This window comes from Mesorhizobium sp. CC13, assembly GCF_039907765.1.
GTDB lineage: Bacteria > Pseudomonadota > Alphaproteobacteria > Rhizobiales > Rhizobiaceae > Aminobacter.
This window is the reverse complement of sequence record NZ_JARDJI010000025.1, coordinates 1-53,347: the sequence shown is the minus strand read 5'-3', so window position 1 is coordinate 53,347 and position 53,347 is coordinate 1. Positions and strand designations below refer to the sequence as shown.

The following is a 53,347-nucleotide window of genomic DNA, read 5'->3' as shown; positions in this document are numbered from 1 at the left end:
GGCGGCGGCGGTGGCGGCGGCGGCGGTGGCGGCGGCGGCGGTGGCGGCGGCGGCGGTGGCGGCGGCGGCGGTGGCGGTGGCGGCGGCGGCGGTGGCGGCGGCGGCGATCACCATCACCCGAATTCGGGCGCCGGTAACGGCGGTGAAGGTGCCGACGGCGAACACGGCGACACCGATCCCGGAAACTCGGGTGGCCACAACAAGGCGCCTGACGTGCCTCCCGGACAGAACAAGGATTGATCGGCGCCCGGCATCTGCCGCTCCGGGCCTATGCAATGCAGGACGCTCGGAGGCCTAGCCTCCGAGCGGGCAGGCGGGCCATGCCTGAGCCTGGAGCTGCAGCGGCCGAGTGAATGCGAAACACCAGGGCGCCGGCCTGACCGCCGGCGCCTTGATGCGTCCATGCCCTGACAACTGACAGCACGGTCATGCACGCGACGGTTGTTTCCGCCGTAGCATTCCCGGGAAGAACGATCCCTCCTACTAATCAGTCGATATGACGGACTTCGCCCTACATTCGCACTGAAACCGGCTATGCCCCTGCATATGCAACCGGCTCGCGGCTATTTTAGCCCCAACTTCTATGCAATCGATGCTTATCCCTCAAAATTTTCCTTTCATTGAGTTTTGAACTTTCTTGCGTGACCAGTCGGCACGGATGATCCCACGGCCGGACTTTACATAAAAAACTCAAAATATACGCAAACAACGCAAGATAATATTTTCCTGAATGCTGCAACCACCTGCGCAACAACTACGATGTATGAGGACGAAATTTTGCGACCCTGCGCCAATTAATAGGAAATTAACCATAGGGGAGCACCGTCACACCAGAGAATGCGGACTCTGAGCCTCTAGGGGGTGGCGAATGAGATACTGCTGGCAAGCTGTCGGCCTCGTTGCGTTGGCCGGCATGACGCAGGCATCCATGGCTGCGACGCAAGGCGTCATCTTCAACGGCAACGTCACGGCCACCTGCACGCTCGTCATCAACAGCAACGGCACGATGACCGTCAGCGCCGGGCTCCAGTCGATGAGCTCGCAAAACGCCGGCGGGTCGCCCGGATCGGTCGCGCTCGCGACCACCGGCGGCGTCACGCTCAGCGTGGACGCGGTTGCCTCGCCGACAGTGCCTGCGGGCGATACGACGCCGACGACCTGGACACCCACCTATTCGTCGGCGGGCGCCCACGCAATCAGCGAGACCGGCTCGTCGACCCCCCTCACGGTCCCGGGGCTGTCCACCGTGTCGGTGAATCTGACCGGTACCAAGAGCGGGGCCAACAGCTTCACCAGCGGGGCCTACCAGGCCACCGTGGTCCTGCGCTGCGAATAGGCATGACGGGAGGGACGGCATGAGATCCATCTTCCTTCTTCCCCTGGTTGCCGCGGCACTGGCGAGCCCTGCAGCGCTGGGACAGTCGATGTCGCCGATGCGCGGCGAGGTGAGCAGCTTCACCGGCGCCTTCGCCGTCCGCGTCTACCCATCCAATCCCTACGGCCACAAGATCCGGATCGACGTCCGCGTCTATGACCAGGACTTCCAGCCGGTGAAGGCCGAAATCGCGCCGAACAGCTTCATGCTGGGATCCGAAGCATCGAGACCTGTCCTCGTCGTCATTCCGTTCGACGGCGCCTCCGAGCGTAAAGTGCGTATCTGTACCGAAAGCGTCCCATTCCCCGGCGAGCAAACGCAGATAAGGGCACAGATATGCGGGAAATTCCTTGGACAGCGACGCTCCTGACCCTTGCCCTCTTCGCCCTGCCCGGCACGGCACTGGCCGAGGAAACCTACAACTTCAACCAGAACCAGACCGGGTTCACGTTGCCGGGCGTGACCCTGCCGCAGGGCCAGGACGAGGTCCGCGCCGCCGACGGCACCACCTGCCGCTCGGCCGTCTCGGGATCGGGCGCCTACCTCGACGTCGGCGTGATCCAGGGCAACAACCGGTCCAACAACGACCTCGCCACCTATGGGCGCGTCGTCATACCGATCGGCCGCACGCCCAAGCGCCTGGACTGCTCGAAGCTCTATGAACTCGAGGTGGCCCGGCTGCAGCTGGAACTCAAGCTGCTGAAGATGGGGCTGAGTGGACAAGGCGAGACGACCGGCGCGATCGCCGCGAAATCCGGCTGGGCCGACACCGGCTGGACCGACGGCAGCAAGCAGAAATAGGCGGCCGGACCATGCGGCGGGCTCCGGCGATGTCATTGCGGTTAGCGTCGGTCGCGGCCGCGGCTCTGCTCGGCACCGGCCTCAGGGCCTCCGCGGCCATCATCGGCACCTGCACCATCATGGTGCAACAGCCCGGTACGATCATAGCCAACCCGACCATCTCCACCCTCGCCTCCACCCAGGCGGGCGGCTCGGCGGCATCGGTCAGCGTCACCACCAACTCGCTCCTGTGCACGATCCTCAACCTGCTCGATTGCTACGGCCTGTCGGCGCCGGCGCCGGCCAGTTTCCTCTCGGCGCCGAGCGGCGGCGACGCCAATGTCAGCTTCAGCAGCACCTACACCGTCGACGGCGTGACCCGCGCCGGCGGCATCGTCACCCGCCTGCCGAACGGGACCAAGACCGTGACCGTGGATCTTGCGGCGACGAAGTCGACCGGCATCTTCCCGGCCGGCGCCTACCAGGCCGAAGTGACGGTTCGCTGCGAATGAGCCACGCCATCTGGAAAAGCCCGCAGGAGGCGCTATAGCTTCCGGTGTCCAGCAGGAGAGTGCCGTGATCACCGTCGTCGGGTCCATCAATCTTGATCTCATCGCCACCGTCAACCGTCTGCCGGGCGCCGGCGAAACCGTCCCCGGAGGCGAATTCAAGTCGGCCCCGGGCGGCAAGGGTGCCAACCAGGCGCTCGCCGCGGCGCGCGCCGGGGCAAAGGTGCGCATGGTGGGTGCCGTGGGCAAGGATGCATTCGCGGGCGAGGCGATCGCCTATCTCAAGGACGGCGGCGTCGACCTGTCGGGCGTCGCCGAGATGCACGCCGCCACCGGCATCGCGCTGATCCTCGTCGGCGCCGACGGCGAGAACATGATCGCGGTCGTGCCGGGCGCCAACGGCACGGTCGTGCCGGGAGACCTCGCCAAGGCACAATTCAAGAAGGGCGACGTCGTGCTGCTCCAGCACGAGATCCCGCTGTCGACGGTGGATGCGGCTCTCGACGCCGCGCGCCAGGCCGGCGCCGTGACCCTGCTCAACACCGCCCCCTTCCGGGCCGAGGCCGCAGGCTTCGTCGGCAAGGCCAACTATGTCATCGCCAACGAGACCGAGTTCGACCTCTACGCCGAAGCCCTCGGCCTGCCGGCGGGCGCAAGGCAGGCGCGCATGCGGGCCTTCGCCCGCCGCACCGGGGCGACCGTGATCGTCACGCTCGGCGGCGACGGCGTGGTGGCTGCCGCGGGCGACGACTTCGTCCACGTCGATGCGCTCAAGATCAAGCCGGTCGACACGGTGGGCGCCGGCGACACCTTCTGCGGCTATCTCGCCGCGGGCCTGGCCGCCAAGCTCGACCTCAAGGACGCGCTCCGGCGCGCAGCGGCGGCGGGTTCGCTCGCCTGCCTCAAGCCCGGCGCCCAGCCGTCCATTCCGATGGCCGCCGAGGTGGCCGACGCAATCGAGGATTGAGCCAGGCGGCGTCTGGACACGCGGCGGCGCGGCGTGCTTAGTCATGGCGACCCATCGGAGGAGTGGCCATGTCGCTTGAACTCTACGTCGCCTATGTCCTTGCCTGCATCGTCATCGTGCTGGTGCCGGGCCCGACGGTCACCCTGATCATCGCCTCCAGCATGCGCCACGGCACCCGCGCCGGACTTGCTAACGTGCTGGGCACGCAGGCCGGCCTCGCCATCATGATCGCCATCGTCGGCATCGGCCTGACCTCGGCGATCGAGACGATGGGCCACTGGTTCGAATGGATACGCCTGCTGGGCGCCGCCTATCTGATCTGGCTCGGCGTCCAGATGTTCCGCTCCAGCGGAAAGCTGGCCGCAGACGGGTCCGCCAGGAAACCCCGGGGCGGCTTCTTCCTGCAGGGCTTCCTGGTTGCGATCAGCAATCCGAAGACGCTGATCTTCTTCGGTGCCTTCTTCCCGCAGTTCATCGACGCCCGGGGCGACTACGCATTGCAGATCGTGGTGATGGGCGCGACCGCGATGCTGTTCGCGGCCGTCTCGGATTCGGCCTACGCGCTCGTCGCCGGCCGCGCCGGCAGGCTGCTGTCCGCGCGTCGCGTCCAGCTGATGTCGCGTATCAGCGGCAGCTTCCTCATCGGCGGCGGCATCTGGCTCGCCTTCTCGCGGGCCAAATAGCCCAAAAAGCAAAAGGGCGGCTCGCGCCGCCCTCGTCGTTTCCGCATCCGGCGCCGCTGCGCCGGTCCGTCTCACAAACGGCCGAGACGCTCGACCAGCAGCGCGAAGAAGCCGTCGTGGTCGATGTCGCGCATGACGGTGGCGTTCTTCGGGCGCTTGGTGACGCCCCACCAGTCGACGACCGTCATGCCCATCGTCAGCTCCGAGGCGATCTCGACCGTGACGTTGCAGTGGCGGCCCTGGAAGAGCTCCGGCTTGAGAAGGTAAGCGATGACGCACGGATCATGCAGCGGGCCGCCGTCGGTGCCGTACTTGCCCTCGTCGTAGCGCTCGAAGAACTCGAGCATCTGGGCCGTTGCGGTGCCGACGCGGGTGCCGAGCGCGCGAAACGCGTCGATGCGCTTTGTGGTGGTCAGCGCCTTGTGGGTGACGTCGAGCGGCATCATCACGATCGGCACGCCCGAGCGGAGGACCACGTCGGCGGCCTGCGGATCGACATAGATGTTGAATTCGGCCGATGGCGTGACATTGCCGCCTTCGAAGAAGCCGCCGCCCATCAGCACGATTTCCTTGATGCGCGGCGCAATCCGGGGCTCGCGGATCAAGGCGAGCGCGACGTTGGTCAGCGGGCCGAGCGGGCAGAGCGTGACGGTGCCCGCCTCCTCGCGCATCAGCGTCTCGACCAGATAGTCGACCGCGTGCTGCTCCTGCAGCTTCATCGTCGGCTCGGGCAGTTCGGGACCGTTGAGGCCGGTCTTGCCGTGTACCTCCTCGGCGGTGACCAGTTCGCGCACCATCGGGCGGATGGCGCCTGAGAAAACCTTGATGTCGGGACGGCCGGCCAGTTCGCAGATCTTGCGGGCGTTCTTTTCGGTCAACTTCAGCGGAACGTTCCCGGCAACGGCAGTAATGCCGAGAATTTCGAGCTCGGAGCTTCCGAGCGCCAGCAAAATGGCGACGGCATCGTCCTGACCGGGGTCGGTGTCGATGATGATCTTGCGCGGTTCGGGCATTTTCTTTCCTTGTTGGGCAGTTTTTTGCAGTCTTGAAGTTGCCGAAGCGGCGGACCATATCAGCAACAGGCGGAGAAATGCCACTTGGGTTTTTCCGCATTATGTCGCTCTTGGAGGACAAGCTGTAACATGAGCCGCATGACGCCCTTTTCGAGCCCGCTGCTGCTGGGCTTCGATACGATGGAAAAGACGCTGGAGCGCCTGGCCAAGACGGGCGACAGCTACCCCCCCTACAACATCGAACGCATCAGGGATGCCGAAGGGCGGGGCGAAAAGCTGCGGATTGTGCTGGCCGTCGCCGGTTTCGCCGAGATCGACCTCGACGTCACCGTCGAGGAGAACCAGCTCATCGTGCGGGGCCGCCAGAGCGACGACAGGGAACGCGAATACCTGCACCGCGGCATCGCATCGCGGCAGTTCCAGCGCTGCTTCGTGCTTGCCGACGGCATGCGGGTGACGGCGGCCGAACTGAAGAACGGTCTGCTTTCGATCGATCTCGACCGACCGGAAGCCGAACGGCTGGTACGGAAAATAAACATATCGGTAGCAGACTAAAGGTTGCCGAAGCTCTGATGCAGGGCGGCCATCATGGCGTCCTGGCTAGAAGGAGGCTGAAAATGCCCAATGCTGTCCACAAGCAGATCCTCACCGCGGGCGAACTCGCCCATCTCGGCGAAGGTTCGGTCGCCTATCTCAGGAAAGTGACCAGCGACGAACTGCGCGGCCGCTTCCCCGGCATGGCGGAGATCGCTCCCGGCCTCGAGCTGTGGGCGCTGTTTGCCGCCACCGGCGAACCGATCCTGCTGTCGGATGCGCGCGACCGCGCGCTTGCCGGGGCGATGGAAAACGACCTGACCACGGTCGCGATCCACTGACCTTGCTGCCGGCGAAATGAAAAGGGCCGCACTGGGCGGCCCCTCCGAACTTTTTTTCCCGACAAACCAATCAGGCCGCGTGCGACGCCGGCGCTTCCGACAACAGCGCATGGATGGCGGCCGCGTCGCGCGTGCCGCGGACCTTGGCGACGGTGTCCGCGTCGCGCAGCACGCGGGCGATGCGCGACAGCGCCTTGAGATGATCGGCGCCCGCCCCTTCGGGCGCCAGGAGCAGGAAGACGAGGTCGACCGGCTGGTCGTCGAGCGCCTCGAAATCAACCGGGGTTTCGAGTCTCGCGAAGACGCCGGTGATGCGCTTCACGCCGGCGATCTTTCCATGCGGGATGGCGATGCCGTTGCCGACACCGGTCGACCCCAGCCGTTCGCGCTGAAGTATGGTGTCGAACACCTCCCGCTCGGGGATGCCGGAGATCGATGCGGCCCGTTCGGCGAGAAGTTGCAAGAGCTGCTTCTTCGAGTTCGCCTTCAAGGCCGGCATGATCGCCGGTACCTCGATCAGATCACTCAGATCCATTCTGAAATATCCCTTGCTCTGCACACCGCCGCATTGCCCGTTTGCCCCGCATGCGGGCGGTGTCGACTATCCCTGGGCGACCTTTGCGGTCGAGGGATCTATCCAGCCGATGTTTCCGTCCGGCCGGCGATAGACGATGTTGAGGTGCTCGTTGCGAGCATTGCGGAACACCACGACAGGGCTGTCTTTGGTGTCGAGCTCGATGACGGCGGAAGCCACCGACATCGTCTTCAGGACCATCGTCGACTCGGCGACGATGGCAGGCGCGAAATCGCTGGGCACTTCCTCGTCGTCGTCGGCGAGCGCAGCCACCACCGAATAGGCAATGTCGGTCATGGCGCCGTTGCCGCTGCCGGAAGCGTGCGACTTCAGGCGGCGCTTGTAGCGCCGCAAGCGGGTTTCGAGCTTGTCGGCGGCCGCGTCGAACGCGGCTACCGGGTCCTGTGCGTCTCCGGTCGCCTGCAGCGACATGCCGGAATCGAGCCTCACCATGCAGTCAGCGGTGTAGCGCGACCCGGACTTCATCACGTTCACGTGTCCGGAGAAGCCGCGATCGAAATACTTGCCGATCGCTTCGCCGATGCGGTCCTGGATGCGTGTGCGAAACGCATCGCCGATGTCCATGTGTTTTCCCGAAATGCGCAGGCTCATCTGAAAACTGACCTTTTCTGTTCAGACTTCAAACTCATCCGAGTTTATACCCGTGGTCGATGCAAACAAGCGTTGGCTCGCATGGCACACCGAATTTAAGTCCGAACGCCCGGCTGTCCACCACTCGCGAAAACGGGCCGTACCCGCCCGTTCCTGCAAGGCCTGGCGGCGCCGCAATCTTGCTGGCGGGCCGGCCCCGCCTCATGCGGGCGGGCTTCTAGACACTTCATTAGGGATTGTCAATCAAGCCCCCGCCAAGCCGGCGGAACCGGCCCCGGGAGCTCACTTGCCGGCGCTTGCCATCGCCCGCTTCTCGCGCCGTCGCTGCACCGACGAGGCGATGTTCATGACCTCGCGATACTTGGCCACCGTGCGCCGCGCGATATCGACGCCGTCCTTCTTCAGGACGTCGACGATGGCGTCATCGGAGAGGACCTGGGCGGGATCCTCGTCCTCGATCATCTTGCGGATGCGGTCGCGCACGGCTTCGGAGGAGTGCGCATCGCCGCCTTCGGCCGAGGCGATCGCCGCGGTGAAGAAATAGCGCAGTTCGAACACGCCGCGCGGGGTCAGCATGTACTTGTTGGCGGTGACGCGGCTGACGGTCGATTCGTGCATGCCGATGGCGTCCGCCACCGCGCGCAGGTTGAGCGGCCTGAGCTGGCGCACCCCGTGCACCAGGAAGGCGTCCTGCTGGCGGACGATCTCGGAGGCCACCTTGAGGATGGTCCTGGCGCGCTGGTCGAGGCTGCGGGTGAGCCAGTTGGCGCTCTGCAGGCATTCGGCGAGGAAGGTGCGTTCGGCCGCATCCTTGGTTCGCGCGGTGACCTGGGCGAAGTAGACCTGGTCGACCAGGACGCGCGGCAGCGTTTCGGGATTGAGTTCCACCGTCCAGCTGCCGTCGGCCGCCTGGCGCACCTCGACGTCCGGCACGATCGTGTCGGCCGCCCCGCCGGCAAAGGCGCCGCCCGGCCGCGGGTCGAGCGCGCGGATCTCGCCCAGCATGGCCAGGAGATCCTCCTCGTCGACCCCGCAGAGGCGCTTCAGGCTGTGGAAGTCGCGCCGCGCCAGGAGCTCCAGATTGTCGACGAGCGCGGCCATGGCCGGATCGAGCCTGTCCCGGCGGGCGAGCTGGATGCGCAGGCACTCGGCGAGATCGCGGGCGAACAGGCCGGCGGGGTCCAGCCCCTGGCAGGCGGCCAGCACCTTGAGCACCAGGGCAGCCTCGACCCCGAGCCTCAGGGCGATTTCCGGCGGCTCGCCGCGAAAATAGCCCGTATCGTCGAGCCAGTCGGCCAGCTCGGCGGCCACCAGCCGTTCGACGGGATCGGAAAAGGCGAAGGCGATCTGCTCGCCGACATGATCCCCGAGCGTGACGGCCGCTGCCGCCATGTCCTCCACGTCGAAGCCATCGGACCCGCCGCCCGTGCCGCCCGTCGCAGCCGATTTCCACTGCATGGCGAGATCCGGCCCGACGCGCTCGACCGCACCCGGATCGTCCGGAAACAGATTTTCGAGCGAGGTGTCGAGCTTTTCGGAGATGGCTTCGGAGCTCCATCCGGCTTCCGCATCGAACCAGTCGTCCCCTTGGGGCGGAGCGGCCTCGGCGGCGGTCTCGATCTTCGGGAACTGCTCGCCTGTTGCGTCGTCGGGCACCTCCGCCCGTTCCAGCAGCGGATTGCGCTCGATCTCCTCGTCGATGAAACGCTCGAGCTCGGTGTGGGTGAACTGAAGCAGCCTGATCGACTGCATCAGTTGCGGCGTCATCACCAGGGACTGCGACTGCCGAAGCTGCAATTTCGCCGACAGCGCCATTCCGAGGTCTCTGCTCACCCTTCACGCAGCGGTCGCGGAACGCCGCGACCATCGCCAGGATTCAAACTGGCCCGGCTTTTGCTTGTCAAGCAGATTGGCCGTTCGTGAGGACGAACGCGCGCTTTTCACCGCAGGGTCGCAAGGCTGGCGCGCGGCTCCACCATAAGGCGACGCCGCCTTTGGGATCAGAGCGTGAAGCCTTCGCCGAGATAGAGGCGGCGCACGTCCGGATTGGCCACCACCTCGTCGGCGCGGCCATGCGTCAGCACCTCGCCGGCATGGATGATGTAGGCGCGGTCGATCAGGCCCAGCGTCTCGCGCACATTGTGGTCGGTGATGAGCACGCCGATGCCGCGCTGGGTCAGGTGGCGCACAAGCTGCTGGATGTCGGCGACCGCGATCGGGTCGATACCGGCGAAGGGTTCGTCGAGCAGCATGTAGTTGGGGCGGCTGGCAAGCGCGCGGGCGATCTCGAGGCGCCGCCGCTCGCCGCCGGAAAGCGCGATGGCCGGCGACTTGCGCAAGTGGCTGATATGGAATTCCTCGAGCAGCGAATCGAGCGCCATCTCGCGCTCCTTGCGGCTCTTCTCGACCACTTCGAGGATGGCCCGGATGTTGTTCTCGACGGTCAGGCCGCGGAAGATCGACGCCTCCTGCGGCAGGTAGCCGATGCCGAGACGGGCGCGGCGATACATCGGCATCGCGGTCACGTCGAAACCGTCGATCTCGATGGTGCCGTGGTCGACCGGCACGAGTCCGGTGACCATGTAGAAGCAGGTCGTCTTGCCGGCGCCGTTGGGGCCGAGCAGCCCGACGGCCTCGCCGGCGCGCACCCCCAGCGTCACGCCGCTGACCACCTGCCTGCCCTTGTAGCTCTTGGTGAGCCCCTTGGCGATCAGCGTGCCCTTGAACCTGCCGTTCTTGGTGCTGCTCGAAATCGCCGGCGCGGCCGGCTGCTTGCGCGCCAGGCCAGGCGTCAGACGCGACGACAGCGAGGATGCGTCAGCCATTACTTCTTCTGCGAACCCGGCGTGATCGACATCATGACGCGACCATTGCTCTTGGTGCCCTTGTTGCAGCCGTCGACCTGGGCAAGTCCCGACCTCATCTGCACCGTCAGCTTGCAGCCGACCAGCACGTTGTCGCCTTCGGACAGGACCACTTCGCTGCCCGACAGCACCAGCACCTCGGTCTTCATGTCGAACGTGCCGCGGTCGCCGGTGGCGACCTGCTTGTCGGACTTGACGTAGACCTTGTTGTCGACCTCGAGGCGGTCGATGTTGGCCGAGCCGGTCGCCGCCGAGCCCTTGCCGTCCTTGACGTAGTAGACGATCATCTTGCCCGACTTCATCACCGTCGGGCCCTGGGTCACGCTCACATTGCCGGTGAAGATCGCAAGGTTCTCCGATTCGCGGACCTCGAGCTTGTCGCTCTCGATCTGAATCGGCTGGTCCCCGGACAGCTTCAGCCCGGAGAGCCTGCTCTGGCTATCCTGGGCGAGAGCACCGCCGGCGCCCAGCGCCAAGGCGATGCCCGCCAGCGCGGCCAAGGGCCGCCAGTTATCAATTCGCCGCACTCCCGCCTCCGCTGCCATTCTGTGCCGCCTTCATCCGCGCCGGATCGATGTCCACGCGCACCCGCTTCTCGAAGACGACGACCTTTCCGTTGTCGAGCATCGACATCGAATCGGACGTGATCCGCGAACCGTCAAGACTGATCTCCACAGGTTCGGTCGTCCTCATCTGGCCGCTGCCCATGTCCAGATACGCCGATTTGAGCCTGGCTACCATCCCATCGCTGGTAGCCACCGTCACCTTTTCCGACAGATTGAGCGTGTTGCCGTCCCTGTCGTAGATGCCGCGCCCGGCATCGACCTTGGCGATGTTGTCGGCAGTGATCGGCAGGCTCGCGTCGATCCCCAGGAGCTCGACCACGTTCTGGTTGGCCGGATCCTGCACCGCGCGGTCGGCCGTCATCGAGTAGGGCAGATTGGCCTTGGTGAAGCCGCTCAACTGGGGCTTGGCCATCACCAGCTTGCCTTCCGAGAAGGCGGCGCCCTCGGCCTTTACCTGCAGCAACGGCGGCGCCATCAGATAGGCATAGCCGCCGAATGCCGCCGCAAGCAGGAGCCCGGCCAGCGGCAGCGCGCGCTTGAGGAACCTCACGCGCCGGGAATGGCGGGCGGCGCGGTCGAACGCATCGGAACGCGAAGCCGCCAGCGCGACCGCGGTCTGCGCAGCAACGCTGCTCCCGCCGCCGCTCGTCTCGATTGGTCGCGCCAACGTCAATGTCCTTCTTCGAACAGCCCGTGCCCTTGGTGCGGCACCGTCAAGCGGATGAAAGCCACGAAAATATGACCATTCGGTCAAGGAGTTACGGCCGTGCACACGCCTCCCGCGCAGCGCCGGCCGATTTACACCCCCGAATATGGCTATTTAGCTGAAAAAACCAAGCTCCCGCAACGGCACCTGCGTCAGGAAAGCGGTGGCTCTCACGCGAGCCTTGCTTTAAAAGCGCAGGCCTGCAAGCACGCGAGGCGTTTCATGACCACGAGAGCCGACGATCTGATCGACCGCCGCCGGTTGCGGCGCAAGCTGACCTTCTGGCGTGTCGCCACCCTCGCTATCGCAGCCCTCGCCATCGTCGGCATTTCGACCTGGATGGCGGGAGAGACTATACCGGGCGTCGCCACGCCCCACATCGCCAAGGTCAAGATCGAAGGCACCATCACCGAGGACGAGGACCTGCTCGAACGCCTCGACAAGATCCGCCAGTCCGCGTCGGTCAAGGGCGTCATCCTGTCCATCGATTCGCCCGGCGGCACCACCGCCGGCGGCGAGGCGATCTTCGACGCCGTGCGCAAGCTCGCCGCCGAGAAGCCGGTCGTGGCGCAGGTCGGCACGCTGGCCGCCTCGGCCGGCTACATGATCGCCTCCGGCGCCGACCACATCGTGGCGCGCAAGTCCTCGATCGTCGGCTCGATCGGCGTGCTCGTGCAGTTTCCCGACCTCACCGGCATGATGGACAAGCTCGGCGTCAAGCTCGAGGAGATCAAGTCCTCGCCGCTGAAGGCCGAACCCTCGCCGTTCAACCCGACGACCGAGCCCGAGCGGGCGATGATGCGCAGCATGATCCTCGACAGCTACGACTGGTTCGTCGGCATCGTCGCCGAGCGCCGCGCCATGTCCAAGGCCGAGGCGACCGCGCTCGCCGACGGCTCCGTCTTCACCGGCCGCCAGGCCCTCGCCAGGAAGCTGATCGACGAGGTGGGCGGCGAAGACCAGGCCATCGCCTGGCTCGGCACCAAGGGCGTCGACGCCAAGCTCGAAGTGGTGGAATGGAAGCCGAAGGACACCGGCAGCTTCTTCCTGCCGACCTCGCTGGCCAAGGCGCTCGGCCGGGCGCTGGGCATTGGCGACTTCTCGGCCGAGCTGTTTAGGGAAATGGGCGCCGACCGCTTGTTCCTTGACGGTATGCTGTCCCTCTGGCAGGCTGAAAAAGCTGCCTTAGGCAACTGAAAAACAAATAAAATCATCGGCATTACGGGGACCGCGCACATGATCAAGTCCGAACTGGTGCAAATCATCGCCACCCGCAACCCGCATCTGTTCCTGCGGGACGTGGAGAACATCGTCAGCGCCATATTCGACGAGATCACCGATGCCCTGGCCGAAGGCAACCGCGTCGAGCTGCGCGGCTTCGGCGCGTTCTCGGTCAAGAACCGCCCGGCCCGCACCGGACGCAACCCGCGCACCGGCGAATCCGTCGAGGTCGAGGAGAAGTGGGTGCCGTTCTTCAAGACCGGCAAGGAACTGCGCGAGCGGCTCAACGACACCAAGTGACCCTTCTGGGTGGGCGGCGCGGGTTTCAAACGGGAAGATAAATGTTCAACCGCTTCATGCTCATCGTGGTCCTGGTGCCCTTGGCGATCGTGCTGATCGCGCTCGCCGTCGCCAACCGCATGGCCACGCCCTTCACGCTCGATCCGTTCAATCCGGGCAATCCGGCCCTCACCATCCAGGCGCCGCTCTTCGTGCTGCTCTTCCTGGCGCTCGCCGCGGGCATCGTCATCGGCAGCGCCGTCACCTGGTTCAAGCAGGGGCGCTACCGCAAGGTCGCCCGCCAGCGCGGCCTCGAGGCCGAGAGCCTGCGCCAGGCCGCCCAGCGTCCAGCCCCGGCCCAGCAAGGCCCGGCCCTGCCGCGCCCCAACTGACCGGTCCCGCGCCGCATCTCTCAGGGAGGATCTCATGCTGCAGTTTTCGGCCGGTGACATCGACCGGGCGCTGAGCTTTTCCGGCCTGGTCGAGACCCTGCGGACAGCCTTCCGCGAGGGCGCGGTGCAGCCGGTGCGCCACCACCACACGATCGAGCGGGCGCAGGGCACGGATTCGACGCTGCTCCTGATGCCGGCCTGGACCGACTTCAAGGCGCCCGCCACGGCGGCCGGCGGCCATATCGGCGTCAAGATCGTCACCGTCTCGCCCGACAACAACACCATCGCCAAGCCGGCGGTGGTCGGCCTCTACCTTCTGCTCGACGGCGTCACCGGCGAACCGCAGGCGCTGATGGACGGGCCGCGGCTAACGCAGTGGCGCACGGCCTGCGCCTCGGCGCTGGCTGCAACCTATCTCGCCCGCGACGACGCCTCGAAGCTATTGGTGATCGGCGCCGGCGCGCAGTGCCAATTCCTGGCGCGGGCGCACGCCGCGGTGCGCCCGATCGAGGAAATCCGCATCTGGAACCGCACGCCGGCCAATGCCGAGACGCTGGCCGCGTCGCTGAGGAGCGAAGGCTTCGACGCCAGGGCCGTCGTCGATCTCGACGCCGAACTCGGCTGGGCCGACATCGTCACCGCCGGCACGATCTCCACCGTGCCGCTGGTCAAGGGCGCCAGGCTCAAGCCCGGCGCCCATGTCGACCTCGTCGGCGGCTTCACGCCCGGCATGCGCGAGGCCGATGACGATGCCATTTCCAAGGCGCGGGTCTATGTCGACACCCGCGCCGGCGCGACCAAGGAAGCCGGCGACATCGTCCAGCCGATCGCCTCCGGCGTGCTCACACCCGACGCCATCGTCGCCGACCTGCACGAGCTTGCCCGCAACCAGAAGTCCGGCCGCCAGGCGGCGGACGAGATCACCCTGTTCAAGTCAATGGGTGCCGCCCTCGAGGATCTCGCCGCCGGTATCGCCGTGTACGGGGCGCTCAAGCCGAAAGCCTGAGGTCAACCTCCGCCCCCATGGCTTCCGCGATCAGGCGGAAGTCGCGCTCGCCGAGCGGGCAGAGCCCGAAGCGCAGCTGGTAGCCCCAGTTGCGCTCGGCAGTGAAGTCGAGCTGGCCGGCGAGCGCACCAACAGGCACTTCCCGCGCCGCGGCCCAGTCGACATCCCTGCGAAACGGCACGAAGCCGCCACCCATGTCGAAGCGATAGGGATCGCCGGCGCGCACCCGGCCGATTGCCGTGAAGGACTTCAGCCCGTCCTGGACGCCGAAGCCGTTTGACGGCGAATAATAGACCACGCCGTCGCCGGCGCCGATCCGGCGCAGCGGGCCGGCCTTGCCGTGACAGACCTGCATGAAGCCGGCGGAACGGCCGATGCGGACATGCTCGCCCGAGGCAACGGCCAGCCAATGGCCGCTGATCATCGATGTGCTCATGACGACACCACCGCTTCGTCGAGGCAATAGATGCGCAGCCGATGGCCGTCGGGGTCGAGCGCGACGAAGGTGCGGCCGAAATCCATGTCGGTCGGCGCCTGCGCCATCCCGATGCCGCGCCCGGCCCAGTCGGCATGGGTCGCGTCGACCTGACCGGGCGTCTCCAGCGCCAGGACGATCTCGGCCCCGCCGCCCGCGGCCGAAGCAGCCGGCTCGACCGTATGGCGAGACCACAGGCCGAGCTTGAAACCACCGTCGAGCACGAACAGGACGAAGGTCTGCGAGGATTCCACCGGCTGGCGGCCGAGCAGCTTGGCGTAGAACGCGCCGCTCGCCTCGGGGCTGTCGACATAGAGGATGACGAAATTGGGGGTGGCCATGGCTTGCTCTCCGTTGTTGCGATGGAGACCAGGCTAATGCCGACCACTGTCAGATTCTGGCAGTGGTGATCAAATCTTTCTCGAAGTGTCGAGCGTCGCGCGCCATTCCTTCAGCATCGCCGCCCGGCGGCGCGGGTATCGAGTCTCGGTGGCGGCGAGGCCGGAGATGCGGTCGGCGCGGAAATGCCGGAAATCCTGCCGCATCTCGCACCATGCCACCATGACGCGGACCTTGTCGAAGAAGCCGATCGCGAAGGGCCAGACAGTGCGGCGCGAACACGCCCCCGAGGCGTCCTCGTAGGTCATCTCCAGCTTGCGTTCGGCCCGGATCGCCTTGCGGATGACGCCGAGGTCGACGCTTTCGCGGCTCGCCGCCTCGCTCGGCCCGACCAGCAGCGCCGTTGCGTCGAGCTCGTCGCGCAGGTCGTCCGGCAGCACCGCGGCGATCTTTGCCAGCGCATCGGTCGCGGCGACCGACAGCCGCGCGTCGGGCTGCTTCGCCACCCAGCGCGAGCCGAGCACGATCGCCTCGATCTCCTCGTCGGTGAACATCAGCGGCGGCAGCATGAAGCCGGGTTTCAGGACATAGCCGAGCCCCGGCTCGCCCTCGATCGGCGCCCCTTGCGCCTGCAAGGAGGCGATGTCGCGGTAGAGGGTGCGGATCGACACGTCCAGCTCGTCGGCAAGCGTCAGGCCGCTCACCGGCCGGCGGTGGCGGCGCAGGATCTGGATGAGGTCGAGCAGGCGTTCGGAGCGCGACATGATTCTCGGACGGGCTTGTCGGGGCACGATAGGCCGGGGCGCCTGCGGCCGGAAGGCGTGTACAACTCCTTTCGCCGCTATGCGGCGAGTCACATGTCATTGTTTGAAGGTTTGGGCGGTCCCATACCCCCACCCCTGACCCCTCCCCACAAAGGGGAGGGGAATACCGGCGTGCCTCCGCACATCAGCGACACAGCTACCTCCGATGCAAGCGCCGTCACCAACATCATCGGCAATTGGCGGCAAGCGCCTGTGCAGCAAGGTCCCCCTCCCCCTTGTGGGGAGGGGTCAGGGGTGGGGGTATCTCGGCGCACAACCCCGCAATCGAAAACTCCACCGCCGACTGTCCCTCGCCTCCCCGCGACGGCCCGTCCGGTTGCGGCGGGCTGTGGCCTGTGCCAAAAGCGGCCAACCGCCCGGAGACGACGTTCCTTGAAGCACCCGCGTGACAAACGCCGCGACAGCCGCCCGCAACCGTCCCGCAAGGGCGGCACAGCGCCCGCGCCGGCGTATGGCCACGGCGAGCGACAGCAGGAGCGCAGGCCGGAGCAGCGCCCTGCCCCGCGCCAGGACCATCAGCCGGAGCCCAAAGCCGAATCGCGCATGCTTGCGCGCCGCGAAGGCGCGCTGCCGGCCGAACGCCTGCCGCTGATCCTCGAGGTCGCGCCCAACGACGACTACGCTCTGCTCGACAGCGGCGACGGCCAGAAACTCGAACAATACGGCCCCTACCGCATCGTCCGGCCCGAGGGCCAGGCGATCTGGCAGCGCGCGCTGCCGGCGAAGGACTGGGAGCGCGTCGACGCCGTCTTCACCGGCGACACCGACGAGGAAGGCATGGGCCGCTGGCGCTTTCCCAAGGCGCCGCTCGGCGAGACCTGGCCGATGCGCCATGACGGCCTGTCCTACCAGGGCCGCTTCACCTCGTTCCGCCATGTCGGCGTTTTCCCCGAGCAGGCGACGCACTGGGATCACATGGCCGGCCTGATCGAGAACGCCGGGCGCCCGGTCAAGGTGCTCAACCTGTTCGGCTACACCGGCCTCGCCTCGCTGGTCGCGGCCCGCGCCGGCGCCGAGGTCACCCATGTCGACGCCTCCAAGAAGGCCATCGGCTGGGCCCGCGAGAACCAGGAGATGGCCGGGCTCGCCGCCAAGCCGATCCGCTGGATCTGCGAGGACGCCATGAAATTCGCCGAGCGCGAGGAGCGCCGCGGCAGCCGCTACGACATCATCCTGTTCGATCCGCCCGCCTATGGCCGCGGCCCCAAGGGCGAGGTCTGGCAACTGTTCGAGCACCTGCCCACGCTCACCGACATCTGCCGCTCCATCCTGACGCCGAAGCCGCTGGCCGTGGTGCTGACCGCCTATTCGATCCGCGCCTCGTTCTTCGCCATCCATGCGCTGATGCGCGACACCTTCGCCGGCATGGGCGGCACGGTAGAATCGGGCGAGCTCGTCATCCGCGAAAAATCGGCCGGACGGGCGCTTTCGACATCCCTCTTCTCGCGCTGGGTGGCCAAATGAGCGAACACCGCACCGGAGCGCCCGGCCGCGTCAAGGAAGTGACCAGCCTCGCCAACCCGCTGGTCAAGGACATCAAGGCGCTGGCGCTGAAGAAATTCCGCGACCAGCAGCATGCCTTCATCGCCGAGGGGCTGAAGCTCGTCATCGATGCGCTCGATCTCGGCTGGACGATCAAGACCCTGATCTTCGCCAAGTCGGCGCTCGGCAACCCGGCGGTGGAGAAGATCGCCGCGCGCACCGTCGCCGCCGGCGGCGACGTGCTCGAGGTTTCGGAAAAGGTGCTCACCGCCATCACCCGCCGCGACAACCCGCAGGCGGTGGTGGGCGTGTTCGGCCAGCGCTTCGCGCCGCTCAAGGACATCCGCCCGAAGGACGGCGACGTCTGGGTGGCGCTCGACCGGGTTCGCGACCCCGGCAATCTCGGCACCGTCATCCGAACCGTCGATGCGGTCGGCGCCAAGGGCATCATCCTCGTCGGCGACACGACCGATCCGTTCTCGCTCGAAACCGTGCGCGCCACCATGGGCTCGATCTTCGCCGTGCCGGTCGCCAAGGCGCATACGGATGCCTTCCTCGAATGGCGCAGGGGCTTTGCCGGCATCGTCGCCGGCACCCATCTCCAGGGCGCCGTCGACTATCGCTCGGTCGATTTCGGCACCCGTCCGGTGCTGCTCATGATGGGCAACGAACAGCAGGGCCTGCCCGACAACCTGGCGGGCGCCTGCGACAAGCTTTTGCGCATTCCCCAGGCCGGCCGCGCCGATTCGCTCAACCTGGCGGTCGCCACCGCCGTCATGCTGTACGAGATCCGGCGCGCCGCGCTGAAGCTTTAGGAGTGCTCCGCGTGAAGTCAGCCGCGACTTACGGATTGGTGACGGTTCTGGCGATCGCGCTCGACCAGTGGATCAAGGTCCTCGTCGAGGCCAACCTGGTCATGCAGGAAAAGGTCGACGTTCTGCCTTTCCTGGCGCTCTTCCGCACCTACAACACCGGCATCGCCTTCTCGATGTTCTCGAACGTCGGCGACACCGGCCTCATCGTGCTGACCGCCGCCGTGGTCGCCTTCGTCGCCTTCCTGGCCAGCCGGACGACCCCGGCGCAGGTTCTGTCGCGCCTCGGCTTCGCGCTGATCGTCGGCGGGGCGCTGGGCAACCTCATCGACCGTACCGTCTACGGCCACGTCATCGACTACATACTTTTCCACACGCCGGTGTGGTCCTTCGCGGTCTTCAACCTTGCCGACGTCTTCATTTCCGTCGGCGCGGCTTGCATCGTGCTCGACGAATTCCTGGCCTGGCGGCGTGGGCGCGGCGAAGAGGCGGCCTCCGGCGATTGACGCCGGCCGGCATTTTCGGGCAAAGTCCGGCCTCCGGTTGTAGTTGCCAACAGATTCAGCTCGGCATTTAACAAAAAATTCAGGAAGGTAGCGGCAGAGCCCAAGGTCTGCCACAATCGGTCGCCATGGTGCTTGCAGCGGTAGCCTGGGTGCGCCGCTGTACTGTCTCTCGCCCACGCAGCGAAGACTTGCGGGATGAGACGGCAGTGGGGGAGCTCGCAGTTCGAGCAAGGGGCCTAAGTGGAGAGTTGCTTGTGAAAATGCCCTTCAGGTTGGGCGCTGCGAATCAGCCGCGCTCCGCATTGATGTTCACCAAGCCCGAGCCGGTTTCCTGGCGCGAGAATTGCCCTAACAGGGGCCTCATCCTCGGCGTGATCGCCATGACGGTGCTGATGAGCGCGACGGCCGTTTCCGCGCTCTTCCTTCTGCCCCGCATGGGCCAGTCCGCAGCCGATGCCGCGCAGGAAGCGCAGCAGGTCGCTGCCAGCCAGGTCAAGGAAAAGATCACCGCCATCGTCGCCGAACCGACCGGCCGCAAGGGCCGGCTGGCGTCGGCGTCGCAGTCGCTGCTCGTCTCCGACGCGGCCGCCGCCGAAGCCACCGACATGCCGCTGGCCGCCGATCCGCGCTGGGCGGCAGTGGTCGCGGCGGGCGCGACGCAGCCGCTTGAGGCCATGCCGGAGATTCCGGGCGCCGACAAGGTCATCGCCAAGGACCCCTCCGGAACGGGCGTGCTTGCGCTGGCCGACACCAAAGCGGCAACCACCCCTGCGAGCAATGCCGCCGTCAAGGCGATCGAGGCGGAGGTGAAGACCGACGCCGATGCCGCGCAGGGCCCGCGGCAGGCTACGATCAAGCGTTCCGTGAACATGCGCGCAAAGCCGGAGAAGGGCGGCGCCGTGATGCGCGTGATCCCGGCGAAGAGCGCCGTCGAGCTGGTTTCCTGCACGCAATGGTGCGAGGTGGTCTTCGAGGGCGAGCGCGGCTACATCTTCAAGAGCTACGTGCAGTAGCGGTCGCGGCGGGCCGAATCGCAGCGACAGTTAAAATGCGACCGATCGGTCCAAACCTTCCCTAAACTCTCAACGCTAGGATTCCGTCGTGATGGCGGATTCCGGATTGAACGACGGCAAGACGGTACAGGGCGCGGCAGGACAACCTGCCGATGCGCCCGTGCGCCGGCATTTCCTCACGCCGCCGCCGCTGGCGCCCGATCTTCCGAAGGAGCCCCCGCGCGGCCTCTATTTCACCACGCTGGTGGCGATCCTGGTGCTTGCGGGCCTCGCCCACCTGACCGGCGCTCCCGGCTTCGTCAGCATCGGCCTCCTGATTGCAGGCGTCGCCGGCCTGGTGCTTCTGGCGCGCGGGCTCAGCGAGCGCGAGCAAACCGCCAATGCGATCAGCGAAAGCACATCCCGCAACCGCGCGCAGATGGAAACCCTCGCCGACCGCATGTGGGAACTGCAGGAAAGCGAGGAACGCTTCCGCGGCCTCATCGACGCGCTCGGCGACATCGTCGTGCATCGCGACAGGGACGGCCGCATCACCTATGCCAACAAGGTCTTCGCGGACCTCATCGGCGAGGATCAGCGCGACCTTTCCGGCCGAACGCTGTCGGAACTGGGCGTCGACGTCGGCGTCGTCCCGGACGCGGCCTTCGCCGCCGGCGAGTGCCTGAGTTCCACCGACGTTGGCATACGCTCCAGCGGCATCGTCCGGTGGTTCTCCTGGATCGAGCTGTCGGTGCGCGACAAGGACACTGACGCGGTGTCGCATCGGGCGATCGCGCGCGACATCACCGCCCGCAAGCGCGCCGAAACCGCGCTCATCAACGCGCGCGAGCGGGCGGAATATGCGAGCCAGGCCAAGTCGCGCTTCCTGGCCACGGTCAGCCATGAGATCCGCACGCCGATGAATGGCATCATGGGCATGGCCAAGCTCCTGCTCGACACCGAACTGTCGCCCGAACAGCGCACCTATGTCGGCGCGGTCTCGACTTCGGCCAGCGCGCTTCTGGCGCTGATCGAGGACCTGCTCGACTATTCCAAGATCGAGGCCGGGCGGTTCGATCCCGAACCGCAGCCGATGTCGCCGCGCGAAATCGCCGACAACGTGATCGAGCTTCTGGCGTCCCGCGCCTTTGCAAAGAACATCGGCCTCGGGTGCCATGTCGCGCCTTCCGTGCCGCAGATGATCACCGCCGACCCGGGACGCATGCGCCAGGTACTGCTCAACCTGATCGGCAATGCCATCAAGTTCACCGATGCCGGCGGCGTCATGCTGCGGGTCGAGCGCGTCGGCGACGGCCACCCGGGCCATGTCCGCTTCACCGTGATCGACTCGGGCCCCGGCCTGCGAGCCGAGGACATGGATCGGGTCTTCGAGGAATTCGAACAGGCCGACGGCACCTCGACCCGCTCGCATGGCGGCGCCGGCCTCGGCCTCGCCATCTCGAAACGGCTGGTGACCTCGATGGGCGGGACGATCACCGTCGAGAGCGACCTCGGGGAAGGGTCGCGCTTTGCCTTCGAACTGCCCGCCTACGGCGCCACGGATTCCATGTCGGCCAACGAGGCCACGCTTGCCGGGCATCGCGCCGTCATCCTGTCGCGCAACGCGACCGAGGCGGCCGCGATCGCCGAAACGATCCGCGCCCATGGCGGCCGCGCCGACGTCGCCGCAACTCCGGAACAGGCGGCAGGCTTCGCCGACGGCTGCGATGCCCTGCTTGTCGACGCCGCCATCGAGGAGAAGGACGGGCGGGTGCTCAGGCAGTTGCGCGAAGCCGGTTTCGCAGCGAGCGAAGCCGTGACGCTGATCGCCCCCACGGATCGCGGGCTGCTCGGGGAATTGCGCGCCAGCGGCTACGCCACCTTCCTCGCGCGCCCGGTGCGCGGCGAGACGCTGCTGCGCGTCCTGCTGGCGAACAGCGCCGGCGTGGCGAGCCAGCCGCCCGCCGCCAGCCGCCGGACCGCTGCGCGGTCGCGTACGGACCGGCCGCAGGGCCTGTCGGTGCTGATCGCCGAGGACAACGACATCAATGCCATGCTCGCCCGCGCCGCGCTGACCAAGGCCGGGCACCGAATCGACGTCGTCAACAACGGCAGGGCGGCGGTCGAGGCAATCACGGGGGCCGGGCGCAGCCGCCGCTACGACGTGGTGCTGATGGATATGCATATGCCGGTGATGGACGGGCTGGACGCGATTTCGGCGATCCGCCGCTATGAGGAGCAGCATGGCCTCGGCGCCGTTCCCATCCTCGTGCTGTCGGCCGACAGCCAGGAAAAGACCCGCCACGCCGTGCTGGCGCACGGTGCCAGCGGCTTCGTCACCAAGCCGCTCGACCCCGAGACGCTAATCGATCTGGTCGAACAGCGCGCCGCCGCATAGCAGCCATCCCACTGATTTTCCTAGCCGGCTAGGCGATGATCCTGGCCCGCAAGTCTTGCCCGCGCCGATCGATCACGATACTGTCACAATCCTGTAGCACCGACACCGTATCCCCGCGCCAGGAGGGATGGCTCGAAGGAGAATCACCCGTGCATACAGCTTTGCCGGACAGTGACGCCCAGAAAGCCAACGGCACGAAGGTGGTGACCGCACCGATTGTGCCGGGCATGCCGCTCGGCCGAATCGGTACGCTCGAGGTTCGCCTCGCCCGGGACGATTCGGAGATCGCCGCGGCCCAGGAAGTGCGCTACCGCGTGTTCTTCGACGAACTCGGCGCCAGGAAGCAGGCACTGCATTCGATCGACCGGCGCGACGCCGACCGTTTCGACGACATCTGCGATCACCTCTTGGTATTCGACACCTCGCTTGCCGGCCCGGACCACCGCCGCATCGTCGGCACCTACCGCCTGCTGCGGCAGGAGCGTGCCACCGAAGCCGGCGGCTTCTATTCCGACGACGAATTCGAGCTCAACAAGCTCATCGCCCGCCACCCCGGCCAGCGCTTCCTCGAGCTCGGCCGCTCCTGCGTCCTGCCCGAATACCGCTCCAAGCGCACCATCGAGGCGCTGTGGCAGGGGATCTGGACCTATCTCAACCGCTACGACATCGACGTCATGACCGGCTGTGCCTCGTTCCATGGCACGGTGCCGGCGGCACATGCCGAGGCGCTCACCTATCTCGCCCATCACTGCCGCACCAGCACCGACTGGGACGTCCGCGCCGTGGCCGGGCGCTATTGCCCGATGGACCTGATGCCGATCGAGGCGGTCAACGCCAAGGCGGCCATCGCCGCCATGCCGCCGCTGGTCAAGGGCTACCTGCGGGTCGGCGCCAAGATCGGCGACGGCTGCGTCATCGACCACGATTTCGGCACGACCGACATCTTCGTCGTCATGCCGGTCAAGGAGATCGGCGCCCGCTACATCAACTACTACGGCGGGGAAGCGCAGAGCTTCGCGGCGTAGGCCTGCGCCCCGACGCAATCGCATCCATCACGGAAGTCTCTGCCAGATGCCCGAGCCGAAGCCTGCGTTCCTACCTGGGGCTTACTTCGGCATCAGCCTGCGCCCATGAGGGCACGCATCCGGCGCGCCGAGGCGAACAGCCTGTTGGCCGAGTTGCTCCGGTTTTCGCCCGGCGAAACCGTGCCGCCCGACAAGGCGATGTCGGAGAAGCCGATATCGGCGAGCAACTTGCAGAGTTCGTCCGACGGCGCCTCGATGAGCAGCAGCGGCTCCGAGCGTTTCATGGTCTCGATGCCGCCGAGGATGACATCATGCTCCAGCCCCTGGACGTCGATCTTGACGAAGCAGGGGTCCAGCCCGACGCTGTCGAGCGGCTTGATTTCGCACCCCATGGACTCGATCGTGAGCTGGTCGGGCCGGAAGCCGAAGACCCGTTCCGGATTCAGCCAGCTGCTGGCTTCCTGAAGGTCCATCGAGGCAAGACCGTCATAGACCATGCGCCGGTATTTCGGCACATGAAGGGTGAAGCGGCCATTCTCCCTGCCGAGACCGAAGGGGTGGATCGTGATTTCGCGGTCGCGTTGGTAGCGGGCGTCGAGCCGGCGCGCGAGGCCGGAATTGGCCTCGAAGGCGTGCAGCGCCGCCTCCGGCGCGAACAGTCGGATCGACTCGATCGACTGCCCCGCATTAGCGCCGACGTCGACAAAGCTCTGCCCTTCCGGCTTCAGCCGCGCAATGATGGAGAATTCCGGTTCATGCGGCTTGCGCATGATCCGCCGCAGCGACCGCGTCACGGCTTCCTTGCCGGCCTTGGCCCCGGGAAGCTCGCTTTGGATTGCGCGGATAAGCCGATGCGGGATCATGAAGCGCCTGCGCCTTGATGCATTTGCCATCTGGTTAAGGCTCAACCGTTAAAATAAGCCTTTGCCGCCGATCGCCCGCGCCGCTAGGGCAGCATGCCAGCCGAGGGATTGCATGGTCAGCCACAAGTTTCGGGTGCGAGGTCGTTCAGGCGCTGTTCCCTGACCGCGTCCACGACATTGGGCACCAGGGCCAGGCAGACGAGCACGCAGGCGGCCGAAATCAGCAGCCTGGCAGGTTTCCTGAAATGCCGGCCGTTCAGCAGCGCGCCGGCAAGATAGACCGCGAGCGCCGCCGTGCCGAAGAACAGCACCGGCCCCGGGCCGTCGCAATCAACGCCACCGCCACCCCAGGCCTTGTATTCGTTCGCGGGCATCAGCCCGAGAACGGCGATGGGTAGCGCCAGCACAAGCACGGCATAGCCGGCCCAAGGGCGGCGCCCGCTACTCCGTTCTTCCATATTGCGATCGTCGCATTGCACCTCAATTCCGGCAACGGCGCCACATCGGCGGCGCGCGGGCGCGCTCAGGGAATATCTTCGGGCCGGCGGCCCGGCCGGCTGCGGTAAGCCGGAAAAGTCCAGCCGAATTTCAACGCGCCGCCGCGTACCATGAAGGCGGCGACGAAGGCGACGACTGCCGAAACCGCGGGTGGCAGCTCGGCGAGTTCGGCGAGCGTGTAGATGCCGGCCCCGGCCATCGCGGCAGAGACGTAGATCTCGGGCTTCAGCAGCACCGAGGGCTCGCCGGCGAGGATGTCGCGGAGAATGCCGCCGAAGGTCGCCGTCAGCATGCCCATCACGATGGCGACCGCCGGCGAGCCGGTTGCTTCCAGCCCCTTGGCCGCTCCAATTGCTGCATAGGCGGCCATGCCCAACGCATCGAGCCAGAGCAGCAGCTTGTAGCGGGATTCGACCAGATGGGCGGTAAAGAACACGACGACCGCGACAGCGGCGCAGACCAGCACATAGGCCGGATTGACTACCCAGAACACGGGCAGGCCGAGGATGACGTCGCGGACCGTTCCGCCGCCGATTCCGGTGAAACTCGCCAGGAACAGGAAGCCGATGACGTCGAGCTGCTTGCGCGAGGCGGCAAGCGCGCCGGTGGCGGCAAACACCGCCACGCCGGCATAGTCGAGATAGAGCAGCGGATTCATGCAGCGGGCGAATAGGGATTGGTGAGTAGCGAATAGAAAATGGCCATGGCGTCCCCCGGATCCGCAGAATAGCCGCCTATTCCCTATTCGCTACTCCCTATTCGCAATTCGCCGATCAGGCGTCCTTCTCGGCCTGCTCGTTCACCGGGCCGGGCTCGGCTGGCGTCTCGGCGCCATGCTTGGGGCCGCCCTTGGCGATGCCCACCATGGCCGGCCGCAGCACGCGATCGCCGATGGTGTAGCCCGACTGGGCGACATGCACGACCGTGTTGGCCGGCACGTCGGGGTTCGGCACCTCGAACATCGCCTGGTGGAAGTTGGGATCGAACCTCTCGCCCTGCGGGTCGAGCTTGCGCACGCCATGGCGCTCGAGCGCGGTGAGCATGGCGCGTTCGGTCACCTCGACGCCCTCGATGAGGCTCGCGAGCCCGGCACCGCCGGCGGCCTTGGCCTCGTCGCTCACCGCCTCGATGGCGCGGCGCAGATTGTCCGACACGGTGAGCATGTCGCGGGCGAAATTGGCCACCGAATAGCTGCGTGCGTCCTGCACGTCGCGCGCGGTGCGGCGGCGCAGGTTCTCCATGTCGGCCGCAACGCGCAGCGCGCGGTCCTTCAGCTCCTCGTTTTCCTTCAGCAGGCGCACGAGGGCCTCGTAGTCGCCCTCGACGCCACCTTCGATCTTGTCGGCCTGGGCCTCGGCAGGCGCCGTCTCGTCGGGCGCGCGTTCGTCTTTTGCCTGGTCGCTCATCGCCATTTCCCGTTGTTCGGATCAGGTTGGAAGTTGCGCCCGATATCGAGCTTCAAATGCCAAAAATCAAGGGGCAAGGGCATACCGAGCCGTATGCCGCGCCGTACGCGCACGGCCCCGCTGCGGCATCCGGGCCTGCAATTCAACGTTAATTCAACTTTTACCAAGTCAGCCGACCATTTGCCCACGGTCTCCCCAAACGGGAACCATTTTGCATCTGGCAGAGTTCTACGGGCAACAAGAAGGCCCCGTCATGAAGGCAAAGCCAAATACAAAGACCAGAGCCGACAGATTGGCTGTCAACATCAGGCGAAGCTTCGCCTTCGAGGGCAATCTGCGCGTGCTCGAATCGCTGCCGGTCTTCAGGGCCGAAGGGGATCTGCCGCCGGGCTTGCAGCGGCTTCTCGACAAGCTGCAGGAAGTCGAACGCAGGCAGCCGAAAGCCTAGAGCTTTTTCCGCTTTTCTTCGAACGGCGGAAACGCTCTATCTCTTTGTTTTTGCGCAATTCCGGACGGAAAACCGCTTCGCACTTTTCCTGGAATTGCCCTAGGCTGTCTTCAGTTTCCGGCGCCGCGGCGCCACGAATAGCCCGCGCCTTTCGCAGGTTTTTCCGCAGCCTTCGCCGACGGCTGGTAGTAGAGCGGCAAGCCACCGCTGTTGCCGGCCTCCAGGCGCTTGAGCAGGACCGGGTGCGACACCTCGAACTCGTCGAAGCCGACCCGCAGCATGTGCGGCAGCTGGTCGACGAGGACCTGGCCCGTCGCCCGCACCGCGCCGTCGAAGCCGTGGCGGCTGCGCAGGAGTTCGGCCTTCGAGAAGGAGCGGCCGTCGTTGAAGGCCGGGAAGGCGAGCGCCACCAGCGACAGCTGGTCGAGCAGGTCGACGATGGCGTCGAGCTGGTCGCCCGGCTGCAGCAGCACGCCCAGGCGTTCCTTGGCGCCTTCGCGCTGGGTCGCGTCGAGCTCCAGGAAAGCCGGCAGCGACAGGATCACGCGGCGGTTGCTCGCCAGTGCGGCCGCATCGTCGGCATGGACCCACCCGTCCTCGCGGAAACCTTCGGGGGTCCAGAGGCGGATCGCCGGTGTCGCTTCGGTCATATGCACGTTCCTAGAGAGATGCGTCGGTCAGCGACTGCTCGAGACCGGAAAGGTGGATGCCGCATTCGGTCTTCGCCTGCCCGGCCCAGCGCCCGCTGCGGGCGTCCTCGCCCGGCTTGACGGGCTGGGTGCAGGGGAAGCAGCCGATCGACAGGTAACCGTAGGCGACCAGCGGGTTCTCGCGCAAGGCATGTCTGCGCATGTAGTCGGCGAGATCCGACGTCGTCCAGCGCGCCAGCGGGTTGATGCGGAAGCGCGGCCCGACCTGCTCGAACACTGGAAGCGCGTTGCGCGTCGCCGCCTGGAAACGCTTGCGGCCGGTGAACCAGGCCTTGAACGGCTCCACGCCGCGGGCCATCGGCTCGACCTTGCGCACGTCGCAGCAGGCGTCGGTGCTGGTCTGGTGCAGATTGCCGGTCGGATCGATCCGCGCCAGCGCGGCCGCGTCCGGCACAACGACCCGGATGTCGGTCAGGCCGAAGTCGGCGGCAAGGGCGTCGCGATAGTCGAGCGTCTCGCCGAAATGCTTGCCGGTGTCGAGAAAGACGATCGGCAGCTTGCGGTCGACCGCGGCGATCATGTGCAGCAGCACGGCCGAATCCGCCCCGAAGGAGGACACGGCGGCGATCTCGCCGGCAAAGCGCTCGCTTGCCGCGCGCGCGATGATCTCCTGCGGCGCGAGATTGCCGTAGAGCGCGTCGAGCGCCGCAGCCTCGGCCAGCACCTGCTCGAAGGTTTCGGCGTCAGGCTGCCTTGGCTTCGCTAGCATAGAGCGCCTCCTTGAACGGCGCCGGGCCGACACGGCGATAGGCGTCGAGGAACTTCTCCGACGCATCGCGCCTGACCTGCAGATAGGTGTCGACGATGGTCTCGATCGCGTCGGTGATCTCGTCGGGGCCGAAGCCGCGGCCGATGATCTCGCCCACCGAGGTGTGCTCGTCGGCGGAACCGCCGAGCGTCACCTGATAGAGTTCCGCGCCCTTCTTCTCGACGCCGAGGATGCCGATGTGGCCGACATGGTGGTGGCCGCAGGCATTGATGCAGCCCGAGATCTTGAGCTTCAGCTCGCCGATGTCGCGCTGCCGCTCGAGCGAGGCGAAACGGCGCGAGATGTCCTGCGCCACCGAGATCGAGCGGGCATTGGCCAGCGCGCAATAGTCGAGGCCGGGGCAGGCGATGATGTCGCTGATGAGGTTCGAGTTGGCGGTGGCGAGTTCGTGCTCCACCAGCGTGTCGTAGACCGCCCTGAGGTCGGCGCGCGCGACATGCGGCAGGATCAGGTTCTGCTCGTGGCTGACGCGGATCTCGTCGAAGCCGTATTTCTCGGCGAGGTCGGCCACCGCCTCCATCTGGCTGTCGCTGGCGTCGCCGGGGGCTTCGCCGATGCCCTTGAGCGAGATCGTCACCGCCGCATAATCGGGGTTGCGATGGGTGAAGACGTTCTGGTCGAGCCACTCGCCGAAGCTCTTCGAGTCGAGCCTGGCCAGCTTCACCGCCTCGTCGCCCTCGGGGCGCGCGGCCAGCGTCGGCGGCGCGAAATAGGACTGGATGGCCGCCACGTCCGCGTCGGGCAGCTTGAGCTCGCCCTCCTTCAGCGCCTGCCATTCGGCCTCGACCTGGCGGGCGATCTCGTCGACGCCGGTCTCGTGGACCAGGATCTTGATGCGCGCCTTGTACTTGTTGTCGCGGCGGCCGTAGAGGTTGTACACGCGCAGGATCGCGGTGGTGTAGGAGAGCAGGTGCTCCTCCGGCAGGAAGTCGCGGATCTTCTTGCCGACCATCGGCGTGCGGCCCTGGCCGCCGCCGATATAGACGGCGAAGCCCAGTTCGCCCTTGTCGTTCTTCTTCAGGTGCAGGCCGATGTCGTGGGTCTGGATGGCGGCGCGGTCGCGCTCGGCACCCGTCACCGCGATCTTGAACTTGCGCGGCAGGTAGGAGAACTCGGGATGCACCGACGACCACTGGCGCAGGATCTCGGCATAGGGGCGCGGGTCGGCGACCTCGTCGGCGGCGGCACCGGCGAAATGATCGGCGGTCACGTTGCGGATGCAGTTGCCCGAGGTCTGGATGGCGTGCATCTCGACCGAGGCGAGGTCGGCGAGGATCGCCGGGATGTCCGACAGCGCCGGCCAGTTGAACTGGATGTTCTGGCGCGTGGTGAAGTGGCCGTAGCCCTTGTCGTACTTGCGGGCGATGTGGCCGAGCATGCGCAGCTGCCTGGCGTTCAGCGTGCCGTAGGGCACGGCGATGCGCAGCATGTAGGCATGCAGCTGCAGATAGACGCCGTTCATCAGGCGCAGCGGCCGGAACTGGTCTTCGGTGATCTCGCCGGCAAGGCGGCGCTCGACCTGGTCGCTGAACTCGGCGACGCGGGCCTTCACGAAGTCATGGTCGAACTCGTCGTAGCGGTACATGGCTTTCTTCCGGTCAATCTTCAGGCGGCGTCGGCGGCAGGCCGGGCCTGCTTGCCGAGGTCGAGGCGGTTGGTGGGGCCGGCGGCGCGGATCACCTCGCGCAGGCGCAGCGGCTGGATGGCGCCGGCGACGACGGTTACGTCGATCAGGTTCACGTCGACCACCTCGTTGTTGTCATAGGCGGCCTTGCCGGTCGCCTCGAGCCTGGCCTCGCCATCCTTGTCGGAGACGATTTCGGCGCCGGCGATGGTCTCGCCCCAGGTTCCGTCGGCTGCGAACCACACGGCCTCGCCGTCGGTGAGCCGGTTGGCAGTCAGGATCTTCATGCCCCTTGTCCTTCCATGGCGGCGATGGCCGCCGTCTCGTACCTGTGTGCCGAAAGCGGCTCGGAACGTTCGAAATTGGCGCCGGCAACCGCGTCGCCGATGATGGTCATGACCGGACCGTCGAGGTCGCTGCGGCCTTCGAGCGACGGCAGGTCGGCGAGCGTGCCGTGGAAGCGGCGGCGCGTATCGAGGCTGGCGTTCTCGACGACGGCGACCGCCGTGTCCGGCGAGAGCCCGGCCTCGATCAGGCGGCCGGCGACGTCGGCGGCAACCGAGCGGCCCATGTACACGGCCACCGTCGCGCCCGAGATGGCGAGCCTGGCCCAGTCGGGCAGCGAGCCGCCCTTGAGGTCGTGGCCGGTGGTGAAGACCATCGACGAGGTCACCCCGCGCAGCGTCAGCGGCAGCTCGAAATCGGCGGCGGCGGCGAAGGCCGAGGTGACGCCGGAAACGATCTCGTAGGACACGCCGGCGTCGCGCATCGCCTGCATCTCCTCGCCGGCGCGGCCGAACACCAGCGGGTCGCCCGACTTGAGCCGCACCACGCGCTTGCCGGCTTGCGCCAGCTCCACCAGCAGGTGGTTGATCTCGGCTTGCGTCTTGGAATGGCAGCCCTTGCGCTTGCCGACCGGCAGGCGCTCGGCATCGCGGCGGCCCATGGCGATGATGGCCTCGGGCACCAGTGCGTCGTGGACGATGACGTCGGCCTGCATCATCAGGCGATGGGCCCTGAGCGTCAGCAGGTCTTCGGCGCCGGGGCCGGCGCCGACCAGCGCCACATGCCCCTGCGATGCGCCATCCTGCATCAGAAGGGCGGCAGCGGCCTGCCTGGCCTCGGCCGGCTGGCCGTTGTCGAGCGCGCGGGCCGGAGCGCCTTCGAAGAATTCGCGCCAGAAGGCGCGGCGGACATTGCCCCTGGGCAGCAGCCGCTCGACGGCGTCGCGGAAGCCGGCGGCCAGCACGGCCAGCGCGCCGAGCTGCGGCGACAGCATGCGGTCGATGCGGGCGCGGATCATCTGGGCGAGCACGGGGCCTGCTCCTTCCGTGCCGACGGCAACGGCGACCGGTGCGCGGTTGACCAGCGCCGGGGTGAAGAAGTCGCAGAGTTCGGGCCGGTCGACGGCGTTGACGGCGATGCCGAGGCGGCGGGCGTCGTCGGAGACGCGGCGGTCGAGCGCCTCGTCGCCCGTCGCTGCGAAGACCATCACCGCGCCCTCGACCAGCGAGGCATCATAGGCCGAGTGGATGCGCACCGCGCCGTTGGCGGCGATCCAGTCGCGCAGCTGCGGCTCGACGTTATCGGCGATGATGCGGATCTCGGCGCTCGACTGGGCGAGCAGGCGCGCCTTGGCCAGTGCCTCGTCGCCGCCGCCGACGATGGCCACGGCCCTGCCCTCGACCTTGAGAAAGATCGGGAAGGCGTTGAGCTTGGCGTCGGCAGTCGGCATGGCGCAAGGGTTCCAGAAGACCTGCCATTTCTAGCCGCCGGCACCGAAGCGTAGAAGAAACCCACTCGCGCGCCCGAAGATGGGAGGCAATCGCTTTTGCCTCGCCACATGAAGCAGGAGAAAATTATTCCGCAGCTCGGGCGCCGGCCGCTTTTTCGTGTTTGCCCGGACCTCACCGGGCCGACCGGTTCGGCACCTGCCGAAAGACCTAGGATTCGGCGGTTTTTCTCCGCGGATGCCGCTTCCCGGCGCGATCGGCGCAGACACGGGCCGGATCGTCAATCCATCGGCGCGCGCTCCCTGCGCGGAGGTCCTTTTTCCAATATCTACTAATTTGGTAGAATTACCTGAAATGCGCAGCTTGCGCCGAAGACGGCGTGGAACAACCGCTGCCGAACCGCGTTCCCGAGGTGCATTGCACGCGAACGAAGCCCGACGGGCGTCAGAAAGGAGCGCATCATGGCCAACATTGTCCTCAAGCACGGAATCTGGGTGCTGGTGGCGGATGGCGAAAAGGCGTTGTTCCTGAAGAATCAAGGGGATGCCAAGTATCCGAGCCTTGAGGTCGTGCGTGAGATGGAACAGGAAAACCCGCCCACCCGCGAACAGGGCAGCGATCGGCCCGGGCGCTACAGCGATGGTGGCTTCTCGGCGCACAACAGCGCCGTCGACGACACCGACTGGCACAGGATCGCCAAGCATCGTTTCGCCGACGAGATCGCCGAGCGGCTCTACAAATTCGCCCACGCCGACGCGTTCCGGCAGATCATCCTGATCGCGCCGCCGCTGGTGCTCGGAGAATTGCGCAAGAAGCTGCATAAGGAAGTCGACGAGCGTGTCTGCGCCGAACTTCCCAAGACGCTCACCAATCACAGCGTTCCCGATATCGAATCCATGCTGCTGTCGGCCTGATCGGCGGCAATAGATCCAAGCAACGAGGAGGCAGCGCCGGCAGCATATCGCCGGCGCTTTTTTTGCCTTTGGCCAAGTTTCTTGCCCGGCAAGGGTTGCGCATGGCTGCTTGCGTCCACCATATTGGATTTGCAGCGGATTTCACCGCCGCACCCCACGACATCGCAATTCACGAAAGGTGCCGCCCGGACAATGCCGCATGAAATGCCCCTCATCGCAACCATCGTCGCCGGTCTGGGGCTGGCATTCATCCTCGGCGCCATCGCCAACCGCTTCCGCATACCGCCGCTGGTCGGCTATCTGATCGCCGGCATGCTGGTCGGGCCGAACACGCCCGGCTTCGTCGCCGACCAGAAGCTGGCGCTGGAACTGGCCGAGATCGGCGTCATCCTGCTGATGTTCGGCGTCGGCCTGCACTTCTCGCTGAAAGACCTTCTGTCGGTGCGCGCCATCGCCGTGCCGGGGGCCGTCGTCCAGATCGGCTTCGCGACCGCGCTCGGCGCCGGCCTCGCCTGGATGCTCGGCTGGTCGATGGGTGCCGGCCTCGTCTTCGGCCTGGCGCTGTCGGTCGCCTCCACCGTCGTGCTCCTGCGCGCGCTGCAGGAGCGGCGCATGATCGAGACCGAACGCGGCCGCATCGCCGTCGGCTGGCTGATCGTCGAGGATCTCGCCATGGTGCTGGCGCTGGTGCTGTTGCCGGCGCTCGCCGGCGTGCTCGGCGGCGAGCAGCAGGCGGCACAGGCGCCCGACATCCTGTCCTTGCGTTTCGACCTGGGCGTCTGGGGCGTGCTCGGCATCACGCTCGGCAAGGTCGCCGCCTTCGTCGTCGTCATGCTGGTGGTCGGCCGGCGGGTCATCCCCTGGGTGCTGCACTACGTCGCCCATACCGGTTCGCGCGAGCTGTTCCGGCTGGCGGTGCTCGCCATCGCGCTCGGCGTCGCCTTCGGCGCGGCCCAGCTGTTCGGCGTGTCGCTGGCGCTCGGCGCCTTCTTCGCCGGCATGGTGATGAGCGAATCCGAACTCAGCCACCAGGCTGCGGAGGAGACGCTGCCGCTGCGCGATGCCTTCTCGGTGCTGTTCTTCGTCTCGGTCGGCATGCTGTTCGACCCCGCCAGCCTGCTCAGCAACACCTGGCCGATCCTGGCGACGCTGTTCATCATCCTGATCGGCAAGTCGGTGGCGGCCTTCCTGATCGTCGTCGCCTTCGGCTATCCGGTGGCGACCGCGCTGATCATCTCGGCCAGCCTCGCCCAGATCGGCGAGTTCTCCTTCATGCTCGCCGGGCTCGGCGTCAGCCTCGACCTGCTGCCCGAACAGGGCCGCGACCTGATCCTCGCCGGCGCCATCCTGTCGATCGTGCTCAACCCGCTGGCCTTCGCCGGTGCCGCGCGGCTGAAGCCCTGGCTCGAGAAGCGCTCGGGCAAGCAGCCGGAGGCCGCCGAGGCGGTGCCGATCGGGCCGGCGACCGAACCCGGCGAGGTCGCCACCGTAGCGGCCGCGCCGGCCAAGCCCGACGACGAGGACGCGCCGCCGCCGACCCGGCTCAGCGGCCACACCATCCTGATCGGCTACGGCCGCGTCGGCTCGCTGGTCGGCCAGTCGCTGAAGGAGGCGGGCCGGCCCTTCCTGGTGATCGAGGATTCCGACAAGACCATCGCCAGGCTGATGGCCGAAGGCGTGGAGACGGTGGCGGGCAACGCAGTCAAGGGCGAGGTGTTCGGCGCCGCCAACGCGGCCGGCGCCCGACAGTTGATCCTCGCCATCCCCAACGCCTTCGAGGCCGGGCAGATCATCCTCAAGGCCAAGGCGGCCAATCCGGAGATGACGATCATCGCCCGCGCCCATTCGGACGCCGAGGTCGACCATCTCGCCGGGCTCGGCGCCGACAAGGTGATCATGGGCGAGCGCGAGATCGCCCGCGGCATCGTCGATGAGGTGATGGGCGGCACGACGAGGACCGCGGGCCCTGAAGAGGATCCGAAGCCGGATACGCCTTCGGCGGCCTGACCCCGCCGCCTCGCAGGCGCGCCTGCGGGCGCTTGCATTGGCGGTGCCTTCAGGCAGAATGGCGCCGCCATGATGATGTTCACGCTCGACGTCTCGACGATCCGTTTCCGCTAGCCCCCGGGGTCCGGAAGCCGGACACTTCCCGTGTCCAGGATTGGATGCCGGCCTTGCCGCGCCGCCTGCGCGCCGCCTTTGGCCGGCCGAGACAAGAGAGTTCACATGCCCGACAGCAGTCTTGCCAGCGCGCTCGACGACGCGCAGATCGAACAGTTCATCGCCGACGGCTTCGTCCGCATCGACAATGCCTTCCCGCACCGGTTGGCCGACGAAGCCAGGGCCATCCTCTGGCGCGACACCGGCTGCGACCCGGAGGACCCCGCCACCTGGACCAGGCCGGTGATCCGGCTCTGGGACTATGCGCAGGAACCTTTCCGGCTCGCCGCCAACACGCCGGTGCTGCACGAGGCGTTCGACCGCCTTGTCGGCGCGGGGCGCTGGCTGCCGCGCGGCAGCCTCGGCTCCTTCCCCGTACGTTTCCCCTCCCCCGACGATCCGGGAGACGCCGGCTGGCATATCGACGCCAGCTTCGCCGGCCCGGACGGAGACGCCGGCGACTTCATGTCATGGCGCGCCAACCTGCATTCGCGGGGACGTGCGCTCCTGATGCTGTTCCTGTTCTCCGACGTCGGCGAGGACGATGCCCCGACGCGCATCCGCATCGGCTCGCATCTCGACATCGCCAAACGTCTGGCACCCTCGGGAGAAACCGGGCTGTCGCTCCGGGAATTGGCCGCCACCGGCTTTGCCGAGAGCGAGCACCGGCCCGTCGCGCTTGCGACAGGCCAGGCCGGCACGGTCTATCTCTGCCACCCCTTCCTGGTGCATGCGGCCCAGCCGCATCGCGGCGCGAGGCCGCGCTTCATGGCGCAGCCGCCGCTGCTGCCAAGGGTGCCGCTGTCGCTCGGCCGCGACGACGGCGACCATTCGCCGGTCGAGCGCGCGATACTGAGAGGACTGGGCCGCTAGCCGGCGTCAGTTGCCGAGCAGGATGTTGAGGATGGAAGTCTCGCGCCGCTGCGGCTGGCCGCCGACATCGGCAGGCGGCACCGGCCGGCGGATCGATGCGGTCGCGGGCTGCTCCTGCGGCGCGCCACCAACCGGCTGCACCGGCTGCCGCTCGCCGGGCTGTTCGGGCGCGGGCGGGAAGGAGTTCTCGTCGAGGGCCGGCTGGTCGTCGGCGGCGACCTCGGGGGCGGCCTGCTGCGGCGTCCACGAACCCGGCAGCGGTGCCACCGGCACGCCTTCGTGGGCGGCCACCATGAACTCGTGCCAGGCAAGTGCCGGCAGCGCGCCGCCGGTCACCCGCTTCATCGGCTTGCCGTCGTCGTTGCCGAACCAGACACCGGTGGTGAGGTTCGCGGTGTAGCCGACGAACCAGGCGTCGCGCGAATTCTGGCTGGTGCCGGTCTTGCCGGCAGCCGGCCAGGCGAAGGCGGCCTTCTTGGCCGTGCCCTCCTCCACCGCGCCCGTCATCATCGCGTTCATCATGCCGACGACCTCGGCGCTGATCACCCGCGGGCCCCCGCCGGCGGTGTTCTCGTAGAGGACGCTGCCGTCGGCCGCGGTGATGCGCTTGATGATGTGGACCTCCGGCCGGTAGCCGCCATTGGCGAAGGGCACGTAGGCGGCGGTCAGTTCCAGCGGCGTCACTTCGGAGGTGCCCAGCGAGATGCTGACATTGGGCTGCAGCTCGGACTCGATGCCCATGCGCTGGGCAGCCTCGACCACGGCCGCGGGCCCGACCTCCATGGCAAGCTGGGCGGCCACCGAGTTCAGCGACTTCGCCAGCGCGGTCCTCAGCGTTACACGCCCGTAATACTTGCCGTTGTAGTTCTCCGGCGTCCACTTGCCGATCTGGATCGGCGCGTCGTTGCGGACGCTGTCGGGCGAGCGCCCCTGCTCCACGGCGGCCAGATAGACGAAGGGCTTGAACGCCGAGCCGGGCTGGCGGCGCGCCTCGGAGGCGCGGTCGAACTGGCTGGTGGAGTAGTCGTAGCCGCCGACCATGGCGCGCACCGCGCCCGAATTGTCGATCGACACCAGGGCGCCCTGGCTGACGTTCAGCTTCTCGCCGTTCTCGTCGATCAGGCGGCGGATCGACTTTTCGGCCAGCTCCTGCAGCGTCATGTCGACGGTGGTGTCGACGATGATGTCGGAGCGCACCTCGCCGATCAGGCCGGGTAGCTCCTCCATGACGCGGTCGGCGACGTAGTTTTCCGAGCCGGTCCAGAAGGACGCGACGCGGCTCGCCGGCGCGCTCATGGCGGTCGCCAGCTCCTTCTCCTCGATCATGCCCTGCTCGCGCATCGCCGCCAGCACCAGCTGCGCCCGGGCGTCGGCGGCCTTGGGGTCGCGGGCCGGCGAAAGCCGCGACGGCGCCTTGAGCAGGCCGGCGAGAAGTGCTGCCTCGGCAAGGCTGACGTCACGCGCGGACTTGCCGAAATAGCGGCGCGAAGCCGCCTCTACGCCATAGGACCCGGAGCCGAAATAGACCCGGTTCAGATACATTTCGAGGATCTGGTCCTTGGTGTATTTCTGCTCCAGCCACAGCGCCAGGAGCACCTCCTGGACCTTGCGCTCCAGGGTGCGGTCCGGCGTCAGGAACAGGTTCTTGGCGAGCTGCTGGGTCAGGGTCGAACCGCCCTGGGTGAAGCGGCCGTGGATGACGCGCTGCGACACCGCCCGGGCAAGGCCGATCGGATCGACCCCGAAATGCGAATAGAAGCGCCGGTCCTCGATGGCCATGACGGCCTGCGGGATATAGGGCGACATCTCAAACAGGCCGACGGCCTCGCCGCCGGTCATGCCGCGATTGGCGATCAGGCGGCCGTCGACGCCGACGATCTTGATGTTGGGGGACCGGTCGGGGATCGCCCAGGTCGTGGCGCTCGGCATCTTGGCGCCGTAGTAGATGACTATGCCCGCGGCGGCGATGCCGCCCCAGATGGCCAGCACGAAGCACCAGTAGACCAGCCGGCCGAGAATGCCGAACATGCCGCGGCGCTTCTTCTGGGTGCGGCCCCGGCCCGGGGAGCGCGCTTTCGAGGCGCTGCGTTTGGCAGGGGCTTTGCGGCGGCTGGGCACGACCCGGTCCTCGTCACGAACCGAAAAGACGTCGTCCTCCGCGTCGTCCCGCGGATCATCGAAACTCGGTTCGATGCGTCTGTCCTTCCGGTTCGCCATGTCTGTGTGTCCGGCCCCCATGCCAATGGCGTTCCGGTTGCAGACTAAATGCGGCGATTTAAGGGGGCGTTAAGCAGGCGCCTTCCGAAGCCCCGAACAATCAACGGGTTACGGCCAACCCGTTGCCGCCGCGCTCACCTCCTTTGCCCGGCCCGAGACGCGGCTGCGCATTCTCCGCACCTCGCTGCGCTGCCCGGAGGCTCCGCGTTCCTGATGTTAGCCCTCATCGGAAAACCCCGAGCTGACTGGGCACGGCGATTGTCGGCACGAAAAAGGCCGCCGTCCGGCGGGACGGCGGCCTTCGGGTCCGCAGGTCACTGCGGGATCGGGTCGGGCCGATCCGGCTTGTCGGGCTTGTCCGGCTTGTCGCTGCTCTTGTAGCAGGGCTTCGACGGATCGCTGCGGTCGCAGCAGTTGCTGCTCTGCAGGTAGCGCGGGTCCTTCGGCTTCCACTCGCAGCGCCTGATCTCGGTCGACTGGCAGGCGGCGACGACCGACGCCGTGACGACCGCCAGGGCTATCTTGCTGAATGCACTCATCTCTCTCTCCATAAGGGCGAATTGCCCGTCCACACGGCTTCGTCGCGCCCGGTCGGAGAAAGGTTCAAAAAAGCCGGAAAAAATTCTGCGCCGCCCGCGGCTCCGCGGATCGGCGCTCGGGACGCATGGAAAAATCGACGATGAAGTTGGTGCCATGGCGGCCGTTGCCACGGCCAAGACAGGCCGTCCCCGGCCGCAGGCGGTCGGCTCTGGCCCGCGTCACGGCCCCATGGTCTTGTTGAGTTCGGCCGATATGCGCTCGCGCATCACCTCGGCGATATCGGCATGCATGTGCAGCCGCACGCGCCCGCCGCGCGCATCGACCAGCGTCAGCGCCACGCCGTCGAGCTTGTCGTCGCGGGCCGGCTCGACTGCCGTCACCATGAATTCATGGGTATCCTTGTCGGGTTTCTCGGCCATGGCTTCCTCCCTGGCTGAAGCCCCCCGACAATACGCCTATTCCTCTTCGTCGTCGCCCGGCTGCAGCCAGGAATGCGGCACGATGCGCTTCTGGGTGTCGCTGTCGACATAGGCCCACCAGCCCTCGTCGCTTTCGTCCCACTGCCCGCCCCCGGCCTTGAGCCGGGCGAGCGACCGGTAGTGCGCGATCGACTCGTTTTCCTGGCCGTCGCGGTCGGTCCAGAAAACGGTGATCTTGCTGCCGTCCTTCGGTGCGGTGGCGATCGGCTTCTTGTCACTCATGGGCGTTCCCCTCGAACTCGGCGGCCAACGATAGCCGACCGCGCGGCCCGGTAAAGCCATTCGGCGGCGAAAGTCATCGGCGGGCCACAAGTGCCGCGAGCAGGCCGATTACCGCGACGCCGACGAGTGCCGTCGTCATCGGGTTGTCCCGGGCGGTCTTCTGTGCCGCGCGGGCCTGCCTGCGCATCGCCGGCAGGGCGTCGCCGAAGCGGTCGTAAAAGCCGTCATAGAACTCGGAGGCACTCTCCCGGCCCTCCGCCAATGCGCTTGCGCTGCGCCTGGACATCGCCTTGGTCAGCGACGCGACCTGCCTGGTCAGCTGGGAAACCTGCGCCTCGAGGTCGGACTGGATTTCTTCGCGAGTAGTGGCCATTCGGGTGCATCCTTTCATCAGGTAACGCACCCCAAACGACCAAACCTGCCCGATCGTTCCCTGCCAACGGCCTGCCGCGAGGTCAGCTATGGGCAAAAATGTCCTCTTCGCCCCAGCCCATCAGATCGAGCCGGGCGCGCGTCGGCAGGAAGCGGAAGCAGGCGTCGGCCTCCTTCATGCGCCCGTCGCGTTCCAGCCGGCCGGCCAGCACGTCGCGCAGGCGGTGCAGGTAGAGCACGTCGGAGGCGGCATATTCCAGTTGCTCGGGCGACAGCGTCTCCGCCGCCCAGTCGGACGACTGCTGCTGCTTGGACAGGCTGACGCCGAGCAGTTCGCTGCAGATGTCCTTGAGGCCGTGGCGGTCGGTGTAGGTGCGGGTCAGCCGGGAGGCGATCTTGGTGCAGAACACCGGCTCGGCCATCACGCCGAAGGCATTGTAGAGCACGGCGATGTCGAAGCGGCCGTAGTGGAACAGCTTCGTCACCTTGCGGTTCCTGAGCAGAGCGGTGAGGTTCGGCGCCTTCTTCTGCCCAGGCGCGATCTGGATCACGTCGGCGGTGCCGTCGCCCGGCGAGATCTGCACGACGCAGAGCCGGTCGCGATGCGGGTTGAGCCCCAGGGTTTCGGTGTCGATGGCGACCGCATCGACATCGTAGTTGCTGAGGTCGGGCAGGTCGTTCTTGTGGAAGCGGATGGTCATTCTGGTCTCCGATCGCGGCTTGGCATCTCAGTCGCCGCGATCGGAAGAAAAATCAATAGAAACCTCGGTTTCCCGCGCCTACTTGCGGGTCAGCGCCTCGAGAATGCGCGCCCAGGACCGCTGCCCCTTGTGGAACGAGGTCAGGTCGTACTTCTCATTGGGCGAGTGGATGCGGTCGTCGGCAAGCGCAAAGCCCACCAGCAGCGACTCCATGCCGAGGAAATTCTGGAAGTCGCCCACGATCGGGATCGACCCGCCCATGGCGATCATCAGCGCCTGTTTCGACCATTCGTCCGACAGGGCGTCCTTGGCCTTGGCGAGGAACGGCGAGTCGTAGGAGAGCTGGATCGCGGGGCCCGAGCCATGCTCATGGAACTCGACGCTGCAATCGGCCGGGATGCGCGCCTCGACGAATGCGCGGAACGCGGCGCGGACCTTCTCGGGGTTCTGCTTGTGCACCAGCCGGAACGACACCTTGGCGGAAGCCTGCGCCGCGATCACCGTCTTGAAGCCCTTGCCGGTGTAGCCGCCGGTGATGCCGTTGAACTCCGCGGTCGGGCGCGCCCAGACCAACTCCAGTATCGAACGGTCCTTCTCGCCCGAGGGGATCGACAGGCCGACCTCGCCGAGGAAGTTCTCGGCGGTTTCGCCGAGCGCTTGCCACGACTTCAGGATCTGCGACGGCGTTTCCTCGACGCCGTCGTAGAAGCCCGGGATGGTGACGCGGCCGCTGTCGTCATGGATCGCCGCCAGCACCTTGGCGAGGATGCGCACCGGGTTGGCCGCAGCGCCGCCATATTCGCCCGAATGCAGGTCGCGATTGGCCGCTTTGACCACCACTTCCTCGCCGACGAGGCCGCGCAGGCCGACGCAGATCGCCGGCGTCTCGCGGTCCCACATGCCGGTGTCGCAGACCATGGCGAAATCGGCCTTGAGCTCCTCGGCATTGGCTTCGAGGAAGGGCTTGAGCGACGGCGAGCCGGACTCCTCCTCGCCCTCGAACAACAGCGTGATCTCGCAAGGCAGCGTGCCGTGGACTTCCTTCCAGGCCCTGCACGCCTCGACGAACAGCATCAGCTGGCCCTTGTCGTCGGACGAGCCGCGGCCGGTGATGACCTTGCGGCCCGGCTCGAGCTGCTTGAGCTTCGGATCGAAGGGATCGTCCTCCCAGAGGTTGAGCGGATCGACCGGCTGGACGTCGTAATGGCCGTAGAACAGCACATGCGGCGAGCCGGCAGGGCCGTCGTGATGGGCGACGACCATCGGGTGGCCGGGCGTGTCGCGCACGCTGGCGTCGAACCCGATCGTCTTGAGATCGGCGACCAGCCATTCGGCCGCCTTGCGGCATTCGCCGGCAAAGGCCGGATCTGTGGAGATCGACTTGATCCGGAGCAGGCCGAACAGGCGTTCGAGGCTCTGGTCGAGGTTCTTGTCGAGGCGGTCGAGGACGGGAGCGAGTGCAGACATTCGGGGTGCCTTTCGATTCTTCTGGGCGCAAACTACCGGCAGGCACCCGAAACGCAAAGCCGGCAGGATTGGGCCAGGAGACGACGCGGCGTCATCCGGGCGGCGCGCATGAAAAAGCCGCCGTGGTGGAGGGGGACCACGGCGGCGCTTTCAAAACGGTGCGGCAGCCCGGAGAGGGGGATGAGGCTGCCGCAGGGTCCGGATAGGCGGGGGACGGGCCTGAGACCGGACTTCGGCAAAAACTGCCGATGCCCCATATTTGTTCCTCCGAACATGGCGTTTCAAGGGCACGAACATTACACTTTTGTAACATATCCGTGAGGCCTGCCCCGCCGGCCCTACCCCTTTCGGAGCGTGTCCCTGTATTGCTGCACCGGCATTCCGCCGACGCCCCAGTCCTCCAAATCCACCTCATCAATAACCACGAAGGTGGTTGCCGGGTCCTTGCCGAGAATGTCCACGAGAAGTCCTGTCGCGCCCTTGATCAGGGCCGATTTCTGCTCTCGCGTAACGCTCTCGCGGGTGACCTTGATGTTGACATACGGCATGCTGGCTCTTCCCTTCCCATGCTCTCAGTTCGACTGCAGGTCGAAGTGAAAGACCTTGGAGACGATCTGCCAGCGGCCATCGACCTTCACCAGGCTCAGCAAATCGGTGAATAGCTTCGGCCCAATGGCGCAATTGAGCCGCACAAAGGCAGTAACCGGCCCGGCGAACTCGATGGAAACGATGCGGTCGGCGCGCGGTTCGGACCGGCTCGCCGGCGACGATCACAAGCGGCAGGTTGCCAGCCATTCCGACAGTGCGGCGATCCTGACGTCTGTCCTCCGCAGGCCGACGACCAATGTCAGTTGTAAAAATCCAGCCCTTTGCAGAACGGCTGTGGGCCGCCTACCTTGCAGCAAATCCGGCAAGCCAACAGTGGAATGACCAATCCATGCCCCTGCATGTCCGAGCCGCCCTGCCGCAAGACGCAAGCGCGATGTCGCGAATCCTGAACAAGATCATCGAGATCGGAGGGACGACGGCGCATCGCGAGCATTTCGACGAAAAGCGCATCATCGACTATTTCATCTCACCGAAACTCGGAATCAGCTGCTTCGTGGCACTGGAGAGGTCGCAGCTATTGGGGTTCCAATCACTCGAATGGTCCGACCCCGACTGGCCGGGCGACCGGCTGCCTGCCGGCTGGGGGATTGTCGCGACCTACGTGGATCCACATGTGCACAAGAAGGGCGCCGGACGGGCCTTGTTCGCCAACACGGTGGAAGCCGCGAAAACGGCCGGCGTCAGCTTCATCGACGCGACAATCCGCAGGGAAAACACCGTCGGCCAGGCATTCTACCAGGGCATCGGCTTCACCGACTATCGGGAAGGCGCGGAGACCATTTCCAAGCGATTTGCGCCGCTCTAGGTGCCTGCCGCCCAGCACCGGCCAACGACTTGTCAGCAGTCGGCGGCAGGGCCGCCTTCGCCATGGACAGGGCGGCTGCGCCAAGCTACCCGTAGCGCCATGAAAAAAGGCGATCACCTCTTCCTTGTCGACGGCTCCGGCTACATCTTCCGCGCCTATCACGCGCTGCCGCCGCTCACCCGCAAGTCCGACGGGCTGCCCACCAATGCGGTGCTCGGCTTCTGCAACATGGTGTGGAAGCTGATGCAGGACGCGCGCAACACCGACGTCGGCGTCACGCCCACCCACTTCGCCGTCATCTTCGACTATTCCTCGAAGACCTTCCGCAACGAGCTCTATCCCGAATACAAGGCCAACCGCTCGGCGCCGCCGGAGGACCTGATCCCGCAGTTCGGGCTGATCCGCCATGCGACGCGGGCCTTCGACCTGCCCTGCATCGAGATGGAGGGCTTCGAGGCCGACGACCTGATCGCCACCTATGCCGGTCTCGCCCGCGAGGCCGGCGGCGACACCACCATCATCTCCTCCGACAAGGACCTGATGCAGCTGGTCGGCCCGACCGTGTCGATGTACGACCCGATGAAGGACCGGCAGATCAACATCCCCGAAGTCATCGAGAAATGGGGCGTGCCGCCGGAAAAGATGATCGACCTGCAGTCGCTGACGGGAGATTCGATCGACAACGTGCCGGGCGTGCCCGGCATCGGCCCGAAGACGGCCGCACAGTTGCTCGAGCAGTTCGGCGACCTCGACACGCTGCTCGCCCGCGCTTCCGAGATCAAGCAGGACAAGCGCCGGCAGTCGATCATCGACAATGCCGACAAGGCGCGCATCTCACGCGAGCTGGTGCGACTCAAGAACGACGTGGCCGTGGCCGACGGCCTGGACACGTTCTCGCTGCAGCCGCCGAACGGCCCGCGGCTGATCTCCTTCCTCAAGGCGATGGAGTTCACCACGCTGACCCGTCGCGTCGCCGAGGCCACCGGCACGGATGCCGGCGAGGTCGAAACGGCTTCCGTGTCGGTCGAGCGCGGCGCGGACGCGCATGGCCCGGATGTCGGTTCGGGGGCGACGGCAAGCAGCCCCTCATCCCCTGCCGGACCTTCTCCCCGTTCTGACGGGGAGAAGGAAGACAATCGCGACGCTGGCGCCCCCCTCTCCCCGTCCTTACGGGGAGAGGGTAAGGGTGAGGGGCAAGACACCCCCGTGGCCCTCGCCGCGAGGCTCGCCGAGGCCGCGCCGGCGCAGAAGTTCGACCACGGCACCTATGTCACGATCCGCGACGTCGCCACGCTGAAGGCCTGGATCGCCGCGGCGACCGAGGCCGGTGTCGTCGCCTTCGACACCGAGACCACCTCGCTCGACCCGATGCAGGCCGAGCTCGTCGGCTTCTCGCTGGCGACCGCGCCCGGCCGCGCCGCCTATGTGCCGCTCGGCCACAAGAGCGGGCGCGGAGACCTGCTCGGCGGCGGGCTGGTCGACAACCAGATCCCGGTGCGCGAGGCGATCGCCGTCCTCAAGCCGCTGCTCGAGGACGCCTCGGTGCTCAAGGTGGCGCAGAACCTCAAATACGACCTCGTGGTGATGAACCGCTACGGCGTCGACGTGAAGTCCTTCGACGACACGATGCTCATTTCCTACGTGCTCGACGGCGGCACCAATGGCGGCCACGGCATGGATTCCCTGTCGGAGAAGTGGCTCGGCCACACGCCGATCCCGTTCAAGGACATCGCGGGATCGGGCAAGAACTTCGTCGGCTTCGACCAGGTCGACATCGACAGGGCCACCGCCTATGCGAGCGAGGATGCCGACGTGACGCTGCGCCTCTGGCACGTGCTCAAGCCGCGCCTCGCCGCCAAGGGCCTCGTCTCGGTCTACGAGCGGCTGGAGCGGCCGCTGGTGCCGGTGCTGTCGCGCATGGAGCAGCGCGGCATATCGGTCGACCGGCAGATCCTGTCGCGGCTGTCGGGCGAACTCGCACAGGGGGCCGCCCGCCTCGAAGACGAGATCAACACGCTCGCCGGCGAGCGCTTCAACATCGGCTCGCCCAAGCAGCTCGGCGACATCCTGTTCGGCCGCATGGGCCTGCCCGGCGGCACCAAGACCAAGACCGGCCAGTGGTCGACCTCGGCGCAGGTGCTCGAAGACCTCGCCGCCGAGGGCCATGAGCTGCCGCGCAAGATCGTCGACTGGCGCCAGCTGACCAAGCTCAAGTCGACCTATACCGACGCGCTGCCCGGCTACATCAACCCCGAGACCAGGCGCGTCCACACCTCCTATGCGCTCGCCGCCACCACCACCGGCCGCCTGTCGTCGTCGGACCCGAACCTGCAGAACATCCCGATCCGCACCGCCGAAGGCCGCAAGATCCGCACCGCCTTCATCGCCGACAAGGGCAACAAGCTGATCTCGGCCGACTACAGCCAGATCGAGCTGCGCGTGCTCGCCCATGTCGCCGACATCGCCCAGCTCAAGCAGGCCTTCGCCGACGGCGTCGACATCCATGCGATGACCGCCTCCGAGATGTTCTCGGTGCCGGTCGAGGGCATGCCGTCCGAGGTGCGCCGCCGCGCCAAGGCGATCAATTTCGGCATCATCTACGGCATCTCGGCCTTCGGCCTCGCCAACCAGCTGTCGATCCCGCGCGAGGAAGCCTCCGACTACATCAAGAAGTACTTCGAGCGCTTCCCCGGCATCCGCGCCTATATGGACGAGACCAAGGCGTCATGCCGCGACAAGGGATTTGTCGAGACCATCTTCGGCCGCCGCATCCACTATCCCGAAATCCGTTCGCCCAACCCGTCGGTGCGCGCCTTCAACGAACGCGCCTCGATCAACGCCCGCCTGCAGGGCACGGCCGCCGACATCATCCGCCGCGCCATGATCCGCATGGAAGGCGCGCTCGCCGAGGCGAAGCTTTCGGCGCGCATGCTCTTGCAGGTGCACGACGAGCTGATCTTCGAGACGGTCGAGAGCGAGGTCGAGGCGACGATCCCGGTCGTCCGCCACGTCATGGAAAATGCCGCAATGCCGGCGGTGTCGATGTCGGTGCCGCTGCATGTCGACGCCCATGGCGCCGACAGCTGGGACGAGGCGCATTGAGGTGGAGTTCGCGACGTCGTCGGATGCGTCGACGCCTTCGCGCTGACATCGCTGCGGCAGGGCGGGCAACTGCCCTGAATTCGTGATAGCTTCCTGTAGTCGACGCCCCATATCGACGCATCAATTAAACGCAGCGTTTATTTGATGGGCGAGTTTGAACACTTATTCAAGCCAACGAAAACAAGACCCATCAGGCGGCGAGTGCCGCGCATTTGGCGCAGATGCCGCGGAACTCGATCACCGCCTTCTTGGCGACGAAGCCGGTCGAGCCGACCCAGTCGTCGAGGCGCTTGCCGATCAGTTCGTCGGAGATCTCGGTGACCTGGCCGCAGGTGTCGCAGATGGCGAACGCCGTCATGCTGCGGTCGTGGTGGGCGTGGTCGTGCGGCTCGGAGCAGGCGACGAAGGCGTTGAGGCTTTCGAGGCGGTGGACGAAGCCGTCCTTCACCAGCACTTCGAGGGCGCGATAGACTTGCAGCGGCGCGCGGAAGCCGTCGTCGCGCAGCTGGTCGAGCAGCATGTAGGCGCTGAGCGGGCCACTCGCGGCCTCGAGCTTTTCCAGGACCTTCTGCTGGTTCTTCGTCAGCGTAACGCGCGCCGCCATTCCTGCGCCTAACCTTTCCTCGCGAGCGGCCCAGCCTCCCGCGCTATCGCACCGCCCAGATGTGGCGATTGGCTCGAGGTTTTGCTAGCGCGTCCGGCAAGCAAAGACAATGTCACGCCCTGCCTTGCGGACAATCCTCACGCTTGGTTGGCGACCTACCCCCACCGCTCCCCCTCCCCATATGGGGAGGGGGATTTTGGCTACGCCAGCACCGTACATGGCCGAAACCTCTTCGGCATGTGTCCGCGTCAGGGCGCGGATTGATCCCCTCCCCCTTGTGGGGAGGGGCAAGGGGTGGGAGAATTCTGGCCGCCGTTTGGCCGTAGCATCTGAGGTCAGGACGAAACCGACGACTACTTCTTCTGCCGCGCCGGGCCCTCGCGCTCGGACGATCGGGCCCAGAGGTTGATGTCCGCCTCGCGGGCATACTGGTCGATCTCGGCCAGTTCGGCCGCTGAGAAGCTGAAGTTCTTCAGCGCGCCGACGCAATCCTCGACCTGTTCCGGCCGGCTGGCGCCGATCAGTGCCGAGGTGACCCGGCCGCCGCGCAGCACCCAGGCCAGCGCCATCTGCGCCAGGGTCTGGCCACGCCGCTCGGCGATGGCGTTCAGTGCACGGATGTTGGCAAGGTTCCTGTCGTTGAGGAAGGCCGGGCGCAGCGACTTGCCCTGCGAAGCGCGGCTGCCCTCCGGCACGCCCTGCAGGTACTTGCCGGTCAGCATGCCCTGCGCCAGCGGCGAGAACACGATCGAGCCGATGCCCAGACCGTCGAGCGCGTCGAGCAGGCCGTCGTCCTCCACCCAGCGGTTGATCATCGAATAGCTGGGCTGGTGGATCAGGCAGGGCGTGCCGAGCTGGCGCAGGATGTCGGCCGCCTCTCGGGTGCGCTGGGCGTTGTAGGACGAGATGCCGGCATAGAGCGCCTTGCCCGAGCGGACGGCATGGTCGAGCGCACCCATGGTTTCTTCCAGCGGCGTGTCCGGGTCGAAGCGGTGCGAATAGAAGACGTCGACATAGTCGAGGCCCATGCGCTTCAGACTCTGGTCGAGGCTCGCCAGCACATATTTGCGGCTGCCCCACTCGCCGTAGGGCCCGGGCCACATGTCGTAGCCTGCCTTGGTCGAGACGATCATCTCGTCGCGCAGGCCGGCGAAGTCGGTGCGCAGGATCTCGCCGAAGGCGGTCTCGGCGGAGCCGGGCGGCGGGCCGTAATTGTTGGCGAGGTCGAAATGGGTGATGCCGAGGTCGAAGGCCTTCCGGCAGATGGCGCGCTTGGTCTGGTGCGGCGTGTCCTCGCCGAAATTGTGCCACAGGCCGAGCGAGATCGCCGGCAGCTTCAGCCCCGACCTGCCGCAGCGGTTGTAGACCATGTTCTCGTAACGGTTCGGGGCGGGCGCGTAAGACATCTTCGGTCCTTCTGAAATGGGCGTGGCGCCGCCGCCGGTTCACCCTCCCCCTCGTGGGGAGAGTCGCGAAGCATGGCGCCCACGCGACATGCGAAACGGGGTGGGGGGTGCCCAGCAATGGTGCTTCGCACGCCTAGATACTTGGTTGCACTACCACCTGTCACTCCCCCACCTCGGCTCAGCCGACCAGCACGGGGTTGAACGGACAGCAATATGCGAAGACACCCCCACCCCTGACCCCTCCCCACAAGGGGGAGGGGGACTTTGTGGCACGGCCGTCATGCGCCAACCGCCGGCAATTTTGGCGGCAAGGGCGGCGAGCAGGTCCCCCTCCCCCTCGTGGGGAGGGGCTGGGGGTGGGGGTAATGGGGGGCACAACTTGCCAGCAGCTACTTGGCCAGCAGCCCCCTCGCCGCGGCCGGCCCCAGCGGCTCGGGCCGCGTGCAGGCGGTCTGCATCTCGACGAACTTCTTCGTCTCGCCCGACTTCAGCATGCCGGTCATGACGTCGATGACGTGGTTCGCCAGCTCCAGCGAGCAGCGGTGCGGCCGGCCCTGCATGATCGCCAGGGCCATGTCGGCGAGGCCGGCCGTGCGGTAATTGGCCATCATGCCTTCCGGATGATTCTCGTTGGGCACGCCGAAGGGGTGATCCCATCTCGGCAGCGTCTTAGCCGGCTTGCTGCCCCTGGTGTAGCGAAGCTCGCCGCCGAAGAAGTTCGGGTCGGGCATGTAGATGGTACCGGCTTCGCCATACAGCTCCATCGGCGCGTGGCCACTGTCCCACACGTCCCAGCTGGCGTTGAAGGTGAAGACCGCACCGCTCGCGAATTCCATCAGCGCCAGGATCGTCGTCGGCGTGGTCACCGGGATCTTTTCGCCCGAGCGCGGCCTCGACGAAATGGTGCGCTCCTTGGCCGGGATCGACGACAGTGCGGCGACGCGGGCAACCGGGCCAAGCAACTGCACGAGATTGGCGATGTAATAGGGTCCGAGGTCGAGGATCGGCCCGCCGCCCGGCTGGAAGAAGAAGTCCGGATTCGGATGCCAGTGCTCCATGCCGTGGCTCATCACGTGGCAGGTGCCCGACGTGATCCTGCCGAGCTTGCCCGTGTCGATCAGGTGCCGCGCCAGCTGGGGCGAGCCGCCGAGAAAGGTGTCTGGCGCCGAGCCGATGCGAACACCCTTCCTGTCGGCCCGCTGCTTGAGGTCGAGCCCGTCCTCGATCGCCAGCACGAACGGCTTTTCCGAATAGACGTGCTTGCCCGCCTCGATCGCCCGCTTCGACACCTCGTAGTGCACCATCGGCACCGTCAGGTTGACGACGATGTCGATGTCCCTGGCCGCGAGCAGGTCGTCGACCGTCTCGGCGCGCAGCTTGAATTCCTGCGCACGAGCACGCGCGGCATCCATGTTGATGTCGGCGCAGGCGCGCATCTCGATGCCCCTGAACTCGGGCGCGCGCTGAAAGTAGGTCTTCGAGATGTTGCCGCAGCCAATCACCCCGACACCCAGCCTGCTCGCCATTTCCCCTCCCCTCAGAACCTCCGCACCGCCTCGATCGACCGGCGCGCGAAGCGCTCGAAATCAGCCGGATTGTCGTGCTCCATGACGAAATGGCGTGCCGGCGTGCGGTTGCGCAGGGCCGTCAGCAGCCCGGCCCAGTCGACGCTGCCGTCGCCGACGTCGCACCAGCCATCCTCGCCAGGCGCGGTGCCGTGAGGGGCGATGTCCTTGACGTGGACGGCCACGATGCGCGAGCCGAATTCATCGATCCAGGGCAGCGGGGCGCAGCCGCCGCGGATCACCCAGGCGACATCCATCTCCCAGCCGGTTGCGGGGGCCGCTTCCAGCATCAGCCGCAGTGGCACGGCACCGTCGGCAAGCGGCGCGAATTCGAAATCGTGGTTGTGCCAGGCGAAATCGAAGCCGGCATCGCGCACTTTCGCGCCGATGGCCGCGAGGCGCTTGCCGAGGGCGCGCCAGCCGTCGGCATCGATCGGGCGCTCGACCGGCTCCAGCCAGGGGCACGCGATCAGCTTCATGCCGAGCGTCGTCGCGATCTTCTCGGCGCGGGCAAAGTCGCTTTCGAGCAGGTCGATGCCGAAATGACCGCTCGGCATGGCGAGGCCGTTTTCGTCGAGCAAAGTGCGGAATGCCGCGGGATCGTCGTAGACCGCGCCAAAACCCTCGACCTGCTTGTAGCCGAGAGCGGCGAGCGTCTTCAGCACGTCCTCCCAGGGCTGGAAGTTGCGGGCGCTGTAGAGTTGAAACGACCAGTCCATGCGCCCGCCGCTCCCGTGCTTGCTAGCCTTGATCGCCCCACGGGCCATGGTGGGCGCCGGGCGCGTCGATGCGCTCGAAGCCGTGCGCGCCGAAGAAGTCGCGCTGCGCCTGGATGAGATCGGAGGTGCCGCGCCCCTGGCGGTAGCCGTCGAAATAGGCGAGCGCCGAGGACAGCGCCGGCACCGGCAGACCGGCCTCGGCGGCGCGGGCGACGACGCGGCGGAGCGAGGGATGCGCCTTGCCCATCATCTCGACGAAGGCCGGCGCCATGAGCAGGTTGGTCGGCTGGTCGGCCTTGCCGAAGGCCTCGGCGATGGTGTCGAGAAACTGCGAGCGGATGATGCAGCCGGCCCGCCAGATCTTGGCGATGGTCGGCATCGGCAGGTTCCAGCCGAATTCCTTCGAGGCGCCCGCCATGACGGCGAAGCCCTGCGCATAGGCGGCTATCTTGCCGGCAAAGAGCGCGAGTTCGAGGTCGCCCAGTAGGTCGCCCCTGGCGCCCGCGAACCTTAACGTGTTGGCGCTATAGGCCTTTTCCGCCGCCAGCCGTTCGCCCTTCATCGACGACAGCACGCGTGCCGCCACGGCCGCCTCGATCGCGGTCGCCGGAATGCCGAGCTGCTGGGCCTCGATCACCGACCACTTGCCGGTGCCCTTCTGGCCGGCGCGGTCGAGGATGATGTCGACCACAGGACGGCCGGTCTTCGGATCGTCGGCGGCAAGCACGCTTGCGGTGATCTCGATCAGGTAGGATTCGAGCCGGCCCTTGTTCCAGCCGGCGAAGATCGGCGCGATCTCCCTGGGGGCCATGCCGAGGCCGTCGCGCAGCACGCCGTAGATCTCGGCGATCATCTGCATGTCGGCATATTCGATGCCGTTGTGGACGGTCTTGACGAAGTGGCCGGCGCCGTCCGGCCCGAGCCAGGCGGCGCAGGGCTCGCCCTTGTACTTGGCCGAGATCGCGGTGAGCACGCCCTCGACGCGCTTCCAGGAGTCCTGCGTGCCGCCGACCATGATCGAGGGACCATGGCGCGCGCCCTCCTCGCCGCCCGACACGCCCATGCCGATGAAGGTGAGGCCGGTGCCTTCGAGCTCGCCGAAGCGGCGGCGGGTGTCGCGGAAATTGGCGTTTCCGGCATCGATGATGATGTCGTTGGCCGAAAGCACGCCGCGCAGGGCGGCGATCTGCTCGTCGACCGGATTGCCGGCGACCACCATGATGATGACCGGGCGCGGCGGCCGGATCGCCCCGGCCAGCTCGGCGACGGAGGCGCAGGGCACGATCATGTCGCGCAGCGCGCCGGCATTTTCGATAAAGGCCTGGGTACGCGCCGGCGTGCGGTTGTAGACGGCGATGCGGTGGCCTTTTTCGGCGATGTTCAGCGCCAGGTTCGAGCCCATCGTGCCCAGCCCGATCAATCCGATTTCGGCCTTTTCCATGGTCTCTCTTCCTGCTCTCGATGTTGCGAACGGATGGGCGCGGATGATTGACCGGCCGCCGGCGGAGGTCAACTCGCGAGGCCGCGCGCGGTTGCCGGGCCTCGATCAACTCGCCGTGCTTTCGCCCTACTCCGAGCGGCGGCGGCGCCCGTAGAGCTCGAGCCGGTGATGGACGATGTCGTAGCCTAGCTGGCGGGCGATCTCCTGCTGCAGCTGCTCGATGCGGTCGGAGCGGAATTCGATGACGTCGCCGGTATCGATGTCGATGAGATGGTCGTGGTGGTCGCCGCCGGCCTGCTCGAATCGCGACGGCCCGCCCTCGAAGGCGTGGCGGTAGATCGCACCCATCGCCTCGAGCAGCTTCATGGTGCGGTAGACGGTCGACAGCGAGATGCTCTTGTCGACCTGCTCGGCGCGGCGGAAAATCTCGAGCGCGTCGGGATGGTCCTCTGTTTCGCGCAGGATCGTCAGGATCACCTTGCGCGGACGGGTGACCCGGATACCGGCCTTTCGCAGCGCTTTCTCGTAGTCGGGCTTCGTCGGAACGGGGGCAGGGGCATGCTTCTTCATGGCGCGACTATGTGCCAGATGACACCCAGTTGCAAAAGATTATCCGTGTATCCATCCCCAGCGAAGGATGGCGCGAGGCTCGCCGCCGCCGTTTCGACTTGCGCAATCGATGCGCCCGCGCCATCCTTCCGGTCGGGGAAGGCCATACGTCGCGTCGACGTTGGATGGGGGAACAAGTTGCTGCGGTTCTTGAGCTGGTTGCCGGGCATCCGGCAAGCGCGACCTCATCGGGTCGTCTATACGTGCATGTTCGGTCATTCTGAGCAGTTCGCCGACCGCCATTTCCGGGCGGACCGCACGACCGACTTCATCTGCTTCACCGACGACCGCTCGCTGACGTCTGGGCGATGGCAATTCAGGTATGTCGATTCTGCCGAGCTCGGTCCAGTCCGGACCTCGAAGATGATCAAGCATCTGCCCCACCGCTTCCTGGGCGAGTATGGGTCGAGCGTCTACATGGACAACACCGTCAAGCCCAAGGTCCCGGCCAAGCGCTTCTTCGCGCTCCTCGACGCGAGCCCGGCGCCGATGCTGTGCTTCCGCCATCCCGAACGGAACTGCATCTATGACGAGGCAGCCACAGTGATCGACCTGCAGTACGACGATCCCGACATCATCAATGCCCAGATGGATCACTACCGCTCGCTCGGGCACCCGGCCGGAGCCGGCCTCGTCGCCAGCACGGTGATGCTGCGCCGGCACAACGACCCTTCGGTGATCGCGGTGATGGAGGACTGGCACGCCGAAATCAGGAAGTGGTCCTATCGCGACCAGTTGTCCTTCGCCTTCGTCGCCCGCCGGCACGGTTTCCAGACGGGCCACCTGGCAGGCACACCCTATCGCAACAAGCTGCTGAAATGGCCGCGGGTCAAGGGTCACCGGCTGCCGCGGGCGTTCCGCGACGAGGATTATCTGCGGCTCAACCCGGATGTCGCCGCCTCGGGGATGAACCCGCGCAAGCACTACATCACCCAAGGCGCCGCCGAGGGCCGTGCGTGGAGATAGGGGCGTGGCGCGCTGCCTCGGGGGACCCCACCCCGATCCGCTGGGCGGATCGACCCTCCCCTCGAGGGGGAGGGAAACGTCGCGTGCTTCACCCTCGCCACGCCCCGTTTCCGGTCTGGCCATTGTGGTGAAAAGTTCGGGAGGCGGGGCGCGCGGCCGAGCCGTCCGATAGATTGATACGTGGCGCGAACCGCGCGCCCCGCCCGGTGTCTGTCCCTCGGTCGGCCGGTCACAGGTCCGTCCCACGGTC

58 protein-coding genes and 1 pseudogene are annotated in these 53,347 nt (G+C 66.7%); 25 read left to right on the top strand and 34 right to left on the bottom strand.

Features of this window, described 5'->3' with window-relative positions:
* Window positions 1–868: 868 nt before the first annotated feature.
* The 6 genes from PV773_RS22835 to PV773_RS22810 all read left to right on the top strand — a co-directional run bounded on the left by PV773_RS22835 (window position 869) and on the right by PV773_RS22810 (window position 4,314).
* Window positions 869–1,336: a hypothetical protein gene (locus PV773_RS22835; protein ID WP_347968574.1), complete on the top strand. Its 468-nt coding sequence runs from the start codon at window positions 869–871 to the stop codon at window positions 1,334–1,336.
* 19 nt (window positions 1,337–1,355) lie between these two features.
* The gene (locus PV773_RS22830; protein ID WP_347968573.1) at window positions 1,356–1,745 is read left to right on the top strand and encodes a hypothetical protein; all 390 of its coding nucleotides are present in this window, start codon (window positions 1,356–1,358) and stop codon (window positions 1,743–1,745) included.
* Window positions 1,712–2,176: a hypothetical protein gene (locus PV773_RS22825; protein WP_347968572.1), complete on the top strand. Its 465-nt coding sequence runs from the start codon at window positions 1,712–1,714 to the stop codon at window positions 2,174–2,176. The genes PV773_RS22830 and PV773_RS22825 overlap by 34 nt, the downstream gene beginning before the upstream one ends.
* A gap of 29 nt (window positions 2,177–2,205) precedes the next feature.
* Window positions 2,206–2,667: a hypothetical protein gene (locus PV773_RS22820; RefSeq protein ID WP_347968571.1), complete on the top strand. Its 462-nt coding sequence runs from the start codon at window positions 2,206–2,208 to the stop codon at window positions 2,665–2,667.
* A 64-nt stretch (window positions 2,668–2,731) separates the two neighbouring features.
* Window positions 2,732–3,631, top strand: coding sequence for a ribokinase (locus PV773_RS22815; protein ID WP_347968570.1), 900 nt, complete (start codon window positions 2,732–2,734; stop codon window positions 3,629–3,631).
* Window positions 3,632–3,699: 68 nt separating this feature from the next.
* Window positions 3,700–4,314 (top strand): LysE family translocator, encoded by a 615-nt coding sequence (locus PV773_RS22810; RefSeq protein WP_347968569.1) that lies wholly within the window; start codon window positions 3,700–3,702, stop codon window positions 4,312–4,314.
* Between the two features lie 71 nt (window positions 4,315–4,385).
* Here the strand turns inward: PV773_RS22810 and PV773_RS22805 are convergent, their stop codons facing one another.
* Window positions 4,386–5,327 carry a nucleoside hydrolase gene (locus tag PV773_RS22805; protein WP_347968568.1) on the bottom strand — a complete coding sequence of 314 codons (942 nt, stop codon included), beginning with the start codon at window positions 5,325–5,327 and terminating at the stop codon, window positions 4,386–4,388.
* A 129-nt stretch (window positions 5,328–5,456) separates the two neighbouring features.
* Between PV773_RS22805 and PV773_RS22800 the strand changes: the two genes are divergently transcribed.
* Both PV773_RS22800 and PV773_RS22795 read left to right on the top strand, forming a co-directional pair.
* A complete protein-coding gene (locus tag PV773_RS22800) occupies window positions 5,457–5,882 on the top strand; it encodes an Hsp20 family protein (protein ID WP_340041785.1) in 426 nt (141 codons plus the stop codon).
* A gap of 62 nt (window positions 5,883–5,944) precedes the next feature.
* Window positions 5,945–6,202 carry a DUF1150 family protein gene (locus tag PV773_RS22795; RefSeq protein WP_340041787.1) on the top strand — a complete coding sequence of 86 codons (258 nt, stop codon included), beginning with the start codon at window positions 5,945–5,947 and terminating at the stop codon, window positions 6,200–6,202.
* A gap of 70 nt (window positions 6,203–6,272) precedes the next feature.
* On the opposite strand, the gene ptsN is transcribed toward PV773_RS22795, so the two are convergent.
* From ptsN to lptC, 6 genes are all read right to left on the bottom strand, one after another.
* Window positions 6,273–6,737 (bottom strand): PTS IIA-like nitrogen regulatory protein PtsN, encoded by a 465-nt coding sequence (gene ptsN / locus PV773_RS22790; protein ID WP_340041789.1) that lies wholly within the window; start codon window positions 6,735–6,737, stop codon window positions 6,273–6,275.
* Window positions 6,738–6,803: 66 nt separating this feature from the next.
* The gene (raiA, locus tag PV773_RS22785; protein ID WP_347968567.1) at window positions 6,804–7,388 is read right to left on the bottom strand and encodes a ribosome-associated translation inhibitor RaiA; all 585 of its coding nucleotides are present in this window, start codon (window positions 7,386–7,388) and stop codon (window positions 6,804–6,806) included.
* Window positions 7,389–7,670: 282 nt separating this feature from the next.
* A complete protein-coding gene (gene rpoN, locus PV773_RS22780; RefSeq protein WP_347968566.1) occupies window positions 7,671–9,203 on the bottom strand; it encodes an RNA polymerase factor sigma-54 in 1,533 nt (510 codons plus the stop codon).
* Window positions 9,204–9,388: 185 nt separating this feature from the next.
* Entirely contained in the window at window positions 9,389–10,213 is an 825-nt protein-coding gene (gene lptB, locus PV773_RS22775; protein WP_347968565.1) for an LPS export ABC transporter ATP-binding protein, read from the bottom strand.
* The gene (locus tag PV773_RS22770) at window positions 10,213–10,734 is read right to left on the bottom strand and encodes an LptA/OstA family protein (protein WP_347968576.1); all 522 of its coding nucleotides are present in this window, start codon (window positions 10,732–10,734) and stop codon (window positions 10,213–10,215) included. Before PV773_RS22770 ends, lptB begins: the two co-directional genes overlap by 1 nt.
* 31 nt (window positions 10,735–10,765) lie before the next feature.
* Window positions 10,766–11,485: an LPS export ABC transporter periplasmic protein LptC gene (gene lptC, locus PV773_RS22765; protein WP_347968564.1), complete on the bottom strand. Its 720-nt coding sequence runs from the start codon at window positions 11,483–11,485 to the stop codon at window positions 10,766–10,768.
* 261 nt (window positions 11,486–11,746) lie between these two features.
* Between lptC and sppA the strand changes: the two genes are divergently transcribed.
* The 4 genes from sppA to PV773_RS22745 are packed head-to-tail and all read left to right on the top strand — an operon-like array spanning window position 11,747 to window position 14,422.
* Window positions 11,747–12,721, top strand: a complete 975-nt coding sequence (gene sppA / locus PV773_RS22760) for a signal peptide peptidase SppA (RefSeq protein WP_347968563.1) — start codon at window positions 11,747–11,749, stop codon at window positions 12,719–12,721.
* A gap of 39 nt (window positions 12,722–12,760) precedes the next feature.
* Window positions 12,761–13,045, top strand: a complete 285-nt coding sequence (locus PV773_RS22755) for an integration host factor subunit beta (RefSeq protein ID WP_347968562.1) — start codon at window positions 12,761–12,763, stop codon at window positions 13,043–13,045.
* Between the two features lie 41 nt (window positions 13,046–13,086).
* On the top strand, window positions 13,087–13,416 hold the full coding sequence (locus tag PV773_RS22750) for a DUF1049 domain-containing protein (protein WP_347968561.1): 330 nt from the start codon (window positions 13,087–13,089) through the stop codon (window positions 13,414–13,416).
* Window positions 13,417–13,450: 34 nt separating this feature from the next.
* Window positions 13,451–14,422, top strand: a complete 972-nt coding sequence (locus PV773_RS22745) for an ornithine cyclodeaminase family protein (RefSeq protein ID WP_347968560.1) — start codon at window positions 13,451–13,453, stop codon at window positions 14,420–14,422.
* Here the strand turns inward: PV773_RS22745 and PV773_RS22740 are convergent.
* The 3 genes from PV773_RS22740 to PV773_RS22730 form a co-directional block, all read right to left on the bottom strand.
* Window positions 14,406–14,858 carry an EVE domain-containing protein gene (locus PV773_RS22740; RefSeq protein ID WP_347968559.1) on the bottom strand — a complete coding sequence of 151 codons (453 nt, stop codon included), beginning with the start codon at window positions 14,856–14,858 and terminating at the stop codon, window positions 14,406–14,408. The two genes, PV773_RS22745 and PV773_RS22740, sit on opposite strands and share 17 nt — an antisense overlap.
* Window positions 14,855–15,238 (bottom strand): VOC family protein, encoded by a 384-nt coding sequence (locus tag PV773_RS22735; RefSeq protein WP_347968558.1) that lies wholly within the window; start codon window positions 15,236–15,238, stop codon window positions 14,855–14,857. Before PV773_RS22735 ends, PV773_RS22740 begins: the two co-directional genes overlap by 4 nt.
* A gap of 69 nt (window positions 15,239–15,307) precedes the next feature.
* A complete protein-coding gene (locus PV773_RS22730) occupies window positions 15,308–16,000 on the bottom strand; it encodes a YafY family protein (RefSeq protein ID WP_347968557.1) in 693 nt (230 codons plus the stop codon).
* Window positions 16,001–16,432: 432 nt separating this feature from the next.
* Here PV773_RS22730 and PV773_RS22725 point away from each other — a divergent pair, with 432 nt between their 5' ends.
* The 6 genes from PV773_RS22725 to PV773_RS22700 all read left to right on the top strand — a co-directional run bounded on the left by PV773_RS22725 (window position 16,433) and on the right by PV773_RS22700 (window position 23,275).
* Window positions 16,433–17,524 (top strand): class I SAM-dependent rRNA methyltransferase, encoded by a 1,092-nt coding sequence (locus PV773_RS22725; protein ID WP_347968556.1) that lies wholly within the window; start codon window positions 16,433–16,435, stop codon window positions 17,522–17,524.
* Window positions 17,521–18,357, top strand: a complete 837-nt coding sequence (locus PV773_RS22720; protein WP_347968555.1) for an RNA methyltransferase — start codon at window positions 17,521–17,523, stop codon at window positions 18,355–18,357. Before PV773_RS22725 ends, PV773_RS22720 begins: the two co-directional genes overlap by 4 nt.
* An 11-nt stretch (window positions 18,358–18,368) precedes the next feature.
* Window positions 18,369–18,860, top strand: a complete 492-nt coding sequence (lspA, locus tag PV773_RS22715) for a signal peptidase II (RefSeq protein WP_347968554.1) — start codon at window positions 18,369–18,371, stop codon at window positions 18,858–18,860.
* Between the two features lie 260 nt (window positions 18,861–19,120).
* Window positions 19,121–19,873: an SH3 domain-containing protein gene (locus PV773_RS22710; protein WP_347968553.1), complete on the top strand. Its 753-nt coding sequence runs from the start codon at window positions 19,121–19,123 to the stop codon at window positions 19,871–19,873.
* A gap of 91 nt (window positions 19,874–19,964) precedes the next feature.
* A complete protein-coding gene (locus tag PV773_RS22705; protein ID WP_347968552.1) occupies window positions 19,965–22,250 on the top strand; it encodes an ATP-binding protein in 2,286 nt (761 codons plus the stop codon).
* Between the two features lie 227 nt (window positions 22,251–22,477).
* Window positions 22,478–23,275, top strand: coding sequence for a GNAT family N-acetyltransferase (locus tag PV773_RS22700; RefSeq protein ID WP_347968575.1), 798 nt, complete (start codon window positions 22,478–22,480; stop codon window positions 23,273–23,275).
* Window positions 23,276–23,367: 92 nt separating this feature from the next.
* Here the strand turns inward: PV773_RS22700 and PV773_RS22695 are convergent, their stop codons facing one another.
* The 4 genes from PV773_RS22695 to grpE all read right to left on the bottom strand — a co-directional run bounded on the left by PV773_RS22695 (window position 23,368) and on the right by grpE (window position 26,042).
* On the bottom strand, window positions 23,368–24,168 hold the full coding sequence (locus PV773_RS22695; protein WP_347968551.1) for an FkbM family methyltransferase: 801 nt from the start codon (window positions 24,166–24,168) through the stop codon (window positions 23,368–23,370).
* 86 nt (window positions 24,169–24,254) lie between these two features.
* Entirely contained in the window at window positions 24,255–24,596 is a 342-nt protein-coding gene (locus PV773_RS22690; RefSeq protein WP_347968550.1) for a hypothetical protein, read from the bottom strand.
* Between the two features lie 65 nt (window positions 24,597–24,661).
* A complete protein-coding gene (locus PV773_RS22685; RefSeq protein WP_347968549.1) occupies window positions 24,662–25,294 on the bottom strand; it encodes a trimeric intracellular cation channel family protein in 633 nt (210 codons plus the stop codon).
* Window positions 25,295–25,409: 115 nt separating this feature from the next.
* On the bottom strand, window positions 25,410–26,042 hold the full coding sequence (gene grpE / locus PV773_RS22680; RefSeq protein WP_347968548.1) for a nucleotide exchange factor GrpE: 633 nt from the start codon (window positions 26,040–26,042) through the stop codon (window positions 25,410–25,412).
* A gap of 211 nt (window positions 26,043–26,253) precedes the next feature.
* Between grpE and PV773_RS22675 the strand changes: the two genes are divergently transcribed.
* Window positions 26,254–26,490, top strand: a complete 237-nt coding sequence (locus tag PV773_RS22675; protein WP_347968547.1) for a hypothetical protein — start codon at window positions 26,254–26,256, stop codon at window positions 26,488–26,490.
* Between the two features lie 110 nt (window positions 26,491–26,600).
* Here the strand turns inward: PV773_RS22675 and PV773_RS22670 are convergent, their stop codons facing one another.
* From PV773_RS22670 to cysG, 5 genes are read right to left on the bottom strand one after another with little or no spacing between them, the layout of a single operon-like run.
* Window positions 26,601–27,140: a DUF934 domain-containing protein gene (locus PV773_RS22670; RefSeq protein WP_347968546.1), complete on the bottom strand. Its 540-nt coding sequence runs from the start codon at window positions 27,138–27,140 to the stop codon at window positions 26,601–26,603.
* Between the two features lie 10 nt (window positions 27,141–27,150).
* On the bottom strand, window positions 27,151–27,909 hold the full coding sequence (locus PV773_RS22665) for a phosphoadenylyl-sulfate reductase (protein ID WP_347968545.1): 759 nt from the start codon (window positions 27,907–27,909) through the stop codon (window positions 27,151–27,153).
* Window positions 27,884–29,554 (bottom strand): nitrite/sulfite reductase, encoded by a 1,671-nt coding sequence (locus tag PV773_RS22660; RefSeq protein WP_347968544.1) that lies wholly within the window; start codon window positions 29,552–29,554, stop codon window positions 27,884–27,886. Before PV773_RS22660 ends, PV773_RS22665 begins: the two co-directional genes overlap by 26 nt.
* Before the next feature lie 20 nt (window positions 29,555–29,574).
* Window positions 29,575–29,880, bottom strand: coding sequence for a DUF2849 domain-containing protein (locus PV773_RS22655; protein ID WP_347968543.1), 306 nt, complete (start codon window positions 29,878–29,880; stop codon window positions 29,575–29,577).
* A complete protein-coding gene (gene cysG, locus PV773_RS22650; protein ID WP_347968542.1) occupies window positions 29,877–31,328 on the bottom strand; it encodes a siroheme synthase CysG in 1,452 nt (483 codons plus the stop codon). The genes PV773_RS22655 and cysG overlap by 4 nt, the downstream gene beginning before the upstream one ends.
* 459 nt (window positions 31,329–31,787) lie before the next feature.
* On the opposite strand from cysG, the gene PV773_RS22645 reads away from it, so the two are divergent.
* The 3 genes from PV773_RS22645 (at window position 31,788) to PV773_RS22635 (ending at window position 35,273) form a co-directional block, all read left to right on the top strand.
* Entirely contained in the window at window positions 31,788–32,240 is a 453-nt protein-coding gene (locus PV773_RS22645; protein ID WP_347968541.1) for a host attachment family protein, read from the top strand.
* Between the two features lie 192 nt (window positions 32,241–32,432).
* Window positions 32,433–34,247, top strand: a complete 1,815-nt coding sequence (gene ybaL, locus PV773_RS22640) for a YbaL family putative K(+) efflux transporter (RefSeq protein ID WP_347968540.1) — start codon at window positions 32,433–32,435, stop codon at window positions 34,245–34,247.
* Window positions 34,248–34,466: 219 nt separating this feature from the next.
* The gene (locus PV773_RS22635) at window positions 34,467–35,273 is read left to right on the top strand and encodes a phytanoyl-CoA dioxygenase family protein (RefSeq protein WP_347968539.1); all 807 of its coding nucleotides are present in this window, start codon (window positions 34,467–34,469) and stop codon (window positions 35,271–35,273) included.
* Between the two features lie 6 nt (window positions 35,274–35,279).
* Here PV773_RS22635 and PV773_RS22630 read toward each other — a convergent pair whose 3' ends face one another.
* The 9 genes and pseudogenes from PV773_RS22630 to PV773_RS22590 all read right to left on the bottom strand — a co-directional run.
* On the bottom strand, window positions 35,280–37,490 hold the full coding sequence (locus tag PV773_RS22630) for a transglycosylase domain-containing protein (RefSeq protein WP_347968538.1): 2,211 nt from the start codon (window positions 37,488–37,490) through the stop codon (window positions 35,280–35,282).
* A 314-nt stretch (window positions 37,491–37,804) separates the two neighbouring features.
* On the bottom strand, window positions 37,805–38,029 hold the full coding sequence (locus tag PV773_RS22625; RefSeq protein ID WP_347968537.1) for a hypothetical protein: 225 nt from the start codon (window positions 38,027–38,029) through the stop codon (window positions 37,805–37,807).
* Window positions 38,030–38,248: 219 nt separating this feature from the next.
* Window positions 38,249–38,449, bottom strand: coding sequence for a hypothetical protein (locus PV773_RS22620; protein WP_340041672.1), 201 nt, complete (start codon window positions 38,447–38,449; stop codon window positions 38,249–38,251).
* A 36-nt stretch (window positions 38,450–38,485) separates the two neighbouring features.
* A complete protein-coding gene (locus PV773_RS22615; RefSeq protein ID WP_347968536.1) occupies window positions 38,486–38,731 on the bottom strand; it encodes a hypothetical protein in 246 nt (81 codons plus the stop codon).
* Window positions 38,732–38,804: 73 nt separating this feature from the next.
* The gene (locus PV773_RS22610) at window positions 38,805–39,104 is read right to left on the bottom strand and encodes a hypothetical protein (RefSeq protein ID WP_347968535.1); all 300 of its coding nucleotides are present in this window, start codon (window positions 39,102–39,104) and stop codon (window positions 38,805–38,807) included.
* Window positions 39,105–39,186: 82 nt separating this feature from the next.
* Window positions 39,187–39,804 carry a ribonuclease D gene (locus PV773_RS22605; RefSeq protein ID WP_347968534.1) on the bottom strand — a complete coding sequence of 206 codons (618 nt, stop codon included), beginning with the start codon at window positions 39,802–39,804 and terminating at the stop codon, window positions 39,187–39,189.
* A gap of 78 nt (window positions 39,805–39,882) precedes the next feature.
* Complete coding sequence (locus PV773_RS22600; protein ID WP_347968533.1) at window positions 39,883–41,271, bottom strand: M20/M25/M40 family metallo-hydrolase; 1,389 nt, start codon at window positions 41,269–41,271, stop codon at window positions 39,883–39,885.
* 338 nt (window positions 41,272–41,609) lie between these two features.
* Window positions 41,610–41,819: a 4-oxalocrotonate tautomerase family protein gene (locus PV773_RS22595; protein WP_347968532.1), complete on the bottom strand. Its 210-nt coding sequence runs from the start codon at window positions 41,817–41,819 to the stop codon at window positions 41,610–41,612.
* 24 nt (window positions 41,820–41,843) lie between these two features.
* Window positions 41,844–42,026, bottom strand: a pseudogene (locus PV773_RS22590) (nuclear transport factor 2 family protein); the annotation flags it as partial.
* 227 nt (window positions 42,027–42,253) lie between these two features.
* Between PV773_RS22590 and PV773_RS22585 the strand changes: the two are divergent.
* Both PV773_RS22585 and polA read left to right on the top strand, forming a co-directional pair.
* The gene (locus PV773_RS22585) at window positions 42,254–42,685 is read left to right on the top strand and encodes a GNAT family N-acetyltransferase (RefSeq protein ID WP_347968531.1); all 432 of its coding nucleotides are present in this window, start codon (window positions 42,254–42,256) and stop codon (window positions 42,683–42,685) included.
* 99 nt (window positions 42,686–42,784) lie between these two features.
* A complete protein-coding gene (gene polA, locus PV773_RS22580) occupies window positions 42,785–45,787 on the top strand; it encodes a DNA polymerase I (protein WP_347968530.1) in 3,003 nt (1,000 codons plus the stop codon).
* Between the two features lie 190 nt (window positions 45,788–45,977).
* Here polA and PV773_RS22575 read toward each other — a convergent pair whose 3' ends face one another.
* The 6 genes from PV773_RS22575 to PV773_RS22550 form a co-directional block, all read right to left on the bottom strand.
* On the bottom strand, window positions 45,978–46,391 hold the full coding sequence (locus tag PV773_RS22575; RefSeq protein WP_347968529.1) for a Fur family transcriptional regulator: 414 nt from the start codon (window positions 46,389–46,391) through the stop codon (window positions 45,978–45,980).
* 353 nt (window positions 46,392–46,744) lie between these two features.
* The gene (gene mgrA / locus PV773_RS22570; protein WP_347968528.1) at window positions 46,745–47,797 is read right to left on the bottom strand and encodes an L-glyceraldehyde 3-phosphate reductase; all 1,053 of its coding nucleotides are present in this window, start codon (window positions 47,795–47,797) and stop codon (window positions 46,745–46,747) included.
* 389 nt (window positions 47,798–48,186) lie between these two features.
* Window positions 48,187–49,323 (bottom strand): Gfo/Idh/MocA family oxidoreductase, encoded by a 1,137-nt coding sequence (locus tag PV773_RS22565; RefSeq protein WP_347968527.1) that lies wholly within the window; start codon window positions 49,321–49,323, stop codon window positions 48,187–48,189.
* Between the two features lie 11 nt (window positions 49,324–49,334).
* A complete protein-coding gene (locus PV773_RS22560) occupies window positions 49,335–50,081 on the bottom strand; it encodes a sugar phosphate isomerase/epimerase (protein WP_347968526.1) in 747 nt (248 codons plus the stop codon).
* 22 nt (window positions 50,082–50,103) lie between these two features.
* Window positions 50,104–51,522 (bottom strand): NADP-dependent phosphogluconate dehydrogenase, encoded by a 1,419-nt coding sequence (gndA, locus tag PV773_RS22555; RefSeq protein ID WP_347968525.1) that lies wholly within the window; start codon window positions 51,520–51,522, stop codon window positions 50,104–50,106.
* Between the two features lie 126 nt (window positions 51,523–51,648).
* Window positions 51,649–52,092, bottom strand: coding sequence for a Fur family transcriptional regulator (locus PV773_RS22550; RefSeq protein WP_347968524.1), 444 nt, complete (start codon window positions 52,090–52,092; stop codon window positions 51,649–51,651).
* A 246-nt stretch (window positions 52,093–52,338) separates the two neighbouring features.
* Between PV773_RS22550 and PV773_RS22545 the strand changes: the two genes are divergently transcribed.
* Entirely contained in the window at window positions 52,339–53,097 is a 759-nt protein-coding gene (locus PV773_RS22545) for a glycosyltransferase domain-containing protein (RefSeq protein WP_347968523.1), read from the top strand.
* The last annotated feature ends 250 nt before the right edge of the window (window positions 53,098–53,347 follow it).

Excerpts from the sequence above, each read along its gene's own strand:
- rpoN (WP_347968566.1), bottom strand. The coding sequence starts at position 9,203 with ATGGCGCTGTCGGCGAAATTGCAGCTTCGGCAGTCGCAGTCCCTGGTG.
- PV773_RS22660 (WP_347968544.1), bottom strand. The coding sequence starts at position 29,554 with ATGTACCGCTACGACGAGTTCGACCATGACTTCGTGAAGGCCCGCGTC.
- PV773_RS22830 (WP_347968573.1), top strand. The coding sequence starts at position 1,356 with ATGAGATCCATCTTCCTTCTTCCCCTGGTTGCCGCGGCACTGGCGAGC.
- PV773_RS22600 (WP_347968533.1), bottom strand. The coding sequence starts at position 41,271 with ATGTCTGCACTCGCTCCCGTCCTCGACCGCCTCGACAAGAACCTCGAC.
- PV773_RS22635 (WP_347968539.1), top strand. The coding sequence starts at position 34,467 with ATGCCCGACAGCAGTCTTGCCAGCGCGCTCGACGACGCGCAGATCGAA.
- PV773_RS22670 (WP_347968546.1), bottom strand. The coding sequence starts at position 27,140 with ATGACCGAAGCGACACCGGCGATCCGCCTCTGGACCCCCGAAGGTTTC.
- PV773_RS22825 (WP_347968572.1), top strand. The coding sequence starts at position 1,712 with ATGCGGGAAATTCCTTGGACAGCGACGCTCCTGACCCTTGCCCTCTTC.
- PV773_RS22575 (WP_347968529.1), bottom strand. The coding sequence starts at position 46,391 with ATGGCGGCGCGCGTTACGCTGACGAAGAACCAGCAGAAGGTCCTGGAA.
- ptsN (WP_340041789.1), bottom strand. The coding sequence starts at position 6,737 with ATGGATCTGAGTGATCTGATCGAGGTACCGGCGATCATGCCGGCCTTG.
- PV773_RS22630 (WP_347968538.1), bottom strand. The coding sequence starts at position 37,490 with ATGGCGAACCGGAAGGACAGACGCATCGAACCGAGTTTCGATGATCCG.
- PV773_RS22750 (WP_347968561.1), top strand. The coding sequence starts at position 13,087 with ATGTTCAACCGCTTCATGCTCATCGTGGTCCTGGTGCCCTTGGCGATC.
- PV773_RS22655 (WP_347968543.1), bottom strand. The coding sequence starts at position 29,880 with ATGAAGATCCTGACTGCCAACCGGCTCACCGACGGCGAGGCCGTGTGG.
- ybaL (WP_347968540.1), top strand. The coding sequence starts at position 32,433 with ATGCCGCATGAAATGCCCCTCATCGCAACCATCGTCGCCGGTCTGGGG.
- PV773_RS22740 (WP_347968559.1), bottom strand. The coding sequence starts at position 14,858 with ATGAGCACATCGATGATCAGCGGCCATTGGCTGGCCGTTGCCTCGGGC.
- PV773_RS22705 (WP_347968552.1), top strand. The coding sequence starts at position 19,965 with ATGGCGGATTCCGGATTGAACGACGGCAAGACGGTACAGGGCGCGGCA.
- PV773_RS22805 (WP_347968568.1), bottom strand. The coding sequence starts at position 5,327 with ATGCCCGAACCGCGCAAGATCATCATCGACACCGACCCCGGTCAGGAC.
- PV773_RS22620 (WP_340041672.1), bottom strand. The coding sequence starts at position 38,449 with ATGGCCGAGAAACCCGACAAGGATACCCATGAATTCATGGTGACGGCA.
- cysG (WP_347968542.1), bottom strand. The coding sequence starts at position 31,328 with ATGCCGACTGCCGACGCCAAGCTCAACGCCTTCCCGATCTTTCTCAAG.
- PV773_RS22625 (WP_347968537.1), bottom strand. The coding sequence starts at position 38,029 with ATGAGTGCATTCAGCAAGATAGCCCTGGCGGTCGTCACGGCGTCGGTC.
- PV773_RS22610 (WP_347968535.1), bottom strand. The coding sequence starts at position 39,104 with ATGGCCACTACTCGCGAAGAAATCCAGTCCGACCTCGAGGCGCAGGTT.
- PV773_RS22665 (WP_347968545.1), bottom strand. The coding sequence starts at position 27,909 with ATGCTAGCGAAGCCAAGGCAGCCTGACGCCGAAACCTTCGAGCAGGTG.
- PV773_RS22560 (WP_347968526.1), bottom strand. The coding sequence starts at position 50,081 with ATGGACTGGTCGTTTCAACTCTACAGCGCCCGCAACTTCCAGCCCTGG.
- PV773_RS22700 (WP_347968575.1), top strand. The coding sequence starts at position 22,478 with ATGCCGCTCGGCCGAATCGGTACGCTCGAGGTTCGCCTCGCCCGGGAC.
- sppA (WP_347968563.1), top strand. The coding sequence starts at position 11,747 with ATGACCACGAGAGCCGACGATCTGATCGACCGCCGCCGGTTGCGGCGC.
- PV773_RS22810 (WP_347968569.1), top strand. The coding sequence starts at position 3,700 with ATGTCGCTTGAACTCTACGTCGCCTATGTCCTTGCCTGCATCGTCATC.
- PV773_RS22755 (WP_347968562.1), top strand. The coding sequence starts at position 12,761 with ATGATCAAGTCCGAACTGGTGCAAATCATCGCCACCCGCAACCCGCAT.
- PV773_RS22720 (WP_347968555.1), top strand. The coding sequence starts at position 17,521 with ATGAGCGAACACCGCACCGGAGCGCCCGGCCGCGTCAAGGAAGTGACC.
- polA (WP_347968530.1), top strand. The coding sequence starts at position 42,785 with ATGAAAAAAGGCGATCACCTCTTCCTTGTCGACGGCTCCGGCTACATC.
- PV773_RS22820 (WP_347968571.1), top strand. The coding sequence starts at position 2,206 with ATGTCATTGCGGTTAGCGTCGGTCGCGGCCGCGGCTCTGCTCGGCACC.
- lptB (WP_347968565.1), bottom strand. The coding sequence starts at position 10,213 with ATGGCTGACGCATCCTCGCTGTCGTCGCGTCTGACGCCTGGCCTGGCG.
- grpE (WP_347968548.1), bottom strand. The coding sequence starts at position 26,042 with ATGAGCGACCAGGCAAAAGACGAACGCGCGCCCGACGAGACGGCGCCT.
- PV773_RS22695 (WP_347968551.1), bottom strand. The coding sequence starts at position 24,168 with ATGGCAAATGCATCAAGGCGCAGGCGCTTCATGATCCCGCATCGGCTT.
- PV773_RS22690 (WP_347968550.1), bottom strand. The coding sequence starts at position 24,596 with ATGGAAGAACGGAGTAGCGGGCGCCGCCCTTGGGCCGGCTATGCCGTG.
- PV773_RS22545 (WP_347968523.1), top strand. The coding sequence starts at position 52,339 with ATGTTCGGTCATTCTGAGCAGTTCGCCGACCGCCATTTCCGGGCGGAC.
- gndA (WP_347968525.1), bottom strand. The coding sequence starts at position 51,522 with ATGGAAAAGGCCGAAATCGGATTGATCGGGCTGGGCACGATGGGCTCG.
- PV773_RS22605 (WP_347968534.1), bottom strand. The coding sequence starts at position 39,804 with ATGACCATCCGCTTCCACAAGAACGACCTGCCCGACCTCAGCAACTAC.
- PV773_RS22585 (WP_347968531.1), top strand. The coding sequence starts at position 42,254 with ATGTCGCGAATCCTGAACAAGATCATCGAGATCGGAGGGACGACGGCG.
- PV773_RS22615 (WP_347968536.1), bottom strand. The coding sequence starts at position 38,731 with ATGAGTGACAAGAAGCCGATCGCCACCGCACCGAAGGACGGCAGCAAG.
- PV773_RS22685 (WP_347968549.1), bottom strand. The coding sequence starts at position 25,294 with ATGAATCCGCTGCTCTATCTCGACTATGCCGGCGTGGCGGTGTTTGCC.
- PV773_RS22795 (WP_340041787.1), top strand. The coding sequence starts at position 5,945 with ATGCCCAATGCTGTCCACAAGCAGATCCTCACCGCGGGCGAACTCGCC.
- PV773_RS22745 (WP_347968560.1), top strand. The coding sequence starts at position 13,451 with ATGCTGCAGTTTTCGGCCGGTGACATCGACCGGGCGCTGAGCTTTTCC.
- PV773_RS22730 (WP_347968557.1), bottom strand. The coding sequence starts at position 16,000 with ATGTCGCGCTCCGAACGCCTGCTCGACCTCATCCAGATCCTGCGCCGC.
- raiA (WP_347968567.1), bottom strand. The coding sequence starts at position 7,388 with ATGAGCCTGCGCATTTCGGGAAAACACATGGACATCGGCGATGCGTTT.
- PV773_RS22735 (WP_347968558.1), bottom strand. The coding sequence starts at position 15,238 with ATGGCCACCCCCAATTTCGTCATCCTCTATGTCGACAGCCCCGAGGCG.
- PV773_RS22800 (WP_340041785.1), top strand. The coding sequence starts at position 5,457 with ATGAGCCGCATGACGCCCTTTTCGAGCCCGCTGCTGCTGGGCTTCGAT.
- PV773_RS22835 (WP_347968574.1), top strand. The coding sequence starts at position 869 with ATGAGATACTGCTGGCAAGCTGTCGGCCTCGTTGCGTTGGCCGGCATG.
- mgrA (WP_347968528.1), bottom strand. The coding sequence starts at position 47,797 with ATGTCTTACGCGCCCGCCCCGAACCGTTACGAGAACATGGTCTACAAC.
- PV773_RS22565 (WP_347968527.1), bottom strand. The coding sequence starts at position 49,323 with ATGGCGAGCAGGCTGGGTGTCGGGGTGATTGGCTGCGGCAACATCTCG.
- PV773_RS22645 (WP_347968541.1), top strand. The coding sequence starts at position 31,788 with ATGGCCAACATTGTCCTCAAGCACGGAATCTGGGTGCTGGTGGCGGAT.
- PV773_RS22710 (WP_347968553.1), top strand. The coding sequence starts at position 19,121 with ATGCCCTTCAGGTTGGGCGCTGCGAATCAGCCGCGCTCCGCATTGATG.
- PV773_RS22595 (WP_347968532.1), bottom strand. The coding sequence starts at position 41,819 with ATGCCGTATGTCAACATCAAGGTCACCCGCGAGAGCGTTACGCGAGAG.
- PV773_RS22550 (WP_347968524.1), bottom strand. The coding sequence starts at position 52,092 with ATGAAGAAGCATGCCCCTGCCCCCGTTCCGACGAAGCCCGACTACGAG.